The organism is Mucilaginibacter sp. 22184 (genome assembly GCF_052045695.1).
Taxonomy (GTDB): domain Bacteria; phylum Bacteroidota; class Bacteroidia; order Sphingobacteriales; family Sphingobacteriaceae; genus Mucilaginibacter.
On record NZ_JBQEPI010000007.1, the window covers coordinates 346,030 to 403,700 of the forward strand.

The following is a 57,671-nucleotide window of genomic DNA, read 5'->3' on the forward strand; positions in this document are numbered from 1 at the left end:
TCTGCTTCATAAACACACCCTGCCACTGCACAAGTCTGCGCGCCCCCTCTCAAGAGGGGAAATGTTATGCAACAAAAAAAGGCCCTTAAAAGGGCCTTTTCAAATGCTTTTATAATTTATACCTGGCTTGGTTCAAGCTTAGGTTTTACAGCTTCGGCGCGGGTCATGTCGATATCCGGTTTGGATATATCGGTTAACGCAACCTTGCCGCGTTCTTTACGCAGGATACGGTTAAATAAGGATATCTCGCGATCAAACAGGAAACGGAAAAATAATTTTGTCCATGAAGTATGATAGTGCAGGGTATCATAATACTCAGGTGCTGTTTTTTTGATCTCTGGTAATTTATTCCATGGAATTGACGGAAAGTCATGATGTTCGTTATGGAACCCCACATTGAAAGCTACCACGTTAAAATTGCCATAATAGCTGTAGGTTTCCTGTTCCTCGGTGTGAGTAAGGTAATGTTCCTGTATCCAGCGGGCACCCAGTGGATGCAATCCAACCGAGAAAGAAAAGCTTAACAATAAGAAAGCAACTGCCGGCCAGCCCATAAAATACCATATGGCGGTAGTAAACACCACCTGTAGTACAAAGTTGGTCAGTATCCACCCGTCAAACGGATGTATTTCTCTTAATCTTGATAAACGGAAAAGTTGGAAAACCGGGAAGAATAGTAACCACATGGCTTTACCAAAAAAAGAATTGCTGATCAGTTTTGCTTCCCATTTGTTGGGCAAATCGGCATCAAGCTCATGTACACCCTGAAAAGAGTGGTGTTTAATATGGTATTTTTCGAACGATATAGCGCTTGGCAATATTTGCGGTAAATTGGCAAACATAGAGGCCCAGCGATTAGCATTACGGTTTTTAAATAACAGCTGATGGGTGCATTCGTGTATCATTACAAACAAGGCATGATCGGCAAAAGCACCTAATAAATAAGCTGCCCCAAAAATGATCCACCAGGATTGATCACGAACAAACCAGGCTAAAACTACCTGAAATACCACCAGACCAATGATAGCCCATATGGTTTTTGGGTTCTTGCCAATCAGTTTACGTAGCTCCGGAAATTGCTTTAGGATTTTTTTTGTACGAATACGATGAGGTTCAGACTCCTGGGAGTAAACAAAATCAGTTTTTTTAATCATATAGTTTATAAACGCTAAATATAATGAAAACGTGTTTAAAGTATCATTTTTTTGTAAAAAATTTTCGTTAAAGATCAAACTTCATAAACATTTCATGAATATTTTATATAAAATTTACTTTGCCGATACCTGAACACCAATGCTTTAAGCATGTTAAACTTCAAACGGGATGTAAACCGGCCCCCGCAAAAATTCAGGTAGATAACTCAGGCTATAAATTTTACATCAACACCTGTAGGGATTATTTTATTGGTGTTATTGCTGTGATCAGATCTATAATAAGCGTTCCCGAAAGTGCAGAAATTTTTCATGATATTGAATTAAATTGTTGTTAATTTTTATTTACAACACTTTCATTGGTTTTTACCCTTATTCTGGTTAGATGGTATTTTATTAATTATCGCCAATTATTGGCCAAGCTACAGCATCAATTTGTAGACATTCTGTATTCACCAGATTTGCTACAGTTTTGATCCGGAAGTTTGCATACCGGCACTGGATATTCTATATAATATTGCGTGTTTTTGTATAAACAGCAGCCCGGTTTTCCTGATAACAAAGGAAACCGGGCTGTTTGGTTAAAGGAAAATACAACAACCAAACCGACCGTTCGGTATGTTGTTATTTGGTAGGCAATAAATTAATACTTTTTAAACTTTTAAAAGCCGTCAATAATTTCGTTAAAAAGTGTTAAAATGGATTAAAACTTTATTAAAACAGACAATTAAAGAGCTTTTTTAGCCCCTTTTTGAACAAAAAATTGTTAAAATACCAGGTTTAAAAAGTTTTTGCACAAAAGAAACCTATAATAAACCGTAAAACTCATAACATTAAACTCAAAAATTATGTGGTGGATCTATGCTTTATTTTCGGCCCTGTTTGCCGCCCTTACCGCGATATTTGCCAAAGTAGGCATCAAAGGCGTTGATACCGACCTGGCAACCGCCATACGCACGGTAGTGATACTGATACTGGCCTGGGGTATTGTGCTGTTTAAAGGGAGTAATCAGGGTATCAGTAGTTTATCCAAAGTAAACTGGACGTTCCTGGTGCTTTCGGGTTGCGCTACCGGGCTTTCGTGGATCTGTTATTTTAAGGCACTGCAACTGGGCAAGGTATCGCAGGTGGCCCCGGTTGATAAACTGAGTGTGGCCATCGCTATTGTTTTATCGGTGATATTTTTAGGCGAACCCCTTACCTGGAAAACAGCATCGGGTGCGCTGCTCATCATTGGCGGTACTTTGGTGCTTATTTTTTAAGGTTTTGTAGCAGGTATTTTACGTTGGGTTAATCATATTGTAACAAATACACAACAATTGATAAAATTCAGTTTTAATCCAATCTTTCTTGGCAAATTCGCGGGTTGAATAATCCTTTTATCATTCGAATGAAGCCCGTTTTTATACTATTTTTATTTTTTGTTTTTTTTGTAAATGTTCAGGCCCAGGTTAACCCCGCTGCTAAAGGAAAAATAAGCGGTAAAGTTACCGATGCCACTAATAAACAGCCGGTTGATTATGCCACTGTTTCCGTTTATAAGCAAGGCAGCGCGTCGCCTTTTAATGGTATCAGTACCGATACCAAAGGAAATTTTACAATTGATCATATTCCCGCTGGTGAGTATAAAGTTACGGCCGACTTTTTAGGCTATCAACGGGCTACTATAGAGCATGTGATAGTAAAAGATGGTAATGTATCCATCGGCGAAATAAAACTAAGCCCGGTGCCGCATCAGCTTCAGGGGGTAACCATTACGGCCAAAACGCCGACGGTTGAAAATAAGATCGATAAGATGGTGTATAACCCGCAAAACGATCTGAGTGCTCAAGGTGGTGTCGCTATCGATATATTAAAGAAAGTACCGCAAATAACCGTTGACATTGATGGTAATGTGGAATTGCAGGGTAATGCCAATATCCGCTTCCTGATCAACGGTAAGCCTTCCAGTATTTTTGGAGCAAGTTTGGCCGATGCGCTGGCCAGCATTCCGGCCAGCCAGATCAAGAGTATTGAGGTGGTTACCAGCCCGGGTGCTAAATATGATGCTGCGGGTACCGGTGGTATTGTAAACATTATATTAAAGGACAGCAGGGTAGAAGGGGTGAATGGCAGTGTTAACCTGTCGGCAGGTACACGCCGCGAAAATGGATCATTTAACCTTAATGTTCGCAAAGGCAACTTTGGGGTGAACGCTTTTTTTAGTGGTAACGCGCAGATCAACAGCAACTCGCCCAATACCCGTAACCGTGATTCCAAAGATTCGCTAAATAACAATACCAACCTGTTTCAGCAGGGTAGTAATAACTTTAAGCGTAACGGCTATCAATCGGGCCTGAACTTTACCTGGAATATCACCAAGCATGATGATCTGACGGCTTCCATCGGGTTTAATCATTTTGGTAACCATGGCGATGCCATAACCAATGAAGAGTCGCGCAAAACAAGTCCGGGTGGTGCTTTGCTTTCAGATACAAGCGATATCCGCCACTCCAACAGTAAATTCAATGGTACCTCTACCGATGTTAGCGTGAGCTACAAAAAAACGTTTGATAAGGAAGGGCAGGAGCTTAACGTGTTGTATACCTCCAGCTTTGGTAATAATAGTTTCAGCTCGTTCCAGCAGCAAGATTATCTGAACAATGTGAAACCTTCAACGGGTATATCAAATACCAACCCGGGTAAAGATCATGAAACCACGGTTTCTGTTGATTACACGCACCCGGTAAGTAAAACTTTCACTATTGAAACTGGCGGCAAGCTCGATTTTAACAATATCAATAATAGCGTAGCTACTTCGGTATTATCACCAGATGGCGTGTTTGAACCAAGCCCGGGCCAAACCTATAGCTTTAAGTACGATCGTAAGATATATGCCTATTATTTGTCGGCTTCCGCGTCGTTATTTAATAGCTTTCTGGATGTAAAAGGTGGTTTACGGGATGAGTACACCGTTACAACAGCCGATTTTCAGGGCGTTAATATCCCCAATTATAATATCCTGGCGCCATCGCTCGTATTCTCGCATAAGCTTGATGCTACGCAATCTGTTAAGTTGAGCTATACCCGCAGGATACAGCGCCCGGACTACGGTGATCTGAACCCGTTTTTAAATATCAGCGATGTGCACAACATCAGCACAGGTAACCCTAATCTGAAACCCGAGAAGGGGGATAATTTTGAACTCGGGTACAATAAAAGCTTTGACAAAGGAGCTAATATTAATATTGCTGCTTTTTATCGCCGTAATACAGATGATATACAGTCGTTCACTACTTTTTACACTACATTGGATGTAAATGGTACTACGTATACCAATGTATCCTACAACCAGCGATACAATTTAGGATCAGAGACCCGCACTGGTATTAACATTTATGCATCGGTACCGGTTACCAGTAAATTGAGTTTGCGTACCAATATGATATTTAGCGACAGAACCAGCAATAACCCGGGTTTTACAAGCGTAAGTGCTTTTGCTTACCGTCTGAATTTGAATGCTCAATATAATTTCGGACACGACCTGAGCGCAGAGTTTTTTGGCAATTACAATTCATCGCAGAAGGGTATACAGGGAACCAACCCTAAATTTGTTTTCTATAACCTGGCCATGCGCAAAATGTTCATGAACAAAAAGGCCAGTATTGGGCTTACTGCATCAAATCCGTTTGCCAAATATGTTAGCCAGAGTTCGTCTACATTCGGAAACGGTTTTTACCAAACCAACCTGCGCCTGGTGCCTGTACAATCATTCGGTATCAGCCTAAGCTACAAATTTGGCAAGCTTGATTTTAAGAAAGATAACAGGGATAACAAGGATGATGATAACATGAATAACAACTCTGATAATCCTCCTTCAACAGAAAAGCCTAAAGATGGTAACGGTGGAGGCGGTAAAAGTAAATAAACCAAAAAGCGATGCCGAGATGATCTCAGCATCGCTTTTTGCTATAGCACTTTAAAATAAGAGCTGTATTTTTTATCCGTTTTTGATCAGGATACTTTCAATAATAAGAGTGGCATCTTCACAGCTATCGGTAGCGGTTTCCATCGCCATAAATACGTCGGTGTATTTAATGAGTTGAATAGCATCCTTTTCATTGGCCAGCAGATCGGCAAAGGCTTTATTGTAAACGGTATCAGCCTGGTATTCCAATTTTTTGATACTGGTGCAAAGTTCAAATATCTGCGCCGAATTACCCAGGTTATTCATGGCGTTGATCGCTTTTTCGAGCTCGGTGCTGGTTTGCAGTATCAAGTTGGCCAGGCTCAGCATAGGTGCTGTTATTTTAGGCACATCATATAAATGTATACGGCGCGATGCCATAGCTATGCTATCGGCAACATCATCAATAGCGGCTGCCAAATCGCACATATCCTTACGCTGAAAGGGTGATATCAGCTGTTTACCTGATTCTGAGAATACCAGGTGAGTGATCTCGTAACTTTTTATCTTTAATTTGTCGATATGGGTGAAATTGTATTTTTGCTCAAAAACATCTTTTGAGTTTACAGCCATATCCAGCAATTTAGCCATTTCGGCTACATTGGCTGCCGCTCTGTTAAACAAGTCATAAAAAATCTTATTGGAATTTGGAAGTATCGACATACACTGAACTTTATGATCCTTTTTTTATTAATATCATTAAACTAAAATGTTGTATTTTAGTTGATTAACTTGCTTAAGTCCTCAATAATATTTCGCCTAAATGTAGAGATTAATTTGCGCATCAAGGTCATGTTATTGTTAATGTAATGTTAATTTAATATTATTAATTAACGTATATTTAAGGCATGACCAGGAATCATCTACCTACTTATGTTATTGTTGAGCTGCTGATCAGGTTATCACAACACAATTATTTGATAGGCGATTACAAGTATCATAGTGTGTTTGATACGGGGGTAATGGTTAAAACCTCGGGTGGAAGTATCAATTTTCCAACTCAGATTGTACTGCGGCAGTTTGAAGATCCCGCTAAGATCAGCGATGACGAGCTGTCGCAAATGGCATTACGGTTCAAAAAAGCCTAATTGCCATTATGTTATTGTATTGTAACATTTTAACTCTTAACAAAACAATATGAGGGTACTGCTTATTATGTTTATATAAGTTCATTATTTATGAAACCCGCTGATAAACATTATAAATTTATAAACAGTAAAACTGGTTATGTAATTTATTATCATTCCATAAGCAGCGACCATACCGCCGAACAGATCAAGGCCGAATTGCAGGAAATAAAAGCCCGTGTGGCCATTAACAATGGCATATATCTCGAAACTGTTTACTGGGAAGAGTTTAAAGACGATGTTAATGTTTAGGCTTACCTCTTAATCACGGAAAAAACGGCACAAAAAACCCCTGCCTTTCGGCAAGGGCAAAAACCACAACAATTGTTTAATCTTAAGGCTATGAACCCCTAAGATCAATTCCTAACTGCAATGTGGCGTTTTTTCTATATAACGTTACTGATCGTCAATTAGTTTTAGCTTTTTATATGTTTTACTGGTAATGTGTTAAACTAACTTATTTGTATAGTGAATGAAAAGCAAACAATATTCATGTTATATTTACCAGTAAAACTATAAAACACGCTATGAGAAAATTATTACAATTTAAAGCAGGATTGCTTTTTGCATTTGTGCTTTTAACCTCAGTTGCCTTTGCCCAGGATAAAAAGCCGGCAAGCCCACATGACAGTACAACAGCAGTAGTAGCCGGTTCAACCATTAAAATTAAATATGGCAGTCCGTACGTAAAAGGCCGTAAAGTTTTGGGCGAATTAGTACCATTTGATAAGGTATGGCGTGCCGGGGCCGATTCTGCAACCAGCATTACCACCAGCAAAGCTATAAAGGTTGAAGGAAAGCCATTGGCAGCGGGCAGATATGCCTTTTTTGTGATCCCTGACAAAAACGGCAGCTGGACTATTATTTTTGATAAGAACCCGAAACAGTGGGGAGCTTATACTTATAAAGAAAGCAACGATGCTTTACGTGTAACCGTTAAAGGAAAAACCATCCCTAAAGAGGAGAGCCTTAAATACACCATTACCAAGAGTGGTTTTGCGCTGAAATGGGATACTTTCGAAGTCCCGGTTTCTATAAAATAAAATTGCTATCATTAACTTGATGTATCAAAGCCCCTCAAAGGGGCTTTTTTTATGCCTTAATAGCCTTGAATAACCATTTAATAGTAATTTAGTAAATTACTATTAGTTTATATATCCCTAATGCGTTATAACTTTCGCGAAAAGCCTTTGTTAAAAAGGATAGCAGTTATATTATCCCTGGCCCTGGCCATTTTTATACTGATGCAATTTGGCGATCACCCGGTTTGGGTTGAGCGTTATTATTCTGAGGGATTTTATGTGTTAATTTGCTATACCCTGCACCCGCTTTTTAACCTGTTTCCGTTTAGTGTGGGCGATATTATATATGTGGCGGTTATAGCCTACCTGATCTATAAAACTATCAGTTTCTTTAAACTCCTTTTTAAAAAACAATTTAAAAAGGCAGGAGTAATGTTATTGGGTTTAGTGATAGGGGTGCAGGCAGGTATATTGACATTTTATCTTTTTTGGGGGATGAATTATTTCCGTCCATCAGCGGCGGAGCGGCTTAATTTACGGGATACCTCCTTTACCACTGCCGACCTGCACAAAGTAACCCAGTTGCTTATTGATAGTGCAAATGCCACACGGGCGCGGGTTACCGCAGCCGATATGGCGCAAAGCAATAGTACTATTTATCAAACCGCCAAACATGCGCTGAGCGGGCTATCTACCAGCTCGGTTAGTTTTCGAGCCTGGCATCCGCGTGTTAAGCCGTCTATGCTTACATTTTTGCTCAATTTTATGGGTACGTCCGGCTATTATAATCCTTTTACTTCCGAAGCACAGATCAACTTCCAAATGCCTGTTTTTAACCGGCCATTCGTGGCTTGTCATGAAATGTCACATCAGATGGGGTACGGTGCCGAAGATGAGGCCGATTTTGCCGGTTTTGTTGTTGCCATACACTCTAAAGACAGGTTGCTACGCTATTCGGCCTACCACCTGGCTGTTAGTGAGTTCATGTATTCATTAGGCAGACGTGATACGGTAGCCTATAAGGCACTCAAAGCTACCATATCAAAGCAAGTGCGCCATGATTATGCCACCGAACACAGCTATTGGCTATCCTATGAAAACAAACTCAACGCTATCAGCAGCATTTTTTACGATAGCTTTTTAAAGGCCAACAATCAACCCCAGGGACTCGAAACCTATAACCGGATGGTATTGCTGGTAATGGCCCAGGAGCGTAAAAACTGGGTTCATTAAGGTTCATTGGGTTACTTTTTTATTGGTTCATTGGTGTGTGGTTGTATAATACATGCTTATTAGCTATTACGGTTAATTAACGTGTGAAAGAAAACAGGCTCACCGCATTTACCACTGAACCACTGAACCAATGAACAAGTAACCCAATGAACCAATAAAAAAAATGCGCTCCGGTATCTCACCCCCGGAACGCATTGCAATATCATCCAATGATATTGTATCAACTAAATCTCAGATATCATGCTTAATGAGTACCTAAGCTCTTATAAATTTACCTCAGCGAAAACGTGCCCGGTAAACAAAACTTTATTACTTTGTAAGTATGCTGTTTATAGCAATAAGATCGATCAGTTTTGGTATTCAATTATGAATAATTGAATGGAAACGCCTATGTGTTGTAAATATTATACGCTTGAATGGCAAATCTACTGTAATTATTATGAAAACATTTTAAACTTTATAAACAAAAAGTCAAATTGGCCAGTAAAAATATCGTTACTATGAAGCATTGTATAACTATAGTTTTAATATTTTCTCCAATGGTAATTTTTGCTCAAATATTTAATCCAAAAGAAATAAAACGGGCAGAGCAACTGGCGAAAACTGTAACCATTATTCGCGATAATTGGGGAGTTCCGCACATTTATGGAAAGACGGACGCGGCGGTAGTTTTTGGACTGATGTATACCCAATGCGAAGATAATTTTAAAGGCATCGAGCGTAATTACCTGTACCAATTGGGCCGGCAAACCGAAGTTGACGGCAGTAGCAAACTATATACCGATGTACAATTACAACTAATAGCCGATAGCGCGGAAGCGATTAAAGATTATAGAGCCAGTGCGCCCTGGTTTAAAAAGCTCATGGATGCTTTTGCCGATGGTATCAACTATTACCTGTACAAACACCCCGAGGTAAAGCCACTGGTATTTAAGCGTTTTGAACCCTGGTATGCTTTAATGTTTACCGATGGCAGCGTTGCCGCAACCGAAACCGGAGGCATCCGCCTCAATGAAACAGAGGAATTTTATAGTAGATGGAATAAACAGCTGGGCGTCCTGATCAACAAGCCCAATCCCATTTATGATATGATCAATGAGCGCGAAACGGGTTCAAACGGTTTTGCTATAGCGCCATCCAAATCAGCCTCGGGGCATGCTTTGTTATATATAAACCCGCATGTGCCTTTTTATTTCCGCAGCGAAGTAGGTTTGGTGAGCGATGAGGGCTTGAACGCATACGGCGCGGTTACCTGGGGACAGTTTTTTATTTACCAGGGTTTTAACCAGCATTGCGGTTGGATGCATACCAGCAGCTACGCTGATGTGGGCGACCTGTACGCCGAGAAAATGAGTAAAAAAGATGGTAAATGGTATTATGAATACAACGGCTCGCTTAAACCAGTTGCCACCCGTAAACTGGTGCTGAATATCAGAAACGGCGATAAACTGGAACCGAAAACGATTACAGGGTACTATACCCATCATGGCCCCGTTTTAGGCAGCCGCGATGGTAAATGGCTGGCACTGAAAGCCAACAATCGCTCTTATAACGCTTTGCTGGAGTCATGGCTGATCACTAAAGCAAATACTCTTGCGGAATATAGAAAGGCTATGGACCTGGTATCAAATGCTTCCAACAGTACGGTCTATGCAGATGATAAGGGAAATATCGTATTCTGGTATGGTAACTATATACCCAAACGCGATCCGAAGTTTGACTGGAGCTTACCTGTTGATGGCAGCATACCGGCAACCGAATGGCAGGGTGTGCATGCGCTAAAAGATATCATTACCGATATCAATCCGGCAACCGGCTGGATTCAGAATTGTAATTCTACACCTTACACAGCCTCAGGAACCAGTAGTCCGGACAAGAGTAAATATCCTGTTTACATGGCTCCCGATGGCGAGAATTACCGGGCCATTACCGCCATTAAATTACTCAAAGATGCAGACCATATCACCCTTAATCAACTGATAGCGAAGGGCTATAACCATTACCTCGCTGCTTTTGATGATCTGTTGCCACCCTTGTTCGCGGCTTATGAGCGTGCACCTGATTCTGTTAAGCGTTCACTGACGGAGCCCGTACTGCTATTGAAGCAATGGGATAAGTATTGCGCTGTAAATTCTGTAGCCAGTACCCTGGCCATTGAGTGGGGTACCTTGATGATGAAAAACCTGCCGCCACCGCAAACAGATCAGCAGAGCACATTTATTACCCAACGTGTGAAAAAACTTGCTCAGATGAGCGGCGATCAGCAGCTTGAATTTTTAACGACGGTTTTAAAAAACCTGCAAAGCCGCTTTGGTACATGGAAAATGGCGTGGGGGGATATAAACAGGTACCAGCGCCCTGCAGATGGCATTACCTTTGATGATAAACTACCGAGTATCCCCGTGGGGGCAACCGGATCGGGCTTTGGGCAGTTGCCATCGTTCCAGAGCCGTACCGTGAATACACAAAAACGCTACGGTTATTCGGGCAATAGCTTTGTAGCAGCGGTGGAGTTTGGTCCGAAGATAAAGGCGAAAAGTATCATGACCGGAGGGCAGTCTTTTAATGCGACATCAAAAAACTTTACCGATCAGGCGCAGGGTTTTATTGATGGCCAATTTAAAGATGTATTATTTTATAAAAGCGATGTGTTGAAACACGCTCAAAAAACCTATCATCCGGGTGATTAAACGGTTGGGTTAATATCAAAAAAATGAAAAAATATCTCTTTATCGCTTTACTGGTATTTTGCAGCGGCCATGTATTTAGCCAAAGCATTACACTGAATGATTTGATCAACATTTCCAACCTGCCTAATGACGATGCCCATAACTACCTGGTAAATGGCAAAGGGTTTAAAAATGAATATCTGCAGGAACTGAACGGCAGAACGATAGAGCATTTGCGTAAGATTGCCGGTAATAAAACCCAGGAAACGGTGATCATAGGCGAAGGATATAAACTCAGCAATGGTACCCAGTTGCGCACGGTTACCTATAAATCGCAAACACCACAACATTTGTTTAATTTAATAACACAGGCCAAAAGCGCCGGCTTGAAAATGAACATTCAGGGTGCCGACGCGGCGAACAATATTTACCTGTTCGATAATAACTTTTATCACATTGCGGTATATGTTAACCGGGATAATACCTTTGGATCAATAGAGGTGAAACAAAAGGAGTTCATCGGTTTCGATTAAGTTTTTCCTCTCATCAAATCCGGTGCGGCTTTATTATATTGCATAACCAATTGATAAAGCCTATGAAAACCATCAGTCGCAAAAAGTTCATCACCACCGCTGCGCTCGCAGCAGCCGGTATCCCTTTGGGTGTGAATGCTCTCTCCAAAACACCGGTACCCCCTTTAACTTCTACTGATTTAAATACCAACAAACGCACCGTAGAAAAGATTAAAGTAAGTATCTTCTCCAAACATCTGCACTGGCTCAATTATGCTGATATGGCCGCGCTGGCTGCCGAAATGGGTTTTGATGGTGTTGATCTCACTGTGCGGCCCGATGGTCATGTATTACCCGAAAATGTTACTGCCGATCTGCCCAAAGCTGTTGCCGCGGTTGAAAAAGCCGGGTTAAAAGTGTATTCCATAGTAACCAATATTAAACAAGCCGACGAGAAATACGCGGCTGATATTTTGAAAGCGGCTTCGGCGCTGGGTATTAAATATTACCGTACAGCCTGGTTTAATTATGATAAAACACTTACTGTGCCGGCAAATTTGCAGCTAATCAGCAAGCAACTGGCTGGTTTGGCAGCTTTTAATGAGAAATACCATATGCACGGCGCTTATCAAAATCATTCTGGTGATCTGTTTGGTGCCTCCATCTGGGATCTTTGGCTGGCGCTAAAAGATCTTGATCCGACATCAATAGGCTGCCAGTACGATATCAGGCATGCCACCACCGAGGGTGCCGACACCTGGGCTACTTCGATACAACCGCTTGTTCCTTTTATTAAAACTACCAACATCAAAGATTTTTACTGGGACAAAAAGGATGGCAAATGGCAGGTGAAGAGCGTTCCGCTGGGCGAGGGCATGGTCAATTTCAAGAAATATTTTGAAGTGCTCAAGCAACAAAACATTGGCGGGCCGCTGAGTTTGCATTGTGAGTACGATGCATTGGGCGGCGCGCAGGATGGAGCCAAACAAATAACCATCAGCAAACATCAATTTACCAGCATCGTGCAAAAAGACTTATCCACATTGCGCGGGTGGCTAAAAGATAATGCTTTATGATCATTTAATGGATAATTGATGCGTTGCCCTTGTTTTCAGTTACTTAGCTGTATGGCTGTCGATAAAACAATTTGCATATATAATAAGTTTCTTATTATATTTAGTAAAATAAGGTATGCCTCTTTAACTCATAAAGCCGCTGCCTTTTATACCAATTAACCTTTAAAAAAAAGGAGGCTGTCATGAACCTGGTTCATAAAATTGAAAATTGGGGAGATACTCATCACCCTAAAGCCCTTGATGTGGTACGCATTGCGCTCGGCGTGTTTTTATTGCTCAAAGGCATTGCCTTTATGCAAAATACGGCTTACCTCAAAAGCTTGATTGATAGTCAGGATGTGATTGATCTGACGCCCGGTGTATTGATGGCGTTGGTTTATTATGTAACCTTCGCGCATATGGTTGGTGGCGTACTTATAGCGGTAGGCATCCTCACCCGTTTAGGCTGCATTATACAAATACCGATAGTTTTGGGCGCGGTATTTTTAACCGGCATTTTTCAGGAACCTATCAACGCGATGGCATGGCCGTCTATCGTAGCACTGGTACTACTGGTGGTTTTCATGATACTCGGATCGGGGCCCATATCATTGGATAAGTATTTGAGCGAGAAACCTTAATTGATAAATTATAACGGCCCTTGCGATGGCCTGTGACGAGAGGTGTTGGGAATACCGAATTTTTATAAAAGTTGTCATTTCGATAGAGCAGTGAGGGGGCATGAGCGTTGTGCGAAAGAGAAATCTTATACGCGACGCAAAGCTTTAATTGTAAATAGAACAAGATTTCTCCTCGTTCCTCGTTCGAAATGACAACGGGTTTATGTCTTTCCAACACTCGTAGTCACAAACGAGCGCAATAAGTTGAATTCTGAAAATTCTTAAATTCTGTTAATTCTGATTCAGACAAAAACTAATATCCTGCCGCCAACTCATCTACATAGCACCAGAGCCAGCGTTCGCCGGGTTCGGCTGAGATCACTACCGGATGACCGGTTTGTTTAAAATGTTTGGTCATGTGTGTATTGGGCGAGCTATCACAGCAAAGCGTAACACCACAGGTTTGGCAGGTACGCAGATGCATCCACGAGGAATGTGTTTTCACACACTCCTCGCAAACGTAATCTTGTGGTTGTTTGATATCCTTAACGGCCGTTAAATGCTGGCATGTTTCGTCTTCCATCATTTTTGTCTTATTAAACTTCGGCCAGGTATTTATGTACAAAGCTAATAGCCATGGAGCCTTCGCCCACAGCTGATGCTACACGGTTCATAGCTCCGGCACGTACGTCGCCGGCGGCAAATATGCCCGAACAGCTGGTTTCCAGTAAAAACGGATCGCGTTTAAGTTTCCATATTTTACCAAAACCTTCATAGCTGCGCAGCTCGCGCCCGGTTTCGATAAAGTCCTTATTGTTTTTGATAATATCAAGTTTGATCCAGTCGGTATAAGGTTTCGCGCCTATGAAAATATATAGGGCATTGGCTACCTTTTTCTCCGTTTCCTGGGTTTTACAGTTCAACAGGGTTAATTCTTCCAGGCAATTGGTGCCGGCGGCTTCAGCTATCTCTGTATTGGGTACCAGGTGAATGTTGGGCGTATCAGCAATCTGGTTAATCAAGTATGCCGACATGGTAGCCACCAGATCGTCCCGGCGGATAATGATGTACACGTTTTTGGCAAATTTAGACAAGTGCATAGCCGCTTGACCCGCGGAGTTACCGCCACCAATTACATATACTTCTTTACCGGTGCATGCCGTAGCTTCGGTAGTGGCGGCACCATAGTAAATGCCAGCGCCGGTGTAATTTTCAACACCCTTAACCTCCAGTTTACGATAATCGACACCTGTAGTGATTACTACCGTACGACTGATGATCTCTGGTCCATCATCCAAAATAATGGTTTTGTAGCCATCTTTTTGTTTGATATCACTTACTGATTGAGGTGATAAAAACTCGGCACCTAAACGCATGGCCTGGCTTATAGCCCGACGGGTAAGGTCGGCGCCGCTTAAACCAGCCGGGAAACCCAGGTAATTTTCAATACGCGAACTGGTACCTGCCTGTCCGCCTGGTGCTTTGCGCTCGATTAACAAAGTCTTTAAACCTTCGGATGCGCCGTAAACGGCTGCTGCCAGCCCTGCGGGGCCGGCACCTATGATCACTACATCATAAACATCGGTCAATTGCTGCGGGCTTTTGTCCAGTTTTTCGGCTATGGCCCTTATGCTTGGTTTGGCTATATGGCTGCCATCTTCAAAAATTACAAGGGGTAAGTCGTCGGTGCTTAAATTATTTAAGGTTAACAAACCGGCGGCATCAACATTTTTCTCAATATCAAACCATCGGTAGGGAATCAGGTTACCAGCCAAAAAATCTTTGATCTGGTGCGATTGCGGATTAAACTGGAAGCCTACCAGCTTGATACCCACAAATTCGGGTACATAGTTATTTTGCCAATCGTCTAACAGATCATTAATTACCGGATATAGTTTTTCCTCTGGTGGATCCCAGGGTTTCATCAGGTAATAATCAAGCTGTACATCATTTATGGCTTTTATCGCGGCCTCGGTATCCGAGTAGGCGGTAAGCAAAACACGTTTAGCATCAGGGAATATTTTTTTTGCCTTCTCTAAAAATTTCACTCCTTCCATCTCGGGCATGCGCTGATCGCACAGGAACAAAGCAACCACGTCCGAGCTGTTTTTTAGTTCGGTAAGACTTTCCAGGGCCTCATTTGCTGATGTGGTGCTCAAAATTTTGTACTCTTTACCATACTGCGACCTGATGTCGCGGCTTATGGACCGCAGTACCTGCGGGTCATCGTCAATGGAAAATATTATAGGGCGGCTCATAGGGGTGATTTTCTGAAGGTAAAATTATTAAATATTTTATCAAGTATCGAGTGGCTAGTATCAGGTATCAAGATTTTTGAAAATGTATAAAAACAAAGTTGTCTTGATACCTGATACTAGCTACTTGATACTAACACGTTACCCATCAATCAGGAAACAAACACTGAATACAGTTTTGCCCGGCATTGATTTTACTTTGATAGAGCCACGGTGTTGTTTTACAATACGCTGTACCACTTCAAGGCCCATACCTGTGCCTTTGCCCATTTCTTTGGTTGTAAAAAACGGATCAAATATCAGGCTTTGTATCTCTTCTGGTATGCCTGGGCCGTCGTCAACTATAAATACTTCCACAAACTCACGGTCGCGGCGTGTTTTAACGGTTAATGTTCCCTGGCCGTTAACAGACATGGCATCAATGGCATTATCGATCAGGTTGGTCCATACCTGGTTAAGCTCGCCTATCAGGGCTTTTACCTCGGGGAGGGTTTCGTCAAAGTCTTCAATAACGTTGATATTACCTTTCCTGATCTTGTAACCCAGCATGGTAAGCGTGTTGCGTATGCCAATGTGTATATCGGCATATTGCTTATCCTGCCCGCGATCCATGTGGGTAAATGTTTTAACAGAGCTTACCAGTTCGGCAATACGCCTGGCCGATTCCTGTATATCGCTGATCATTTTCTCGGAGATCAATACATCGCTTATCCAGTTTAGTATATCTGACAAGTTTTCGGATGTAACAATGGCATCAAATTGTTCAAGGGTATCTATGCTGAAGTTAAAATCAACAAAGCTTTCAACAATATCGTAACCATTCTCAATCTCGTGCTCATCAAACCATTCCATTATTTCATCTTCGCGATGAGTACGTTGTTTAAGGCTTAAACGTGTTGTATTTTGCTGTGAAATCTGATGAAATAAAAGATCGGTAACACCGGTAACCTGGTGTGGCTCAAGCCGCATGGTAAAGATGGCCTTAACACTTTCAGGTTCCTGCTCCAGGTGCTTTTTCAGGGTGAGGGAGTCGCGCACGATGGCGGACGCCGGGTTGTTCAATTCATGAGCCAATCCGGCCGAGAGCTTACCCAGTGCCATCATTTTTTCATTCTGCTGCTGCAGGGCTGTAAAATCACGCACACGGGTGGTCATGATATTCACCAGCGACTGGGTGAGCTCATAATGATTCCTGATCATGTCTGGTATCAGCTCGGTATCAAAGCTCCGTATATGTAATTTGCCAATGGCTTGCGCATATCCTTTGGATATTTTTCCCCTTGAAAATGGCAGGTAGCCGGTAATGTTACCCGGACCTACAACAGTAAATTCGCGTCGGAAACCACCTTGCATCATAAAGAAACGCATACTGCCATCAACCATAATATGAGGGCCGCTCATGGGTTCGCCGGGTTGCATCAGAAATTCCCCGTCCTCAAAAATATTATCAACGCTATTCTCCAACAGCCATTGCAGCTGATCTTCGGGCACACCATTAAAAGCTTCGAGCGATTTTAACCAGGATACAGTTACCGTTTGCATGTATTAAAATTAGCTATTATTATTCAACAGTTTAATGAGCACAATATTGTGCAGCAGTAAACCCAGCAAAATTGCTTTTGCTAAAATACGTAGGATTTTTTAATTGGGTAACTTATGACCAATGATTTACATTAATACGATAAATCTGATCATCGGGCGGGAACACTATCGATGGTTTTTTTATTGTAAATTATTGATAATGATTTAATTATAATGTTTATCAAATAAATATCGCCCATTTTTATTGCCTCTGATAAAGACCATGAGTTTGAGTATATAAACATCTTCCCGGTGGCGGCTCCGGCCGCCACCTTGTTGAGGAAATGATGCATTTAGCGCGTTACCATACTTGAGAAAGCTGGTAAGAAAGATCAAACATGAGATTGATCCGGACTTAGTTGATTTGATCAGTAAAACGCGTCCCGGTGGTGAGATCCGATGACGCTTTTATTATTATACGTAAAATATTATACGTAAAAGTATCGGTCCTGGTTTGCCGGTTTTGTCGATCAGATCACGGATTCCATCGAATATATTTTTCCCTGTATGCTGTAAAATGCTTTTAATGCGAACAGATTATAAGAAATTAAGCTATTTATACATTTTTTATCTACATTTACCCTATCAATTGTAAAATAGCTTGAATGAAACCGCTTTTGTTAAAAGTTTCTTCGGGACCCGCACATTCATTTAGTGTAAGGCGCGATGTGTTGCCCGATATTAATAACCGCTGGCACTGCCATCCGGAACTTGAACTCATTTACTTTAAAAAAGGTGGTGGTACCCAGTTTATCGGCGATAGTATCAAACAGTTTAAAGCGGGTGATATGACGCTGGTTGGCTCCAATTTACCGCATTACTGGCGTTTTGATGATGTTTATTTTGATCATAACGGGCATGAGAAAGTAGAGATAATCGTAGTTCATTTTTGCGAAAATTTTTGGGGCGACCATTTTTTGCAGTTGCCCGAAAACAAGCTGATCAAAGTTTTACTGGAACGATCAAAAAGGGGTTTGCAGATCAGTGGCGTTACCAAAGAGAAATTAACCGTGTTGCTGGAAGATATGCTGGATACCGATGGCGCCGAAAGGATCATCATGCTGCTTAAGGCCCTCAATACCATGGCCATCAGTAACCCGGTTAACTACCTTACTTCCATTGGTTTCAAGTATGATCATAATGAGTCGGAAAACGACAGGCTTAACAATATCTACGAGTACTCGGTACGTAATTTCAGGAAAAAGATATACCTGGATGAGATTGCCGAAATAGCTGGAGTGAGTTCCAATTCCTTTTGCCGGTATTTTAAATCAAAAACCCGTAAAACCTACTCGCAGTTCATTATCGAAATAAAGGTAGGTTACGCTTGTAAGTTGCTGATAGAAAATAAGATGAATATCAAGCAATTATGCTATGATAGCGGATTCAATAATTTTTCGACCTTTCATAAGCACTTTAAGCAGGTAACCGGGAAAAGTCCGCTGATGTATCAGAAGGAGTTTACCAAGAACCCGTAAAGAGGGCAGGAAGAGATCAGAAAGTGGGTTTACATGTAAACCCACTTTCTGATGGGTTTTGTTTATTAATATTTTGATTATCAATATTTTAAATGAATGTAAACCCTGAAAAGTGTAAACCATGTAAACCCACTTTTTACACAGGTAATTTCTGCTGACCTGATGCAGTGACGGCTTGATAAATAGGCAATTATCCCTATATTTAGCCTTCAACCTTATTAAGCTATGATTCGCAATATTCTATTGGTTACCTACCGCAACCTGGTAAAAAACAAAATATATACTTTTATAAATGTAACCGGTTTGGCGTTGGGCATGGCGGCATTCATACTCATCACCGCCTTTGTAAATTTCGAAAAAAGCTTTGACCGCATCCATCCCGATGCGGCCAACATTTATCGTGTAGAAAGTCAGTTTTACCGTGGTCAGGAACTTACCGATAGCTGGCCAACCAGCACCAATGGATATGCTCCGGCCATGAAAGCTAATTTCCCCGAGATTGCTTCTTACGCCAGGATCAGCTGGGCCAATTCAGAAAGGGTGGTGAAATATGAAAACACCAAGTACCGGGAAGAGCATGTTTGCTTTGCCGATAGCAACTTCTTTAGCTTTTTTGCCTATCCGCTGGTAAAGGGTAACCCATTAACCGTACTTAAAGAGGTTAACACCATAGCGATATCGCAATCGGCAGCCAAAAAATATTTTGGTGGTGCTGATGCTATAGGCAAGTTCCTGGATGTAAGTACGCTTGGCGATAAATATCACTGTATGGTTACTGGCGTTTTTAAAGATATTCCGGCCAACTCCACCATGCAGTTTAATTTCCTGATATCCTGGAGCACCTCATCCAAGTTTATCCAGAATTTCTGGTACCAGCATGAAAGCTACACGTTTGTAAAGTTGAACCCTGGCGCCCGCACTCAGTCGGTAGAAGCCAAATTTCCGGCCCTGGCCGAGCGGTATAAAACAGGTCCATCACTAAAGGAACTCAAATGGGCGGTAAAGTTGATACCTCTTGCGGATATCCATTTAAACCCGGCCAAACCTTATGAAATAGAGGTAAAGGGTAACCGTTTCGCGGTTAATTTTTTAAATATCATAGCCTTCGTTATCCTGGTGATAGCCTGTATCAATTATATTAACCTGGCAACCACCAAATCAGTTGATCGTGCGCGCGAAGTAGGTATCCGCAAGGTGAGTGGAGCGCACGCGTCACAGCTTATTCTGCAGTTTTTAACAGAGTCGTTCATCATTAATATAGCTGCCCTTTTGGTGGGTATTATACTGGTGTTGGGTGCGCGCTATGGGTTGTTACATTATTTATCTGACAGTAATACCTATGGCCTTTTATTTAACAGTGCTTTATTTCTGAGAGTAGGAGCTGTCTTTTTAGGGAGCATTTTACTATCCGGTATTTACCCGGCTCTGGTACTGGCTCGGTTAAAACCGATAGCGGTGCTCAAAGGGCGATTCGCATTTTCAAAAAGCGGGATATTACTGCGTCGGGGAATGGTGGCTTTTCAGTTTATGGCATCGGTACTGCTTATAGCAGGCACCTTTGCGGTTTACCGGCAAATTGTTTACATGAGCAGCCAAAATACCGGGATAAATATTAACCAAACCATTGTGATCAAAACGCCGGTAAATACCAGTAATTACGCGCAAAAGATCAGCAGTTTTAAAAATACGCTGCAGGGCTTTCCTGGTGTAAAGGCGGTTACGCTTTCGGGTGCTGTGCCGGGCAGGGAGGTTCGTTGGTTTTTGGCCAACAGGCGTTTCGGCGCGCCAAAATCTGAAGAACGTACTTATGAGATGCTAAAGGTTGATCATGATTTTATGCAGGCATATGGTATGCAGCTAATTGCGGGCAGGGTATTTGATAAAAATCGCCCGGCAGATTCTATTGGTGTGGTATTAAATGAATCGGCAGTGCGGCAGTTTGGTTTTAGCTCAGCGGAGGACGCAATTGGCAAGAAAGTATGGCTTGAAACCGTTGATAATCATCCCGATGAAGTGATCGGCGTGATCAAAGATTATCATCAGCAATCGTTGCAGCAAAAATATACCCCGGTAATATTGTTTATGGATCCAACCCTGTCATGGATACCCGCCGATTATTTTTCAATTAAAGTAAGCCAAAACAATATGGCCCAGATGGTAGATCATATTAAAACCACCTGGAACGATAATTTCCCGGAGTCGTCATTCGATTTCTTTTTCCTGGACGATTTTTATAACCGCCAGTACAACCAGGAAACACAGTTTGGACATGTGTTCACACTGTTTTCCTCACTGGCTATATTTATTGCCTGTATTGGGCTGTTTGGCTTAACCGCTTACTCGGCCGCACGCCGTACCAAAGAGATAGGTGTACGCAAAGTTTTGGGCGCATCGGTACAAAGCATTATCTCGCTGCTTACCTGGGATGTAGTGAAACTGATACTGATATCAAGTCTGTTTGCATTGCCGGTAGCTTATATTTTTATTAGCCAGTGGCTTAACCACTACGCGTTTAAAGTAACGCTTACCTGGTGGCAGTTTGTACTGCCGGTATTCGCGCTGGTAGTTATAGCTATAGCTATCACGTTTTATTTAACGTTCAGGGCCGCGCTTACTAATCCAACATCGTCATTGAGGAATGAGTAACCTCACCCAACCCTCTTCAAAGGAGAGGGGATAGAAAGCCTCACCTAAGTCCTCTCCTTTGGAGAGGATTTAGGTGAGGCTTTTCGTATTTGAATACATTGTAACACTATGCCCAACATCAAAATAAAACCCTTAAACAACACGTCAGAAAATATTATAGCCCTCAGCGTTATGCTAATTGAAGTGGTAGCCAATGGAGGTTCGGTTGGTTTTATGCATCCTTTAAGTCCAGTCGAATCCATCAACTTTTGGACAAGCTCATTAGCAGCTGTTGATCGTGGTGAGCGCATCATTCTCGGTGCTTTTGATGGTGATGAACTGGTAGCCACAGTAACCCTGGTGCTTAGCCTGCCGCCCAACCAGCCGCACCGCGCCGAAATAGCCAAAATGATGACCCGCATCAACTACCGTGGCAGGGGTATAGCCAAAGCCCTGTTACAAGCCGCCGAACAGTTGGCTGTTGAACATAATCGCAGCTTATTGGTGCTTGATACCGCTCAGGACGAAGGAGCTTCGGGCTTGTATGAAAAACAAGGATTTACTTTAACCGGTATCATTCCCGATTATGCCCTGAAACCACACGGAGGTTTAACCGCTACCATGATTTATTGGAAGCGGATTGGTTTATAATTATTAAATGTTTATTACTGAAATAGAATTTGTCATGCTGAAAGGAGTGAAGCATCTATAGTGCGATACGCCCGGCGAATAGATCCTTCGTTCCTCAGGATGACAAAATTTATCATACTCTTCCCATCGGGAGCGAACTAATTAGCCTGTTTTTTTTAGTCTTTGCTCTTTGCTCACCAAATCCTTACTCCCATAAACCCATGCCAAAAAAGCTTAACACTTTGACGATTTTGGGATAACTATTTACAGCCAAACCTTATTTCTTTGTATTACCAATTTAACCAGCTTTTATAATATAGCTATGGCCCACAGATATTGCTTAACACTTGATTTGGTTGATGATGAAGCCCTGATTGCCGGGTACGAAAAATATCACGAAGCCATCTGGCCCGAGATCCGTAAAAGTATTGTCGATTCTGGTATCACTCATATGGAGATCTATCGTTTTGATGTGCGTTTATTTATGATCATGGAAACCGATGATAACTTCAGTTTTGAGAAGAAAGCCGCTGCGGATGCTGCCAATATGAAAGTACAGGAATGGGAAACGCTGATGTGGAAATATCAGCAGCCGGTAAAGGGAGCACTTAATGGCGAAAAATGGGTTTTGATGGATAAAATATTTGCCTTGTAACCAATTCAAACTAAATAAATTATGCTTAAGAGAACTCAATTGCTATTCGCGCTGGTGCTCCTGTCCCTGTCACCGGTGTTCGCGCAAAAAATGATCGGTACCGAAACCGATGCCCAGAAACAAAAACGTATGGAATGGTGGACGGACGATCGTTTTGGGATGTTTATTCACTGGGGCCTGTACTCAGGCGCGGCCAGGCATGAATGGGTAAAGCATAATGAAAAGATTGATAACGCGGGCTACCAAAAATATTTCGATCAGTTTAACCCCGATCTGTTCGATCCGCAAAAATGGGCCAGGCAAGCCAAAGCAGCGGGTATGAAATACGCGGTATTAACCACCAAACATCACGAAGGTTTTTGCCTGTTCGACTCCAAATTTACTGATTACAAGGCACCCAATACCAAAGCCAAACGCGACCTGGTGCGCGAGTATGTAAACGCTTTCCGCGGGCAAGGCCTCAAAGTAGGTTTTTATTATTCCCTGCTTGATTGGCACCACCCGGATTACACTATTGACGAGATCCACCCGCAATCGCCAAAAGATAAAAGCGATGCTTCTTATGCCGCTTTAAACAAGAACCGCGATATGGCCAAATATCGTCAGTACATGCGTGATCAGATCACCGAGCTGTTAACTAAATATGGTAAAATTGATATCCTTTGGCTTGATTTTTCGTTCCCACGTAAAGATGGTCACGGTAAAGGTAAGGATGAGTGGGGTTCTGTGGAACTATTAAAGCTGATCCGTAAATTACAGCCGGGCATCATTGTCGATAACCGCCTGAATTTGGAAGAGTATAAAGACGGCGCCGACTTTGAAACCCCCGAGCAGGTGAGTACTGCCGAACTGGCTAAGTACCGTGGTAAAACCTGGGAAACCTGTCAAACATTTTCTGGTTCATGGGGCTACTATCGTGATGAAAACACCTGGAAAACTCATCGTCAGCTGCTTGACCTGTTGATCACCTCCACCAGTAACGGTGGTAACCTGATACTGAACGTTGGTCCAACCGGCCGCGGAGAGTTTGACTACCGCGCAACCAACGCGTTGGATAGCCTGAGCCACTGGATGCATGCCAACAGCCAGTCTATTTATAACTGTACCTTTGCGCCCGATAGTTATAAGATACCAGAAGGTACCAAACTAACTTATAATAAAGTGAACGGTCGTTTATATGTGCACGTGTTTGATTATCCTAAAGATGGCAAATTAACCTTGCCGGGTTATGTTGGTAAAATTAAATACGCGCAGTTTTTAAATGATCATTCAGAGCTTTTAAGTAAAACCGCAGGGCAGGATGTAGAATTAACCCTGCCGGTTAAAAAACCAAATTACGAAATACCTGTAATTGAATTAACTTTAGTTAATTAAGGTAACAGAATTCGGATAAGCCCCCTAATCGTAAGGTTTTAGCACTTCGGATTTAGAGTTTAGAATTTAGGATATAATGTCAATACAAAAAGAAACATTTTTAAGGATACACCCGCATGATAATGTGCTGGTAGCCCTGCAAAACCTGGAGCAGGGAACACCGATCACTTTTGAGGGTAACACCTTTACTTTAGCCGATCGTATTGCCGCGAAACACAAATTCGCGATCAATGAACTGAAAACCGGTCAGGAAATTTACATGTATGGCGTACTGGTGGGTAAAACCACCAGTACCATACCACAAGGCGGTTTGCTGAGCACGCAAAATGTGCACCACGCCTCTGACGGATTTCGTCTGGGCGAGCGCAAATTAAGTTGGCACCAACCCGATACCCGTAACTTTGACAGTAAAACCTTTAATGGTTACCACCGTGCCGATGGCTCTGTTGGTACTGCCAACTACTGGATAGTAGTGCCGTTGGTATTTTGCGAAAACCGTAACATCAACGTATTAAAAGAAGCCCTGGTTGATAAACTGGGTTACAAAAAAGCCAAAAGCTATGATGGCGATGTTGAGCAACTGATGGAGCTTTACCAGGCAGGTAAATCTGTTGAAGAAATATTGAATGCCGATATCCAGGCATCAGCAGAAAAAGCGGATTCTAAACGACTGTTCAAAAACATCGACGGCATTAAATTTTTGAACCATAGCATGGGCTGCGGAGGTACAAAGGATGATTCTGACGCGTTGTGTGGACTGATCGCCGGGTATATTACCCACCCAAACGTGGCAGGTGCAACAGTTTTAAGTTTAGGCTGCCAACATGCGCAGGTGAGTATTTTACAAGCCGAAATAGCCAAACGCGATCCCAACTTCAGCAAACCAATGGTGGTGCTGGAGCAGCAAAAAGTAGGTACCGAGAGTGAGTTGCTGAAACAGGCGCTAAAGCAAACCTTTGCCGGTTTGGTACAGGCTAATCAAAATCAGCGTCAGCCGGCGCCATTATCTAAATTGTGTATTGGTTTGGAATGCGGTGGCTCTGATGGCTTTTCGGGTATTTCGGCAAACCCTGCGTTGGGTTATGTGTCCGATTTGCTGGTGGCTATGGGCGGTTCGGTGATATTGGCCGAGTTTCCGGAGCTTTGCGGCGTGGAGCAGGAACTGAGCGACCGTTGTGTCGACGAAGAAACAGCCAATCGCTTTATGCAACTGATGACCACCTACAACGCCCGTGCGGAGGCCGACGGCTCAGGTTTTTACGCTAACCCATCACCCGGTAATATCCGCGATGGTTTGATCACCGACGCCATTAAATCGGCAGGAGCAGCCAAAAAAGGTGGTACATCGCCGGTTGCGGCGGTATTGGATTATCCCGAAAAAGTAACCAAGCCAGGGTTAAACCTGTTATGTACGCCAGGCAGCGATGTGGAAAGTACTACTGCCGAAGTAGGTTCTGGTGCTAATATCGTTTTGTTTACCACAGGTTTGGGTACGCCTACCGGAAACCCGATCACCCCGGTAGTAAAATTATCAACCAATACGGCTATGTTTGAACGTATGCCGGATATTATCGATATTAATTGCGGGACAATCATCGAAGGTGAAGAAACCATTCAACAGGTTGGCGAACGTATATTAAATTATGTGATCCAACTGGCCAGCGGCGAGGTTGAACCCAAATCGGTAAAACTAGGTCAGGATGATTTTATACCCTGGAAAAGAGGGGTGTCGTTGTAAGACGGAGCATAAAATAGGGTGTCATGCTGAGCTCGTCGAAGCATGGTGGGCAAAGGCCTCTCCGCGCGAGTCTTCGACAAGCTCAGACTGACAGATGCCTTTTTATAATTATAAATTTGTCATGCTGAACGGAGTGACGCATCTATTGGTATATATGAATAGTCCGCTAACAGATCCTTCACTCCGTTCAGGATGACAAAATATTGGATAAATCTATATTAGAGTAACATGTTTAAACTAACCAATAAATCGGTAGTGATCACAGGCGGGGGTAGCGGCATAGGTAAAGCCATGTCGGTATTATTTGCGCAGCAAGGTGCTACCGTTCACATCATCGAATTAAATGACAAGGCCGCGGCCGAAACTGTAAGCGAAATTGAAGCAGCCAGCGGAAAAGCCTTCGGCTATGCCTGTGATGTAAGCAAGCAGCAACAGGTAGTAGATACTTTCAACAAAATAGGTAAGATCGATATTCTGATCAATAACGCGGGCATAGCCCACATTGGCAAGGCCGATAATACCAGTACCGAAGACTTTGAGCGCGTATTTAACGTGAACGTAAAGGGTGCCTACAACTGCCTTTTCGCGGTGATCCCGGCGTTGAAAGCTAATGGTGGAGGCGTGATCTTGAATACTGCTTCTATAGCGGCCAGCGTAGGTATTACCGACAGGTTTGCCTATTCAATGAGTAAAGGTGCTATACATGCCATGACGCTTTCTGTAGCGCGCGATTACCTGCATGATAACATCAGGTGTAACTGTATTTCACCTGCACGTATCCATACGCCGTTTGTGGATGGTTTTATAGCCAAAAACTACGCCGGTAAAGAGGATGAGATTTTTGAAAAGCTATCCAGGAGTCAGCCTATCGGCAGGATGGGGCGGTCGGAAGAAGTTGCCGCCCTTGCTCTATATCTTTGCTCAGACGAGGCAGGCTTTATCACCGGCACCGATTATCCTATCGATGGTGGATTTATAACTTTGAACAACTAACCTTTAAAAAACAATACCACAACAATATGAAGCTGATACGATTTGGCGCAATTGGACAAGAAAAGCCAGGAGTGATCCTTAACGATAAAAAATATGATGTTTCTGCCTTTAGCGAGGATTACACCGAACAGTTTTTTGCGACTGATGGTGTGGCACGCCTGGCCGCTTTTATAAAAGATAAACAACTCCCCGAGGTTGCTGATAGCATACGCTTAGGCAGCCCGATAGTGCGTCCTTCAAAAATTGTATGCATTGGCTTAAATTATGCCGATCATGCTAAAGAAACCAACGCGCCCCTGCCACCCGAGCCGGTGATATTCATGAAGGCTACTACCGCCATTGTTGGCCCGAATGATAATATCGTGATCCCCAAAAATTCTGTAAAAACCGATTGGGAAGTGGAGCTGGCCGTAGTGATCGGTAAAAAGGCGTCTTATGTTGATGAAGGTGATGCGATGAACTATGTAGCCGGATATGTACTGCATAATGATGTATCGGAGCGTGAGTTTCAATTAGAACGTAATGGCACCTGGGATAAAGGAAAAGGTTGCGATACCTTCGCGCCGCTTGGTCCGTTTTTGGCCACACCTGATGAAATTGCCGATCCGCATAACCTGCGTTTATGGTTAAAGGTGAACGGTAAAACATTGCAGGATGGTACTACATCAAACTTTATTTTTAACCTGCCCCATTTGATTTCCTATACCAGCCAGTTCATGACGCTGCTGCCGGGCGATATCATTTCAACAGGTACACCTGCCGGTGTTGGCCTGGGTATGAAACCGCCATTTTATTTAAAACCAGGCGACGTGGTTGAACTGGGCATCGATGGGCTTGGCGAATCAAAACAAAACGTGGTAGCTTATGCCTAAAATTGATGCGCACCAGCATTTCTGGATATTTGACCCGGTTCGTGATAGCTGGATCAACGATGAAATGCTGGTGATCAAACGTGACTTTTTACCAACAGATCTGCTGCCGGTATTACAACAGAACGGCATTGACGGTTGTGTGGCTGTTCAGGCCGATCAGTCCGAACAGGAGACACAATTCCTGCTGGAGATGGCAGCTGCTAACCCTTTTGTAAAAGGTGTAGTAGGCTGGGTTGATCTGAAAGCGGATAACCTGGAAGAGCGGTTGGAGTATTTTAAACAATTTAATCTGCTGAAAGGCTTTCGTCATATTTTACAAGCGGAGCCTGACAGGCAGTATATGCTGCAACCGCGCTTTCAGAAAGGTATAGCCAGTTTGCAAAAGTACGGCTATACATATGATATACTGATATACCCTGAGCACCTTCCTTACGCCGAATTACTGGCCGGAGGTTTCCCCGATCAAAAATTTGTGGTCGACCATTTGGCCAAACCTCATATTAAAGATCAACATATTAATGATTGGCAAAAAGATATCCTGGCTTTAGCCTTACACCCCAATGTTTACTGCAAGGTATCGGGCATGCTTACCGAAGCCAACTGGAAGTTGTGGAAAACCGAAGATTTTACACCTTACCTGGATGTGGTGTTCAATGCTTTTGGCATCAATCGGGTAATGTTTGGATCCGACTGGCCCGTATGCCTCCTGGCTGGTGGTTATGAAGGCACCATGCAGGTGGTAAATAATTATTGCTCAAGATTATCGGCAACAGAGCAAGACTTGTTCTGGGGCAAAAATGCTACACTATTTTACAATTTATAAGCTTGAATTTCAAAATGATACAGCGCTATCATTTTGAAATTTTTGTTGCTAAATAAAATAAAAGTAAGTAACTATGTACCGTTGCAACAGCACGGTAACTTTCTGTTGTGTATAGCCAATTTATACATGTACACTGCTATTTTGCCGTTAATGTGCATTAATGCTTAATACATTGTTAATCAGCCCCCCTGCGGTTAACGACCTTTTTAACCAATTATTTATAACCCAGATCATAATAAAAATGCAATATTTTGTGTTAGTAGAAATTATGGCACATAATTAGCTGTGTGATTATTAGTCGGTGGATTGATCAGAAGCAGGGTAATTATCATCTTGTTTGCTGTTGATAACCAGCGTCTTCAAGCAAATTTATTAAGAAAGAGTCATGTATATTATTTTATTAGAAGTTACCGCCCTGCTTGCCGTAATCATTCTTCCGTTATTGGTTGTGCGAAAAAAGTTCAGGAAAAGATCAAAACCTGTTTACAAGATTGATACCAATACCGAGTATGCCCGCTATGCCATCAATGAAGATGGTTTTCTGGAAGAAATTAACGTAAGCAATTTATCAAAACACAGGCATTAGTATTAATTATACCTCATGCAAAAAGCCATTGTTATTTAACAATGGCTTTTTTGTTTTTCACGGTTGATGCAGGTTTTGTTAAAAGCCGCCTTCGTCGGCACTTGGGCCGTAGCTGCCCGGTATAGGTACATTCAGCAAGCGCAGGTAAACACCCATTTGTGCACGGTGATGCACGGTTTGCGAGTAAGCCATTCTGATCACTTCGGCTTTGGTTCTTACGCTTATTAATTTACCATCGTAACGCAGGGTCCAGCTTTTTTCCAGATCTTCGTCACTGGCTTGGGCTAGATGTATTTTTCCGCTTTCCAATGATTTTTCAAAAAATCCTAATACGCCCTCTGTATTGTTATGGGGTTCAAATTTGTAAGGATTATGCGCCAGATCAAGTTCATCTGTAGTAAGTGCCATGGTTACCCAGCCTGGTATTTCGGCAATGTGATTGGCCAGGCGTTGCACGGTCATACTCTTTTCATGCGGTTGCCATTCATATTTATCGTTGGGTATAATGGCCAGCATTTTACGGGTGGTTTGAGCTTCCAGCTCCATTTCTTTTAGTAATTCGGCGATGGTTGACATGACTTATCGTTTTAAATATTTACTGTTCTTGTTTGATGATTCAAAGTAACAAACAGCTGGTGACAGCCCTATGTCAGCAGGTTTTTTTTAGAGATGAAAAAGAAAAAAATAGATTTAAAACCGTAATAAAGACAGACAGGGTTGCCGTCTCAAAACGCAATTGATATCATTGAATTACCAATTATCATCAATGAAACCTATACTCTTTTATCTCTTTTTGTTTTTGCCGGTTATGTGCATGGCACAAAATCCGGCCGCCGATGGTTTAACCTGCGAATACCTCAACAATCCCGTAGGTATCGATATCGTAAACCCGCGCCTCAGCTGGAAGATCAATGCTTCTCAGCGCAGCACCCTGCAACAGGCCTACAATATACGGGTGGCAACAGACTCGTCCTTTTCCTCGCCTAAAACAGTGTGGAATACAGGAAAGGTAAACGCCGATTCCTCTATACTCATTACCTATGCAGGAACTCCACTAAAACCTGCTACCCGCTATTATTGGCAGGTAAAGGTCTGGGATAATCATAACCACGCATCAGCCTGGAGCAAGTCTGCTTATTTTGAAACGGGTATGTTGTCACCTGCCGACTGGACGGCCACCTGGGTTGAACCCAAACAAGAGCCTCTGCGCAAAATACCGGCAGCCATGCTTCGTAAACAGTTCAGCGTATCTAAAAAGATCGTATCGGCCAGGGCTTATGCTACGGCGCACGGTTTATATGAATTATATCTAAATGGCAAAAAGGTAGGCGATCAGATACTCACTCCCGGTTGGACGGAGTATAAAAAGCGCCTGCAATACCAGGTGTATAATATTACCGCTATGCTACAACAAGGTGATAATGTAATAGGCGCCATGCTTGGCGACGGCTGGTTCCGCGGAACTACAGGCTATATCAATCAATGGGGTTTCTGGGGCAAAAAACTTGGCCTGTTATGCCAGTTACAGATCACCTATGCCGATGGTACGGTACAAAACATCAATACCGATGGTTCATGGAAAGGTACCAAAGAAGGCCCTATACGCAGTGATGGTATTTACGATGGCGAAACCTATGATGCTCGCATGGAAAAAAGCGGCTGGACTGCCAAAGGTTTTGATGATAGCAGCTGGGAACCCGTTGATGTAGCCAGCTTTGATAACAAGATACTGGTAGGGGTACAAAGCGTACCCGTTCACAAAATACAGGAGATCAAACCCATTGCCATATTTAAAAGCCCCAAAGGCACACAAATTATTGATTTTGGACAAAATCTCACTGGCTGGGTACGCTTAAAAGTAAACGGCAGTGCCGGGCAAACCGTAAAGATTCGCCATGCCGAGGTATTGGATAAATTCGGAGAGTTTTACACCGCCAACCTGCGTGCGGCAACTGCAACTATCAATTACACCCTTAAAGGCGGCGGCCAGGAAGTATTTGAGCCGCATTTTACCTTTATGGGTTTCCGGTATATTGCGGTAGAAGGGTTCCCTGGCGAATTGAAGCCGGAGAATTTCACAGCCGTAGTCATACATTCAGACATGCCGGTTACCGGGCAATTTACCTGCTCCGATACCATGATCAACAAGCTGCAGCATAATATCCAATGGGGGCAGAAAGGTAATTTCCTGGATATCCCGACCGATTGCCCGCAACGCGATGAGCGCCTGGGCTGGACGGGCGACGCGCAGGTATTTTCGCGCACTGCCGCCTTTAATATGCAGGTAGCGCCATTTTTTGCCAAATGGATGAAGGATGTAGCTGCCGATCAGTTCCCGGCAGGTGGAATACCTTTTGTGGTACCCGATATTTTGCAAACCAACCAAACCACCTCTGCGGGTTGGGGCGATGTATCGGTTATTGTGCCCTGGACTATGTACCAGGTGTATGCCGATAAACGCATCCTGCAAACGCAATATCCCAGCATGAAGGCCTATGTGGATTATATCATCAAAAAATCTGGCGATAAATACATCTGGCATAACGGCAGCGTTTTTGGCGATTGGCTCTTTTACCGCCCGGGTATTTATGATTTTTCGGAACCCAATGGTTATACCAATCCCGATCTGATCGCTACCGCTTTTTATGCTTACTCCTCCAAACTACTAAGTGAATCAGCTGGTGTACTTGGTAATAGTGCCGACGAAAAATACTACAAGGGGATATATGAGCAGGTTAAAAAAGCCTTTGTTCGTAATTATATTACCCCAACTGGTCGAATTTTTGCCGACTCGCAAACCGGCTATGTGCTGGGATTGAAGTTTGGACTGGTGCCCGATAGTCTCAAAGCCAAAGCCGCCGCTTACCTGGTTGAGGATGTGCGCAGCCGTAACAATCACCTGTCTACCGGCTTCCTGGGAACTCCTTATTTATGCCAGGTACTGTCGCAAAACGGGTATAGCAATGTAGCTTATGATCTGCTGTTGCAAAAAACGTATCCATCATGGCTGTACCCGGTAAAAATGGGGGCCACCACTATCTGGGAGCGCTGGGATGGCATCAAAACCGATAGCACTTTTGAGGATAAAAGCATGAACTCCTTTAACCATTACTCCTACGGTGCCGTTGGCGACTGGATGTATCAGCAAATGGCAGGTTTACAATTGGGTAAGGCCGGTTATAAACATATTATCATTAAGCCGGAGCCTAATCAAAAGATCAATTTTGCCAAAGTAACCTTTCAGAGTATGTACGGACAGGTGTTATCGGGCTGGGAGGTAAGCAATGGTACCATACAGGTGCATGTGACCATACCACCCAATACCACAGCCGATGTAATCCTGCCCAAGGCGCATGCCGGAGAGGTAAAACTCGATGGCAAACCCATACGCCATGATACGGCTCACGCTGTTGATGACGGCATTACCGTCAGTGTTGGCTCAGGCGATTATACGTTTAGTTATCCCTGGATAGAGGTAAAAGAGAAAAAAGCGGTTGTGGCGACGATGTAAGAGAAGATGGGATTTTTTAATTCCGGTCTTCTCCCAAGCGTCATTGCGAGGAACGAAGCAATCCCTAAACTATACAGAGCAGCGTGAATAGTTGACTTGCTTGCGTAGAGATTGCTTCGTTCCTCGCAATGAGGTGTGTGGAATAAAGTATAATGAATAGCTTATGCCACCAACTGGGCAAACAATTTATTCAAAGTAGCTTCGGCATCCAATAACAGGCCGGGGTGTACTTTTGATGATTGTACCACGGTGCTGCGGGTAGCCGTAAGCCAGCGAAAACGGGAAGGCTGATCCAGTTGGGCTATAGGGCCGGCATGGTTATCGCCATGGCATATCCTTTCAAAAGAGTTGATATTATCTTTCAGGCAATCCAGATCCAGGCCGGGAGCCAGTGCGCTGATGCGGTCCTCGTTCCACACAAAACGCACTTTTAAAAATTTCTGTTTGGGGCAAAAGACAATTACACCTACGTTGATAAATTCCTCGCGCTCCACCCTCGGCACAACGCGTATTACGGCGTACTCAAATAAGTATGGCTCTTGCATGTTGTGCTTCTTTTACAAAATTCTCAGACGCGGCTACGCGTGTGGTTAAAAAACGGTAATAAACATCGCGACGTTCGGCAGGTGTACCGTTTTCCGAATCGTCTGTAAGCCACTCATCCGGTATCAGGTTAACAATGGCCAGGATGCGCTCGTCGGTCAGGATAGCAGAAAACTCGGCATCAACCTCGTCCAACAGCGAAGCCTGGGGCAGCAGTACATGATCTTTTACGGGCATAAAGGGACGTATAGCCTGCTCGTCCCAGTTATACCAGGAGTGGTGAAAGTACAGGGATGCACCATGATCTATCAGCCAAAGTTCCTTGTGCCACATCAGCATATTGGTATTGCGCGGGGTACGATCCACATTGGTAAGCAGGCAGTCCAGCCACACAATCTGCGAAGCCGTTTTTGCATCGAGGGTGGTCACCACCGGGTCGAATGTTATAGCGCCCTGAAGGTAATGCAGCGCCAGGTTAAGGCCGACGCTAAATTTGAGCAGGTCCTGTATCTCTTCATCGGCTTCTGAACGACCAAAGGCTGGGTCGAGATTGGCGAATACCAGTTCGGGTACACGTAAACCCAGCAAGCGGGCAATTTCGCCGCCAATAAGCTCGGCTATCAGGGCCTTTACGCCCTGGCCTGCCCCGCGGAACTTAAGTACATATAAAAACTCGTCGTCACCCTCGGCAATGGCCGGTAAGGAACCGCCTTCGCGCAGGGGGGTAACGTAGCGTATTACATTAATGGTTCGGAGTTGTGGTTCGGTATAGTTCATCACAGCTATTCAAATGCAGGCACATGGCCTGTGGCAAATATAGTTAAAAACATAGCGGCGGCGGTCATGTACTCCATATGGCTTATATAAATGTATGATGCCGTCAAGAAAACTTTTATGTTTAATTATTGTAATGTAAATGTGAATTAACTTTTAAGAAACCGTATGGCCCAAAATCACAAACAACCTGCAAAAGAAACCGTCGAAAAAGAACTTACCTATATTCAGAAGGTGTGGCACACGGTGGCCATCGTTGCCCTGTTGGTGGTGGTGATTCTGATAGCGCGGGTAGCGTTTAACGTATTGCTCATGGTGCTGGCAGGCACGCTGGTATCGGTTTATTTTCATGGCCTGGGCGATATGATACAACGCAAAACCAAATGGCGCAGGCGACTTTGCATGATCATTTCTGTAGCGGGCACTTTTATTATCCTTACGGTTTTATTTTGGTTTATGGGAGCCAAGATCTCCAAGCAGATCACTGTATTGAGCGATTCGCTCCCCAAAACGGTGAATACCGTTAAAGAAAAACTGTCTGAATATCCGTTGGGCAATAAGGTGCTGCTATACCTTTCGGATGATAATTCTGACAAGCTGTTTGCCACCGCCAAACAGTTTTTCAATACCAGTTTTGGTGTCCTGGGCAATATATATGTGATCCTGTTCCTGGCTATGTTTTTTACAGCTAACCCTAATCTGTATAAGGATGGTATCATTAAACTGATCCCGGAAGACCGTAAGGAACTGGGCCGCTGCGTGATCGATCGGATCAGTATGGCGCTCAAAGGCTGGCTCAAGGGCATGATGCTATCTATGGTGTTGGTGTTTATTTTGATAGGTGTAGGTTTAAGTATTATGAGCATCCCGGTAGCGCTGGTGCTTGCTTTGCTCACGGGCCTGCTGAAACTGATCCCCAATTTTGGTTCTCTGGCCGCCATGATACCCGGGGTACTGCTGGCGCTCACGATAGGCACCAATACGGCCATCATTGTAGCGTTGATCTATATAGTTTCACAAACCATAGTGAGCAATATTGTAACCCCACTCATCCAGAAAAAGATGATCGATCTGCCGCCGGCACTTACCATATTATCGCAGGTACTGATGGGCACGCTTTCGGGTGTGCTGGGTATTATACTGGCCGTGCCACTATTGGCTATTGTGATGATATTGGTAGATGAGCTATACGTGAAAAAGATCAACGAGGGATCGGAAGTTTTGAGTACGAAGTCCTGAATTTGCTTGCGCGGGACGATTCGCCCCCGGGGCTATGGCGGTCATAAAACGTGTCATTATGATGTGCTGATAAAAAAAGCGATGTGCTAACGGGATAAAAACTATAATTTGCTACATATTTATCCAGTCATTAAAAACAGCACATCTACCAAAATGATTTTTACCTACCAGGATCTGGAACCTATTGATCTAACCAGCGTAAACCAAATAGCCAGGGAAGCCGGAGCTGCTATACTCAGCATTTATAACCTATCGCCCGAAAATATCGGGCTCAGCCTTAAAGACGATCAATCACCGCTTACCGCTGCCGATAAGCTGTCGCATGAGGTGATATTCAATGCCCTGACCACCTTAACACCGCATATCCCCATTATTTCTGAGGAAGGCAAGGATATTCCCTACGAAACCCGAAAAAACTGGCCCTATTTCTGGTGTGTCGACCCGCTGGATGGCACGAAGGAGTTTATCAAGCATAATGGGGAGTTTACCGTCAACATCGCGCTTATCCATAAACACACCCCGGTTTTAGGCATCATCTATATTCCCGTTACCGGCGAACTATACTATGGAGGTCAAAACATCGGTAGTTGGAAAGAAAGTCACGACGGTTCAATTGTCCGGCTGCATGCGGATACAAGCAGCATCAACTGGATAGCCGCCGGCAGCCGTTCACATGCCTCGCCCGAAGAAACCGCTGTACTCGGTCAATATCCCATCAAAGAAACGATTACGGTGGGCAGCTCACTCAAGTTTTGCCTCATAGCCGAAGGTAAAGCTCATATTTACTACCGCCATGGCCCAACCATGGAGTGGGATACCGCCGCCGGGCAGGCCATTGCCACATCCAGTGGTGCAAAAATGACCATGCCCAATGGCGAGCCTTTTCTGTATAATAAAGTATCACTGCTTAATCCAGGCTTTTTGTGCAAGGTAAAGTAGGTGTTTATCTATAGCTACCAGGCCGCAAAATATCGCTGTTGAAAATTAACTGATCTTAAAGTAATTGAGGTTATAACAAACGTTTGTGTTAAATTAATTATTAAGGCAGCCTGAGTTAATCATTAATTTCATTGGTATAATACAATAACAAAATGCTCTGGCATGCTTAAAGTGCCGGGACTATTTAAACGCTAACATGAAGTATAAACACATTAATTTATGGCTCTTTTGTATGGCCATGACGCCATTTTTGGCTATTGCCCAAACTAAACCCGCTTATAACGAACTGCAGGTATTCGATCATTCGTTTTTTACCTATAATGGTAATGAGTTTCGCAGTGCAAACGGTGCACCCGGTCCCAAATACTGGCAAAACAAAGCCGATTATGTGATCAATGCAGAGCTGGTTGAAAAGGATACCCTGATCAAAGGCAATGTAAGCATCAGTTATACTAATAACAGTCAGGATACACTCAATTACCTCTGGCTACAGCTGGATCAGAACCTGTTTAAACCCGATTCACGCGGCGCTGCTACAACGCCGCTTAGTGGCGACCGTTTCGACGCCAAAGGTTATACCAAGGGAGGCTATGATATTGGCGCGGTTTCGGTTACCTATATGGGTAAAAACTATGTGATCAAGCCTACCATTACCGATACCCGCATGCAATTGCGTTTGCCTTTTGTGGTAAAACCCCATGGCGACCAAATCAACGTAAAAGTAAACTACTCTTTCTATGTACCCCATTACGGCGCCGACCGTATGGGCAGGTTAGGGGTTAAGCAAGGCGTGATCTACCAGCTGGCCCAATGGTACCCGCGTATGTGCGTGTATGATGACGTGAATGGCTGGGATACCCTGCCTTATATAGGAACCGGCGAGTTTTATTGCGAGTATGGTAATTACGATTACTTCATCACCGCACCTGCCGATATGATCGTAGCAGGTTCCGGCGATCTGCAAAACGCCCAGCAGGTATTAACTATGGAGCAAAACAAGCGCCTGGCCGCAGCTGCCAAAAGCGATAGCTCGGTACACATTATTACCGAAGCTGAGGTGGGTACGGCAGGCATCAGGCCAAAACATGAAGGTATGTTAACCTGGCATTATAAAATGCATAATACCCGCGATGTATCCTGGTCGGCCTCCAAAGCTTTTATCTGGGATGCCGCAAGGGTTAACCTGCCGGGCGGCAAAAAGGGTTTGGCCAACGCGGTTTACCCGGTTGAAAGCCGTGGTTATGATCGTTATGGCCGGGCTGCGCAATATTTAAAAAACAGCATCGAGTTTTACTCTAAAAATTATTTTGAATATCCCTGGCACTCGGCATTTGTGGTGGCTGGCGTGGCATTAGGTATGGAGTATCCGGGAATTGTTTTCTGTAGTTACGAGATCAAAAAGGACGATCTGTGGCATGACATCACCCATGAAATGGGCCATAACTGGTTTCCGATGATTGTGGGCAGCAATGAGCGCCGCTTTATGTGGATGGATGAAGGGATGAACACGTTTATCAATGGTTATGCCTCTAACTGGTTCAACCATGGCGAATATGGCGATACCAGCAGCGTGGCCGTACGTATGACCCGGAGTCTGCTGCGCGAGAAAGACCCACTGATGACCCCGCCCGAAGTAATGCACGATGGCGGTCAGTATTATTATAAAACAGCCCTGGCCCTGAATATTTTGCGCAATGAGGTTTTAGGGGCCGACAGGTTTGATTATGCCTTCAATATGTACATTAAACGCTGGGCCTACAAACATCCTTTACCTGAGGACTTTTTCCGTACGATGAATGATGCCGCCGGCGAAGACCTGAACTGGTTCTGGAAGGAATGGTTTTATACCACCTGGAAGCTTGATCAGGCGGTTACCGATGTGAAATATAATAAAAATGACCCAGCCGCCGGAGCCGTGATCACTATAGAGAATTTAGGTGAAATGGCGTTGCCCATAACTTTAAAAGTGACCGAGCAGAACGGTAAGGCACAAGTGATCAAACTCCCGGTTGAGGTGTGGCAAAAAGGGGCTAAGTGGAAATTGAAATGTAATACCACATCAAAAATAACCTCGGTTATTGCTGATCCCGACAGGCAACTGCCGGATATTGATCGTAGCAATAATATTTTTAAATTGCCTGAGTAAGCGGTTCTCTATAGAGCTGGCTAAAAGGCATAAAATGAGTAGAATACCTGATCAGAAAGGAATGGTTGTTTGGCTGTACGGGTTATCCGGTGCAGGCAAAACAACCATTTCTCTTTTATTAAAACAGCAACTGGAGAATGACGGCTTTTTTGCAGTTTGCCTGGATGGTGACGTATTACGATCGGGTATTAATAAGGACCTCGGTTTCGCCGAAGATGACCGGGAGGAGAACATCCGCAGGGCCGCCGAAATTGCAAGGCTCATGCTACAAAACAACATCATTACCATTTGCTCCTTTATTACCCCGCTGCAAAAACACCGTGCCCTGGCGTCAGCCATCATAGGTCAATCCTTTACAGAAGTATTTATTGAATGCCCGCTGGATGTTTGCCAGGCGCGTGATGTTAAAGGCCTATATAAAAAGGCCAGTGCCAATCAAATAATCCATTTTACAGGGATCAGCTCATCGTTCGAGGTACCCACAAATCCAGAATTGATCATCCTTACCGCCGCCGAAAGCCCTGCGGAAAGTATGGAGAAAGTGTATAATTATATAACACCTTTACTCAAAGGCACTATTAATACGAAGACTGACCGCTAAGATGGTCGAATTTGCCATAATTATTGCCTTAAAAATGTGTTGTTTATATCGCCATAAATCAAAAGTTTTTGCGCTGTTGTCCAAAACAGGAAGCTTTTGAATGATAACTCCAAATTATATCAGTCTGTAAAACCTAAAAGCCTGCTATCTGCATGGTCTTTCTTTCGGGTGCTCATGTATTTTGTTGTTTATCAAACGTTTGTGTTGGTTAATCTTTTGTAAAACAAACGTTTGCGTGGTGTTTGAGGGGTTACAATTTTGCTTTGTTTAGGCCTTATCTCTAATTTCCAATATCCAAAAAAACATAAAAAAACCGACTGGAAATTTATTGACCAACTAATTAACACCAACAATGTATGATTAAAATTTACTCACAACTTGGCCCGGATTTCATGCAAGGTATTTTTTCAAAGGGACGCTCCTGCGTTAGTCCTTTTTTGAAACTGGTTTGCTGTTATCTGTTTGTAATGTTACCCACCTGGGCAAGTGCCCAAACGGTAATTAACGGTACCGTAAAAGATACCAAAGGTGTCCCCGCGATTGGCGCTACAGTATCCGAAAAAGGAAATAAGAACACAGCTGTAACCGACATCAATGGTAAATTCCGATTAAGCCTTAAAGGTAAATCGGGAGTTTTAACAGTAACCTATATAGGTTATAAACCACAGGAAGTAACGATAGGCTCATCAAATGAGGTATCGGTTGTACTGGAAGAAGATCTGAATAAGCTAAGCGAAGTAGTGGTGGTAGGCTATTCTTCTAAACAGGTATCGCAATTATCAAGCTCGGTTTCTGTGGTTAGCGGTAATAAACTAAGAGATGTTACCTCGAATGACCTGGTTAGCCTGTTACAGGGTAAAGCGCCGGGCATAGTAGTATCATCCGGCTCGGGCGATCCCTCCTCGGGGGCCAGTATCCTTATCCGAGGGGCCAGCAGCATCAGTGCGAGTACAAGTCCGCTGATTGTGGTTGACGGTAACATCGGCGGTACCTATAATCCTACTGATGTGGAATCGGTAACGATATTGAAGGATGCTGCAGCAACCGGCCTATATGGCTCAAGGGCAGCCAACGGGGTAATTATCGTGACTACCAAACAGGGTAAGGCGGGCTTAACAAAAATTGATGTAAACTCGGTAGTGGGATTTAACAACGCCACATTTGGTAAGTTTCATTTAATGAATTCGCAGCAGTTGTATGATTACCAAAAAACATTTCTTACACCTGATCCATCGGTACTAAAATATAATACCAACTGGCTCGATTTGGCTTTCAGGACCGGCGTTACACAAAATCATACAATTTCTGTTTCTGGAGGCAGCGATAAAACACAGTTTTATGTTTCTGGTAATTACTACAAGGAGCAGGGTACATTAATTGATAATGCCAAAACATCTTACAACCTGCGCTCAAACCTTACCACTAAGTTGAGCGATAAGTTAAAGCTAAGCGTTTTACTGAACACCATTTATAACAAGGATAATAACCCCACAAGTCTTTTTACCGGCAATGCGCTGTACGATGCTTATTTAAGTATGCCGTATGACCCTGCTTATAATGCAGATGACACACCAACCGATGGCAGAACTTATCCGGGCTGGGTGGGCCGCGATAAAGAGAACTTTTTGCAGGGCCTGCAATATAATTTTGCCAATGCCAAAAGCCTCAACACCAGCGGCGATTTTAATATAGACTATGCCATAATCAAACACTTGAGTTTTGCTACTTACAACCGCGTAACGTTGTATAATTACCGTGATGAAACTTATTATGATACACGTACCAAGGATGGTGGGGCAAACTCTGGTGAGCTGTATAACAGCAGTAATTTCAGCAGTACTTTACTAACTTCCAATCGCTTAAAATATGATAACAGCTTCGGCAATCATAATTTAACCTTGCTGGCAGTTGGCGAAGGGCAGAAATATCATTATGATGACCAGTACCTGAACGGAAAAGGCCTGCCTGCGGGCAGCCCGGTAATGTCAACCGCTACGGATATTATCAGCAACCCAAGCGGCGGTGTGGATGAGTATAATTTCCGTAAATACCTGGGCCAGGCCGATTATAACTATGCCGGTAAATATTTCCTGGTAGGTTCATATGTGCATGAGTATTCTTCACGCTTTGGCAGCAACAACCCAAGTGGTAACTTTTACCAGGGCGGCGCTTCATGGATACTCACCAAGGAAGACTTTATGCAAAACGTAAAGTCCATTAATTTCCTGAAACTACGTGCAAGCTACGGTACAACCGGTAATGCCGAAATTGGTAACTACGCGGCATTGGGTTTATATAGCATTGATCAGTCGGCTAGTTACAATGGTGCCCCAGGCTCTTATCCATCGCAAAAAGCGAATCCTAATCTTACGTGGGAGAAAATGAAAACGGCCAATATTGGTTTAGATCTGGGTTTGTTTAACCGCATTGATGTGAATATTGATGTTTATCAAAAAACATCAAGCGCTTTATTATTCCAGAAACCATTACCGGCAACATCGGGGTATAACTATGTATTTGAAAACATAGGCTCGGTACGTAACCGGGGATTGGAGATCAACGTGAATTCCCGCAATCTTATCGGCGCTTTCAAATGGGAAACCAATTTCAACATCGCGTTTAACCGCAACAAAGTATTATCCCTAGATGCAGGGGAATCTATGGCATCGCCGGGAGCATCCTTGCCAATTGCTGTAGGGCATGATATGAATGAGTGGTATATGCCGATATGGGCAGGCGTTGATCCGGCAAATGGTAAACCACTATGGGAAAAATTAGTTACCGATGCCAATGGTAACGTAACCAAACAAACAACCAGTGTTTACTCACAGGCATCAGCTTCAAAACAATTTACCGGCAAATCGGCATCGCCTAAATTTACCGGCGGTATTACCAATACCTTTTCTTACAAAAACTTCTCGTTAAGCACCTTCTTTAATTTTGTTTACGGCAATTATGTGTATAACGATAGCCGTGTTTATTTTGATAATGATGGTTTATATGACAGTTATAATGTTATGGTGCCACCCAAAGGCTGGACACGCTGGCAAAAACCTGGCGATATAGCTACTGAACCACAAGCCATACAGGGTGGGAATAATAACTCTAACTCTACCTCATCAAGATACCTGGAAAACGGCAGTTACCTGCGTCTGCGCAACGCTACCCTGGGTTATCAGTTACCACAAACCTGGCTGAATAGTTTAAAGATCAGGAGCGCCAGGATATTTGTAAGCGGAGATAACCTGTTCACGATCACCAAATTTACTGGAACCGATCCGGAAGTAAGCCTGAGTAACAGTAATATAGGTACGTCGAGCTTTAAATACCCTATCAGCAGAAAAATATTGTTCGGTGTGAATGTTGGATTCTAAAAAAAACGAAAATGAAGATTTTAAAATATATAAAAATAATGCTCATTGTTGGTCTTTTAGGATCTGTAGTGAGTGCTTGTAAAAAGGTAGAGCCATCAACCGCTATTGATGAAAAAGTAGCCCTGGGCGATTCCTCGCATATAGCAACGGCTACCATTGGTAATTATGCCGTGCTCCGGAACCCCGATTATGTAAGAAGCGGGCATTTCCTGATGGAATACCCTGGTGATAATATAGCACAGGGGCAACCATCATCAGATGATCTTTCCAGGTGTTACCGGTATAATCATATCCCGACAGGCGGTCATGCTACCGCTTTTTGGAAACAGGCTTATCACCTGGTAGCAGCGGCTAACAAGATCATAGCTGCTATCCCGGATAACGCTTCAACAAGTTTAAAACAACTAAAAGGAGAAAATCTTTACCTGCGTGCCATGGCTGAATTTAACCTCGTACGTATTTTTGGCAGGCCATATACACAAGGTAACGGCAGTAATCCGGGTGTGCCGATATTGGTAGAAACCAGTAACGACATTGCTCCGGCGCGTAGTTCGGTAAAAGATGTATACAGCGCGGTATTGGCCGATCTTTTAAAAGCCGCCGACCTGATGACCGTTGCTAATCAGAATGTATATGCATCCAAAGAGGTGGCTTACGCATTATTATCACGCGTTTATTTATACATGAATGATAATGCCAATGCTATTAAATATGCCAACCTGGTCATCAATTCTGGCCGTTATGGTTTATTGCAGGGCGGTGATTATCAGAACTACTTTAGCGGTGTGCCCGAAAACAACAAGGAAACCATTTTCTGTATAAAGTATACAAAAACGCAGGATCAGGGCTTTAGCGCTATCGGCTCTATGTATTACAGTGGCCAGGGCCCGGATGGTACCAGTTCTTTAACCACTCCCGGTGGACAAGGCAATACCGGCTGGGGCGAGGTGTACGCTTCAAAAACTTATGTGGAGGATCTGGATAAATACCCTAACGACCTTCGCCATAGCTTCATTGCACCATACACCATTGCAGGTGTTTTACAATACAATCCAAAATTGACACCCAAGACACCGATGTATTACATTACCAAGTACAGTTTTCAGGAAGGTATAGTAACGCTGAGTTCGCCGGTATACCTGCGCCTTGCCGAAATGTATTTGAACCGTGCCGAAGCCAACGCTAAACTGGGCAACAGTCAGGCGGCTCTTGATGATGTTAACATCATTCGTACCCGGGCGGGCATACCTACGCTTACTTTGACCGATGTGGCCGCTAACCGTGTATTGGCCGCGGTGCTGGAAGAGCGTCGCCTGGAGTTTGCTTTTGAAGGACAGCGGTCTTATGATCTGTACAGGAATAACTTACCTATGGTACGTAATTACCCGGGTACGCACGCGCTCAACAACACACCAACAACCAATATTATGCAAACGGTAGCGCCTACCGATCCGCGGGTGGTATTCTTTATCCCACAAACAGAAATTGATAATAACCCAAAACTTACACAAAATCCATAGCATAAAAGCCATGCCATTATAGGTATGGCACTATACAGCAAACAGATATTTTATTTAATATTACACAAGGAGGGGTAACACCCTCTTTTTGAATTTATATCTGTGATTTATACGAAATTATGAAAAGACAACTCTTTGCGCTCATTTTCCTGCTACCTGCTCTTGCGGCACAAGCCCAAAAAATACCTTATACCAATTGTAAAAGCTGCTGGCTGCCCGATTCGTTGGGAAACCACCGGGTAGTTTTAACTTTTACCGGCACAGGTAAGGCAGCCAAAGCGCTCATTCCATGGAGAAGGAGAGATAATGATCCGGAAAATAAACGGGTGATCATTGAGGATGCCCATACCAAGCAAAAAGTGACCAATGTAAAATTGGGCGCCATTACCCGTGAAAGCGGCGAAGTGGTTTTTGAACCCACATCGGGCAAGGGGACTTACTTTGTGTATTACATGCCATATAAAAACGAGGGCAAGTCCAACTATCCGCGAGGTATCTATCTGAAACCAGAAAATACCGCCTCACCTGCATGGTTAAACAGCCTGGGCAATAATATCCCGGCGGCCACAGTAAAAGAGTTTCAGTCGGTAGGTGCTTTCAATAGCTTTTACCCGATGGAAGTGATCGCCACCAAAAATGAAACGGACGCGCTGATCGCTAAACATAAAAGCGAATCGTTTTTAGTTTTTCCGGAGGATAGGCTGAACTCTATCCGGATGACCAAAGATCTGCCCCAGCGCTGGATAGAACTTGGTCCGCAAAGTAAATATACCGGCTCAGCATTGCGCGGTGAAAACTTCTCTTTCCAACTAGGTGTATACGCCCTGCAAAATCTTGACAATGTAAAAGTTACTTTCAGCGACCTGAAAAGCGCGAGTGGTAAAAAGATCCCGGCTTCGGCTTTGTTTTGTATCAATACAGGTGGTACAGCTTATGATGGTTCGCCGCTCACCAAAACAGTAAACGTAGCAGCTGGGACTATTCAGGCGCTATGGTGTGGTGTAGATGTGCCTGCAAGTGCAACGGCGGCTGTTTATACCGGTAAGGCTACGATCAGCAACGGCAAAACGGCCAAAGAAGTTCAATTATCTCTGAAAGTAAACCCGGCATTAGCCAAAAACGGAGGTGTGGATGAACCCTGGAAAATGACCCGCCTGGGTTGGTTAAACTCCACCATGGCACAAAAAAACACGGTGATAGCACCTTATAAACCACTGGTAGTAAAAAATAACACGGTAGAACTATTGGGTAGAAAAGTAGAGGTGAACAGCGATGGTTTCCCGAAACAGATCCAGACTTTCTTTACTCCTGAAATGACCGAATACGCCGACGCACCCAACAACCTGCTGACCGAGGCTATCCACTTTCATTTCCTGAACACCGCCGGTAAAAACATCAAGCTGAAAAGCCAGGGCCTGCAATTCATCAAGCAAGAGCCAGGTACGGTGCAGTGGACAGCCACCAGCGCCAACGATAGCTTACAGATGGAAGTAAGCGCTTCTATGGAGTTTGATGGTTTTATAGCCTATACCGTGAAGGTAAAAGCCTTGCAGGATGTGAGTTTTAAAGATATTACCATGCATATCCCTTTTAAACGGGATGTGGCCAAATACATGATGGGCCTGGGCCAAAAAGGCGGCTATCGCCCCGAAAACTTTGAATGGAAATGGGATGTTACCCATAAAAATCAGGATGGCGCCTGGATTGGCAACGTAAACGCAGGCTTGCAGTATTCGCTGCGCGATGAAAAATATGTGCGGCCGCTGAATACCAACTTCTATCTGCAAAAGCCGCTCATTCTGCCATCATCATGGGGTAATGGCGACAAAGGCGGTATCAACGTAAAAGACGATGGCAAGGCAGTACTGGCTAATAACTACAGCGGCGAACGTAAGCTGAGCAAAGGCGATGTGTTATATTATAACTTCAACCTGCTTATTACGCCTTTCCATACCATCAATACCGATTTTCAGTGGGCTACCCGTTTTTATCATGCCTACAAACCTATCGATACCATAAAACAAGCTGGTGCCACGGTGATCAATATTCACCACGCCACCGCTATCAACCCCAATATCAATTACCCCTTCATCGCCTGGAAAGCCATGAAGGCTTATGACGATTCGGCACATGCCGAGGGTTTAAAGGTGAAGATCTATAATACCATCCGCGAGTTATCCAATCACGCTTATGAAACCTTTGCTTTACGGAGTTTGGGACATGAGATCTATTCGCCGGGTAAAGGCGGAGGTTTCAGCTGGCTGCAGGAGCACATTGGCGATGATTATATAGCCGCGTGGTTTGTTCCCGAAATAAAAGATGCCGCCATCATCAACAGTGGTATGAACCGCTGGCACAATTACTATGTGGAGGGCATGAACTGGCTCACCCAGAACGTAGGCATCGACGGGATTTACCTGGACGACGTGGCTTTTGACCGTGTAACTATGAAACGCGTTAAACGGGTGTTGACCAAAGATGGGCATCCCGGTATCATCGACCTGCATTCGGCCAACCAATACAACAAAAGTGATGGTTTTAACAACAGCGCCAACCTGTATATGGAGCATTTTCCATACCTCAACCGCCTGTGGTTTGGGGAGTATTTTGATTACGAAAAGAATAGTCCGGATTTTTTCCTGACCGAAGTAAGCGGTATTCCATTTGGTTTAATGGGCGAAATGTTACAGGATGGCGGCAACAAATGGCGTGGAATGGTTTACGGCATGACCAACCGCATGCCCTGGAGCGATGGCGCCGATCCGCGCCCGATATGGAAAGTTTGGGACGATTTTGGCATCAAAGGTACCAAAATGATAGGCTACTGGGTTGATGATAACCCGGTGAAGACCGACCATGATAAAGTACTGGCTACCATCTACAAAAAAGATGGTGCTGTACTGGTTTCCATAGCCAGCTGGGAGGATAGCGATACCGAGATCCAGCTAAAAATTGACTGGAAAAAATTAGGCATTGACCCAAGTAGAGCAACGATCACCGCGCCGGAGATCAGGAGTTTTCAACCCGCCAAAACATTTGGTTTGAATGATAAGATCCCGGTTGAAAAAGCCAAAGGCTGGCTGCTGATCATTAAATAAACGATATGATTAATAAAAAACAAATAAGCAGGATATTATGCGCCTGCGCCACTTTTACACTCCTGCAATTGAGCAGTCAGGCTACTGCTCTTCCGGCAGACAGTACTCTCACAGTACCACTGGGCGGCAATGCCTGGGTAAATAAGAACGCACAAGCCATTATTGACAATGCTGGTCTGAACAATTGGAGCAGTAACACCGATGTGATAAGCGTATATGTACGCCTGGAAGCTGCCGGCGATCTGAAAATAGCGCTGCGCTTGCAGGTGCCCGAAGGTAATAGTACCATCAAAGTATCGGCGGGGCAAAGCGTGTTGACCAAAACGGTATCTAATCAGGAAGCCGCTGTTGTTGACTTTGGCACCGCCCACATTAAAGCCGCGGGCTATCTGCAAATAAAACTGCAGGGCTTAAAAAAGAGCGGCAAGGTATTCGCCCAGGTGAGTGACCTGTTATTGAGCGGCCCGGCTACGGCCAATGGCGCTGAGTATACTAAGGATAATCACGACAATTATTTTCACTGGGGCAGGAGAGGGCCATCAGTGCACCTGAACTATCCATTGCCAGACGAAGCCAAAACTACCACCGAATGGTTCTACAACGAGGTGACTGTTCCTGTAGGTAACGATGTGCTGGGTTCGTATTTTATGGCTGATGGTTTTACGGGTGGCTATTTCGGTATGCAGGTAAACTCGCCAACAGAGCGCCATGTGTTGTTCTCTATCTGGAGCCCCTTCAATACTGATGATCCTAAAAGCATCCCCGATAGTTTAAAAATTCACCTGTTAAAAAAAGGAGCAGGCGTACACGGCGGCGAATTTGGCGGAGAAGGATCGGGTGGGCAAAGCTATATGAATTATCCCTGGGTGGCAGGTAAAACCTACGCCTTTTTGATACATGCCCAGGCTGATGCCGCGGCTAAAACCACCATATTTACTGCCTATTTTAAACCTGCCGATCAAAGTATCTGGCAACTGGTGGCCAGCTTTAAACGACCGATGTCGGGCTTTTATTTAAAAGGCTTGTACTCGTTCCTGGAAAATTTTGATCCGGAAATGGGTAATACGGAGCGCCGTGTAAACTTTGGTAATGGCTGGCTGATAGATACAAATGGTAAATGGTACCCGCTCACCAAAGCCCTTTTTACCGGCGATGCTACTGCAAATATCAAATACAGAAAGGATTACGGCGGAGGTGTACAGGGCGATCATTTTTACCTCAGAAATTGTGGATTTTTTAATGATTTTTCGACCTTAAGAAGCGATCTTAGTCGCCAACAATCAGGTATGGCCCACCCCACCATCGATTTTAATAAATTACCTTAATAATAGTATCAAGTAGTTAGTATCAAGTATCAAGACCATCCGCAGGGTATCCGAGAGTTTATTACTGCTAAGAAAAAAGTCTTGATACTTGATACTAGCTACTTGATACTAAAACAAAACAACAATCCGTGAAAAAGTACCTTTTACCCTTACTCTTTTTATTACCTGTGCTGTGTTTTGCGCAGGATAAACATGTGTTTAGCCTCAGCAAAAACGAGTTTCTGCTTGATGGCAAACCTTTCCAGATCATCAGCGGCGAAATGCACCCGGCCCGTATCCCGCGTGAATACTGGCGCGACCGTATCCGCATGACCAAGGCCATGGGCTGTAATACCATCGCGGCCTATGTATTCTGGAACTATCATGAGGCCGCCCCGGGCGTTTTCGACTTTAAAACAGGTAACCATGATATTGCCGAATTCATCCGCATTTGTAAGGAAGAGGGCATGTGGGTACTGCTGCGTCCCGGTCCGTATGTTTGCGCCGAGTGGGATTTTGGCGGATTGCCATCATGGCTGTTAAAAATTCCCGATATTAAAGTACGTTGTATGGACACCCGTTACATGAGCGCGGTAAGCCGTTATGTGGCCCATCTGGCAGCCGAGGTTAAATCATTGCAATGCACCAATGGCGGCCCTATCATCATGTCGCAGATTGAGAATGAATATGGCAGCTATGCTAACGATAAAACCTACCTGGAGGCCCTGCGTAAATTATGGGTGCAAAATGGCATCACTGTACCATTTTATACTGCCGATGGCGCTACGCCTTTTATGCTCGAAGCCGGTAATATCGATGGCGCTGCTATCGGTCTTGACAGCGGCACCAGTGATGAGGATTTTGCCCAGGCTACCAAACGCAACCCCAATGTGCCATCATTCAGCAGTGAAACTTATCCGGGTTGGTTAACCCACTGGAAAGAGAAATTCGCCAAGCCTGATACCAATGGTTTGAAGAAAGAGATTACTTACCTGCTTGAGAACCATAAATCATTTAACCTGTACGTAATTCATGGCGGTACCAACTTTGGCTTTACTGCGGGTGCCAACGCGTTTTCGGCTACCCAATACCAACCAGATTTGACCAGCTATGATTACGATGCACCCATCAGTGAGCAGGGGCAGGCAACCCCTAAATACTATATGCTGCGTAATCTCATCAGCAAATACGTAAAATATAAAATTCCGGCTGTACCACAGGCTGCTAAAGCCATCAGCATACCGGCTATTACTTTAAGTCCGTTAACCAGTATCTGGCAGCAGTTGCCTAAACCTTTTCTGTCGCCGCAGCCGCAGCCGATGGAATATTATGATCAAAATCAGGGCCTGATGCTTTACCGCACCAAACTTATTGGTCATAAAAAAGGTACGCTTACCATTACCGAACCGCATGATTATGCTATGGTTTTTGTAGATGGTAAACTCATCGATACTGTTTACCGCGATGGCGGCAAATGGAACATCAAGATCCCCGAAAGCAGCAGTAAAAACCCGGTACTGGATATCCTGGTAGAAGGCATGGGCCACATTAACTTTGCCCAGTATATCATCGACCGTAAAGGTATCACCGACCGCGTAACCCTCAACGGCATGACCCTGATGGACTGGCAGATGTATCCTTTACCCATGACTGAAGCTTTTATCAAAACATTGAAACCGGCAAAAGCCGAGGCTGATGCCAAAGGCATGTTCTTCAAAGGCACGTTTAATCTGCAGGAAACCGGCGACACCTTTTTCGACCTGAGCAATTACGCCAAGGGCATTATTTATGTGAACGGCCATAACCTGGGCAGGTACTGGAACACTGGTCCGCAGCAAAGGCTGTACTGCCCGGCTTCATGGCTTAAAAAAGGCAGCAACGAGATTTTGGTTTTCGATTTCCACCAGAACGAAGCCAAAACCATCAGCGGTAAAACTATTTTGGAGTAGGGGGGAGATAGAAGCAAGAGGTTAGAATGAAGAACCAAGGCTTTTCTTTACCTGTCTGAAATTCGCAGAATTAGAATAAGCAGCAGATATGAAACTTACGAAGTTTTCAAAACTTCGTAAGTTTTGCATAGTGGGTAGGTCTCCGCGCTCCACTCTTCGACGGGCTCAGAATGACACCCTTTTTGTTTTTCTAAATAAATAGGTAAATTCAATACCCAATGACAGACCTTTCGAAAATAAAAGATTCATTGCTAAAAACTCATCCTTTCGCGGAAGAACAATTAGATCAGTTTACTGGTAGGTTAATCTTCCAAAGGTTCAACAAAAGGGAATTCCTGCTGAAGTCTGGTCAAATTTCTAAGGGCATTACCTTCATCCTCAGTGGCAGTTTAAGGCTATATAACAAAACAGGAGATAAGGAGTTGACCCTTAACTTTTTTACCGAAAATACCTGGTTAGCCGATTTGGAAAGTTTACTAACACAGCAGTCATCGACCAATTATATCGAAGCATTTGAGGATACCAGTGCAGCGACAATAATGCTTAAAGATCTTCACTGGTTAATGGATAACTATCCGGATTTCCGAATGCTGAATAAATTGCTAACCGGTCTTCATATTTCAACAATGCACCTGGCATCTATCAAAACCAAAAATCCCGATGAGCGTTATCATGAACTATTGACAACGCATCCTGATTGGTTAAACCGTTTCCCGCAAAACCAAATTGCCTCTTACTTAGGCATGGCGCCCGAAACATTAAGCAGGGTAAGGGCAAGACTGAGCTGATTTTCTTGATCGTGGTCAATTGTTAATTCGCCTTATTTAAACCACTTTTATAAAACTAAAAATGGAATGGAAACAATGAAAAAATTGATTGACCATAAAGATTACCAGGGCATAGAACAGGCGCTTACCAATAACCGCAATCTGGCTAATGAAGGTATTCCATATGATAGCGTAAACACCACCCTGGCCCATCCACTGCACCGCCTCTGCGACGGGGTATTTTCCAGAACCTATACCGATGCGGAAGCTGTTGAAATGGCTCGGATATTTTTAGCGCATGGAGCGAATATTAATGGTAATGAGGAGTTGATTGCAAAACAGGATACCCCCCTTGTTGCCGCGGCAAGCCTGCACGCCGACCAGGTGGCTATTTTATATATCGAAAGCGGTGCCGATTTAAATCACGCGGGCTGCCATGGGGGTACGGCTTTACATTGGGCAGCCTGGTGCGGCCGGGCTCAAGTGGTTAAAAAACTGGTGGCTGAAGGCGCGGAGATCAATAAGTTATGTATCGATTTTAAAGCTACACCGCTCTTTTGGGCCGTTCACGGATTAAAGAACGGTGGCGCAACCAGTTCATCCAATTATTTAGAATGCGTCAGGATCTTGGTCCAGGCAGGCGCAGATAAAAACATCCCCAATTGCGATGGGAATATACCTCTCGAATTATTAGATGATGGGGATTGGGAATTGAAAGCATTATTGAAGGATTGACATTAGTGCTTAAGCCTTGAATGGAAATAAATTTGTCATGCTGAACGGAGTGAAGCATCTATTGTGCGATTATACATATATGCTGAAGAAGATCCTTCGTTCCTCAGGATGACAAAAAGCGCTCTTAGCCGCTGGCGCACGCGTGCCGCGTGTGACTCTATACAGCTCTATCAAAAATCAGTTACTTATTTTCCTGTTCCAAAACCGGGATAATAAAGCGGCTAAGCTCTGGTGTGTGGTGTTCTTTTTTCGAAATAGCGCTCATCCTTTGTATCATATCCGGGTGTTGCGCCGCCACATCATTTTGTTCCTGCGGATCTTTGGAAAGATCAAATAGCGACCATTTGTTGTTTCCTTTCAGCATATTTAGCCGTACACCTTTCCAATTACCCAGGCGGATAGCCTGCTGACCATCATATTCGGGAAACTCAAAATACAGGTACTCATGCAGGGTTTGTTGCCCGCGATCAAGTATGGTTGGTAAAATGCTCAGGCCATCTACATCTTTCGGGGTTTTTAATTTGAGCAAGTCGCATAGGGTAGGCATCATATCAATCGTGGCTGATACCAGGTTACTGGTACTGCCAGCCTTTATTTTCCCCGGCCACGATACGATGAAGGGTTCGCGTATGCCACCTTCATGAACATATCCTTTTCCCCAGCCATATTCGCCTTTAAAGGGCCCAGCGCTTTTAAAAAATGTGGGGTCCACGCCCGCATTATAAGCCGGGCCGTTATCGGAGCAAAACATAATAATGGTGTTGTTGTAAACGCCGTCGTCTTTTAGTTTTTGAATGATCTGCCCAACCTGTTTATCCAGCAGGGTGATCATGGCAGCATAGGTAGCATGCGGATAGCGGACGGGGAAATAGCTGCCTCCCAAAAAAGGTTTTTCATCGCCAAACTTTTGGTGATAGTAATCCACCAGTTCTTTAGGCGCCTGCAATGATAGGTGCGGCAATGGCGATGGGTAATACAAGAAAAATGGCTTGTGATGATTGTTATCAATAAACCTTAGCGCCGCCCTGATCAGGAAATCAGGGGTATAGTCCTTTTGCTGATATTTTTCATAGTTTTTTTCATCAAGCGGATCGAGGTCTTTGGGGAATTTTACATCCGGATCAACAATTTTATTATCCAGCGGTACGCGGTTATTGTTTTCCCAAAGATGACCGCTATAATAGGTATGATCCTGGCGCTGACATATAAAACCAAAGAAGTAATCAAATCCCTGGTTGTTAGGCGTGCCGGTGCTCATGGGCGAACCCAATCCCCATTTGCCAACAATGCCTGTGGTGTAACCGGCAGTTTTTAAAACTTTGGCAATGGTAATGGTTGAACCGGGGATGGGATATTGCCCTTCCAAAGTCGGGTTTTTCTCCATTTCTTTAAAATTCCACACATCGCCCCGCTCTTCCCATTCATGATTACCGCGGATAAAAGCTTTCCCCGAGTTTTTACCCGTCATGAGTGAATAGCGCGACGGAGCGCAAACCGGATAGGCGTAATGCTGCGTAAAACGTTTGCCATGTTTGGCCAGTTCATCTAAGTTAGGAGTTTCAATTTTTTGCTGCCCGTAACAGCCTAACTCGCCATAGCCCATGTCATCTGCCAGGATGTAAACAATATTGGGTTTTACTTTTAATGTTTTAGGCGATGAGCCTGTTTGTGCCAGTGCGTTAGCGTATATCCCAAACAGTAAAGCGATGATTGTATAACCTCTTTTCATTGGGTTAAAGTTACTGATGATCATTTGCTTAGTTATATACTTTACAAACGTTTGTGTTGCTTTTAATAGGAAGCGAAGCTTGCGTGGTATCCATTCACCCCTACATCGCTGCGCTTGTCGCCCCCTCTCTTCGCTTCGCGCATAGGGAGGCTTTCTTTACTTCTTTTTTCTTTACCCTCTTTCCGCGGCAGGCGAAAATAGGGTGGTCCAGCGAAGCGTAGACCGGTGAGTCGACTATGCGTCATGCTTTCCGAGCTTCCGGAGATTAGTGGTCGTACAATTCACAGGAGCGAAAGTCTTGTGAATGCGGGGTTTAGTTGCCATAAGTAAACGAAAGCCTGGGGGCAATTTCAATATATCCGTTATCTTTAAAATAGGCAACATAATAAGAACCTGAAGGTTTGCCCGATGGTAATGTTAACGTTAGGCTGCCAGATACCAAACCATTGGTATATTGCCAGGCATCGGCATATGTATTAGCGGCGCCGGGTGCTTTGCCGGTTTGATAGATCCCGATCCAGGCTTTGGGATCGGCAGAGCCATTGGCAAAATTCACGGTAATGGTTTCACCGGTTGAAAACTTTGTTTTATTTAAACTAATGTTTGCCTGAGTTGCTGTTGTCTTGATGGAAAAAGTAGTTATAACGCCTTTATGGTCCGAAGGCCATGTTCCTGTTGGCTTGAGAAAAGGATTGGGGTAAATGGCATCTTCGTATCCCTGGCCCCTTACAATGGAGCCCGATGGCCCAAATACGATGGATTCTTTTACGTTTACCCTGTTATCATTGTCGGCATAATAAATGTAATCAATACGGTCGCGCTCATCGGCATCCGGTGCCCATACCAGTGATGAAAGCCGGGCGCCGGTGTTAAAAGCCGCCCAGGTAAATCCGGGGTATTTTACCGGATCGGGATTTTTAACCCGGTATGAGTCCTTATAACCTGCTCCATATAATTTAACGCTGCCCTGCCAGGGTACAATGGTGCCATGGTGATCAAACAAATCCTTTTGAGCGCTAACCCAATCTAAATGCGAAGGCTCATTAAAATCGCCTCCTAATATAACAATCCGGCCATTGTCCCTTTCTTGTTTGGCATCGTTTACAAAGGCGCTTAGTTCCTCATCCCGGGTTGATTTAAGGTTGGCCGCCAGAATGCTGTCGACGTTTGTAACCGGCGCGGCTATTTTACTAAAAGTTACACCATCATAACCCCGTGGCAGGTAACAGGTGTAGTTGGTATAATCTAAATGGGCCGAGTAAAGGGTAACCTGCGTGGTAGCATTCAGACTAACGGTGGCTTTATCAAAGGCATTGCCGTAAATGTTGGTTTTAAACGAGGCAATAGGGTATTTTGATACAATGCCAACATTGTTGTCATAAAACGAATAAAAAGTATAGCCTTTTGCTTTTAAAGCCGCTACAACGCGTTCATCAAACTTGGTACTGTTATAATTCCGAACTTCACTTAAGGTAATGAGATCGGCTCCTGACTGAATAATGGCGTCAACGATACCATCAAAGCCTCCCGTCACGGATGTGCCTTCCTGCCAGATATTTAATTGTAAAACTTTTAACGTAACGGAGTCGGCCGCCGCTGCCAGGGTTGTTTGATGTTTAACCGGGGCACCGTCTGTTGAAAAATAGGATGATGCCTTTTTGCAGTTTAAAAGTAAGAGTGCTGAAAGCAATGGGATTAGGTAGCTTTTTTTCATTTGAGTAGTTTGATTTAGATGCAAAATAATATGTTCCTTATTTGGATAGTATTATTTTGATATTATATAATTTATCCGTGTTTATCTTGGTTTCTGGCAGTCCATGAGGGTACAAAAATTTATGATGCCCTTGGTTTTTACCTGCTTCTGGCTACGTTAAAATTACTGATCGTTATTTATTAAAATAGGTATTTAACAAACGTTTGTGTAAAGATTGAAGAGTTGTAGCAACCCGTTTTCGGTTAATGATGTCTAATTTTCGGCTTTGAAACCGGATATGGATAGTATTTTAGTAATAGGCTCAAACGGGCAGATAGGTACCGAACTGATTGATGCCTTAAAGGTAACCTGGCCCGCCTGCCAGGTCATTAGCTGCGATATAAGACCACGCGAGCAGTTAAAGGGCGACGTATTTGTACAGGCCGATGTTAATGACATGGAGCGGCTGAAAACCATTTTTGAGCGGTATAGTATCAAACAAGTATACCTGTTGGCGGCACTGTTATCCGCCACCGGCGAAACCAAACCCCGCTACGCCTGGGATCTTAACATCAACGGTTTGTTGAATGTGCTTGATCTGTCGGTAGCTTACCGGGTGGAGAAAGTTTTCTGGCCAAGCTCTATCGCGGTGTTCGGTCCGGGTTCGCCGAAAGATGATACCCCGCAGTTTGGCGAAAAAGATCCGCAAACGGTTTACGGCTTCAGCAAGCTGGCCGGCGAGCATTGGTGCAATTATTACCGCGAAAAGTATGGGCTGGATGTACGCAGCATCCGCTATCCCGGCCTCATCAGCTGGAAAGCCGCGCCCGGCGGAGGTACTACCGATTACGCCGTACAGATATTTCACGATGCCATAGCCACCGAAAGCTATCAATGCTTCCTTTCGGCGGATACGCGCCTGCCCATGATGTATATGGATGATGCCATCCGTGGTACTATCCAGCTGATGCAAACTCCATTGGAAAAACTAAAAGTATTCCGCTCGTATAACCTGGCTGGCTTTAGCTGTACCCCGGCCGAGCTGGCAGTGGAGATTAGCGAACATATCCCAGGTTTTACCATCGGCTATCTCGAAAACGACCCACGCCAGCAAATAGCCGATAGCTGGCCGCGATCAATTGATGATAGTGAGGCCCAAAAAGACTGGAACTGGCAGGCCCGGTTTAACCTGAAAGCCATGACCGGCGACATGATCAAACACCTGTTGGTTAACAATTATTGAGTTAGTGAATTAGTGATTTTACTTTTCAGACTTACGAAGTTTTTAAAACTTTGTAAGTCTGACATTTCGAAGAACTATACCTTATCATAATCCCGCAAAAACTTTTGTATAGTTACAGAAAGGCAAACAGCCCGCTTCTCTTTTACCAGAGAAGCGGGCTGTTTGATTAATAACTAAGGAAACAAAAACCGATACTTTTTAAAGTTTTCAAAACACGTTAAAATCGTGTTGTAATTTGTTAAAAATGATAGAATCGAATTTTTCCGACTGTTTTTTAATCCGTTTTGCCTCTTTTTTGATCAGAAATTTGTTAAAATTTAAGGTTTAAAAAGTTTTTCCTCCATCATTTCGGCTGACTTTGGGTAGTGGTTACCATCTGCATAAATTTATCTTCGGAAGCCATGTATTTTTCCAGTAGCGTAAATTGGTTGCGGGCCCTTACCAGGTTATGGCCGGGATAGCTGGAGCCGTAGTAAATATCATTGTTGAGGTAATCGGTCAGGAAACGGATGGCCTGCATATAGATCATGAATTTGCCCGAATACACAAACAGTTCACGCTCGCCCTCGGTAAGGTTGGTGTTCATTTCTGATAGGTAGCCTTCTACAATGGCCGCGAAAAAATCTTCGCGCACATCAATCAGGGAAAGGTCCTGCTCTTCCTCGTTGGCAGGGGAGAGGTAAGTGCGCATCATATCGCCCACATCGCTGATGTAGTAACCCGGCATCACCGTATCCAAATCAATGACACAGAGGCCCTTATGATCGGTATTAAACAAAATATTACTGATCTTGGTATCGTGGTGAACAACACGCAGTGGTATCAGCTGATCATGCATAATGGATTGGTGCACATCGGCAATATCCCGGTGCCTGAAGGCCTGGTCGATGGTATCACTGGCTTCCGCTAATCGCTCGCTACCTGCATTTTTTACTACCCGCTTAAAAGTTTCAAACCGGCCAGATAGATCATGGAAACCGGCCAGGGTGTAATGCAGGCCACTTACATTAAAGCCGGCCAGCAAATTGGTGAACTTGGCAAACTGGCGGGCCGCTTCAAAAGCCTCATCGCGGGTTTGTACTGTATTGAGGGTAATAGAGTTTTTGATAAATGGAAACAGGCGATAATATTCATCATCGGTATACTTAACCATATAATCGCCGGTTGTGGTAGGCAGGGATGCTACAAACAAATAATCGGGATAACGTTTTGATAAATACTGATCTATCTTGTTGGTGTTTTCGGCTATATGTTCTGGCGTTTTAAAAACGTTTTTATTGATCTGCTGCAATATAAACTCGTTATCGTTTTTTAAACCGGTTATTTTCCAGGTTCGGTTGATCAATCCTTCACCAAATTTTTCGATATGATAGTCATGTGCGATAAGGCCAAAGGATTTTAGAATAACATCAAACATTTACTAAGTTTTTTAAGGTTTTTTGAATGCTTAAACCAAACCTAATTAATAAACTTCTAAACTTTTCACGCAAACGTTTGCCTGTTTTTTTTATTGACAAGCCTTTAAGATAGGTTCAAAATGAGTGTCTGATTTGAATGGTGT

Annotated in this window: 44 protein-coding genes; 33 read left to right on the forward strand and 11 right to left on the reverse strand. The window is 43.8% G+C overall.

The genetic code is table 11. The features are described from left to right. Positions 1-116: 116 nt before the first annotated feature. The gene (locus ACTJKG_RS17535) at positions 117-1,154 is read right to left on the reverse strand and encodes a fatty acid desaturase (protein WP_172337103.1); all 1,038 of its coding nucleotides are present in this window, start codon (positions 1,152-1,154) and stop codon (positions 117-119) included. An 845-nt stretch (positions 1,155-1,999) separates the two neighbouring features. On the opposite strand from ACTJKG_RS17535, the gene ACTJKG_RS17540 reads away from it, so the two are divergent. Further along, positions 2,000-2,413: an EamA family transporter gene (locus ACTJKG_RS17540; RefSeq protein ID WP_172337104.1), complete on the forward strand. Its 414-nt coding sequence runs from the start codon at positions 2,000-2,002 to the stop codon at positions 2,411-2,413. A 128-nt stretch (positions 2,414-2,541) separates the two neighbouring features. Further along, complete coding sequence (locus ACTJKG_RS17545) at positions 2,542-5,058, forward strand: TonB-dependent receptor domain-containing protein (RefSeq protein ID WP_440739939.1); 2,517 nt, start codon at positions 2,542-2,544, stop codon at positions 5,056-5,058. Positions 5,059-5,130: 72 nt separating this feature from the next. On the opposite strand, the gene ACTJKG_RS17550 is transcribed toward ACTJKG_RS17545, so the two are convergent. Next, entirely contained in the window at positions 5,131-5,760 is a 630-nt protein-coding gene (locus ACTJKG_RS17550) for a DUF47 domain-containing protein (protein WP_172337106.1), read from the reverse strand. A gap of 185 nt (positions 5,761-5,945) precedes the next feature. On the opposite strand from ACTJKG_RS17550, the gene ACTJKG_RS17555 reads away from it, so the two are divergent. The 8 genes from ACTJKG_RS17555 to ACTJKG_RS17590 all read left to right on the forward strand — a co-directional run bounded on the left by ACTJKG_RS17555 (position 5,946) and on the right by ACTJKG_RS17590 (position 13,356). After that, positions 5,946-6,185, forward strand: a complete 240-nt coding sequence (locus ACTJKG_RS17555) for a hypothetical protein (RefSeq protein ID WP_172337107.1) — start codon at positions 5,946-5,948, stop codon at positions 6,183-6,185. Positions 6,186-6,275: 90 nt separating this feature from the next. Then, positions 6,276-6,476 (forward strand): hypothetical protein, encoded by a 201-nt coding sequence (locus ACTJKG_RS17560; protein ID WP_172337108.1) that lies wholly within the window; start codon positions 6,276-6,278, stop codon positions 6,474-6,476. A 275-nt stretch (positions 6,477-6,751) separates the two neighbouring features. After that, positions 6,752-7,267, forward strand: coding sequence for a DUF2911 domain-containing protein (locus ACTJKG_RS17565; protein ID WP_172337109.1), 516 nt, complete (start codon positions 6,752-6,754; stop codon positions 7,265-7,267). A gap of 120 nt (positions 7,268-7,387) precedes the next feature. Continuing rightward, positions 7,388-8,479, forward strand: a complete 1,092-nt coding sequence (locus ACTJKG_RS17570; RefSeq protein WP_440739940.1) for a DUF3810 domain-containing protein — start codon at positions 7,388-7,390, stop codon at positions 8,477-8,479. 539 nt (positions 8,480-9,018) lie between these two features. Then, positions 9,019-11,169, forward strand: coding sequence for a penicillin acylase family protein (locus ACTJKG_RS17575; protein WP_440739941.1), 2,151 nt, complete (start codon positions 9,019-9,021; stop codon positions 11,167-11,169). 23 nt (positions 11,170-11,192) lie between these two features. Beyond that, the gene (locus ACTJKG_RS17580) at positions 11,193-11,681 is read left to right on the forward strand and encodes a hypothetical protein (protein ID WP_172337112.1); all 489 of its coding nucleotides are present in this window, start codon (positions 11,193-11,195) and stop codon (positions 11,679-11,681) included. 62 nt (positions 11,682-11,743) lie between these two features. Beyond that, positions 11,744-12,736: a sugar phosphate isomerase/epimerase family protein gene (locus ACTJKG_RS17585; RefSeq protein WP_440739942.1), complete on the forward strand. Its 993-nt coding sequence runs from the start codon at positions 11,744-11,746 to the stop codon at positions 12,734-12,736. A 182-nt stretch (positions 12,737-12,918) separates the two neighbouring features. Further along, complete coding sequence (locus tag ACTJKG_RS17590) at positions 12,919-13,356, forward strand: DoxX family protein (RefSeq protein ID WP_440739943.1); 438 nt, start codon at positions 12,919-12,921, stop codon at positions 13,354-13,356. Positions 13,357-13,648: 292 nt separating this feature from the next. Here the strand turns inward: ACTJKG_RS17590 and ACTJKG_RS17595 are convergent, their stop codons facing one another. The 3 genes from ACTJKG_RS17595 to ACTJKG_RS17605 all read right to left on the reverse strand — a co-directional run bounded on the left by ACTJKG_RS17595 (position 13,649) and on the right by ACTJKG_RS17605 (position 17,132). Further along, a complete protein-coding gene (locus ACTJKG_RS17595) occupies positions 13,649-13,921 on the reverse strand; it encodes a UBP-type zinc finger domain-containing protein (protein WP_172337115.1) in 273 nt (90 codons plus the stop codon). A gap of 10 nt (positions 13,922-13,931) precedes the next feature. After that, positions 13,932-15,593: a response regulator gene (locus ACTJKG_RS17600; RefSeq protein ID WP_172337116.1), complete on the reverse strand. Its 1,662-nt coding sequence runs from the start codon at positions 15,591-15,593 to the stop codon at positions 13,932-13,934. A gap of 138 nt (positions 15,594-15,731) precedes the next feature. Next, positions 15,732-17,132, reverse strand: a complete 1,401-nt coding sequence (locus ACTJKG_RS17605) for an ATP-binding protein (RefSeq protein ID WP_172337117.1) — start codon at positions 17,130-17,132, stop codon at positions 15,732-15,734. A gap of 644 nt (positions 17,133-17,776) precedes the next feature. On the opposite strand from ACTJKG_RS17605, the gene ACTJKG_RS17610 reads away from it, so the two are divergent. From ACTJKG_RS17610 to ACTJKG_RS17655, 10 genes are all read left to right on the forward strand, one after another. Continuing rightward, positions 17,777-18,649, forward strand: a complete 873-nt coding sequence (locus ACTJKG_RS17610) for an AraC family transcriptional regulator (protein ID WP_172337118.1) — start codon at positions 17,777-17,779, stop codon at positions 18,647-18,649. 225 nt (positions 18,650-18,874) lie between these two features. Next, positions 18,875-21,295 (forward strand): ABC transporter permease, encoded by a 2,421-nt coding sequence (locus tag ACTJKG_RS17615; protein WP_440739944.1) that lies wholly within the window; start codon positions 18,875-18,877, stop codon positions 21,293-21,295. A 108-nt stretch (positions 21,296-21,403) separates the two neighbouring features. Next, on the forward strand, positions 21,404-21,925 hold the full coding sequence (locus ACTJKG_RS17620; RefSeq protein WP_440739945.1) for a GNAT family N-acetyltransferase: 522 nt from the start codon (positions 21,404-21,406) through the stop codon (positions 21,923-21,925). Positions 21,926-22,226: 301 nt separating this feature from the next. Further along, positions 22,227-22,559, forward strand: a complete 333-nt coding sequence (locus tag ACTJKG_RS17625; RefSeq protein ID WP_172337121.1) for an L-rhamnose mutarotase — start codon at positions 22,227-22,229, stop codon at positions 22,557-22,559. Between the two features lie 21 nt (positions 22,560-22,580). Continuing rightward, positions 22,581-23,933, forward strand: a complete 1,353-nt coding sequence (locus ACTJKG_RS17630) for an alpha-L-fucosidase (RefSeq protein ID WP_172337122.1) — start codon at positions 22,581-22,583, stop codon at positions 23,931-23,933. A 76-nt stretch (positions 23,934-24,009) separates the two neighbouring features. Further along, entirely contained in the window at positions 24,010-25,671 is a 1,662-nt protein-coding gene (locus ACTJKG_RS17635) for a UxaA family hydrolase (protein ID WP_440739946.1), read from the forward strand. 228 nt (positions 25,672-25,899) lie between these two features. Beyond that, positions 25,900-26,664 carry an SDR family NAD(P)-dependent oxidoreductase gene (locus ACTJKG_RS17640; RefSeq protein WP_440739947.1) on the forward strand — a complete coding sequence of 255 codons (765 nt, stop codon included), beginning with the start codon at positions 25,900-25,902 and terminating at the stop codon, positions 26,662-26,664. 26 nt (positions 26,665-26,690) lie between these two features. Continuing rightward, positions 26,691-27,536 (forward strand): fumarylacetoacetate hydrolase family protein, encoded by an 846-nt coding sequence (locus ACTJKG_RS17645; protein ID WP_440739948.1) that lies wholly within the window; start codon positions 26,691-26,693, stop codon positions 27,534-27,536. Continuing rightward, positions 27,529-28,359 carry an amidohydrolase family protein gene (locus tag ACTJKG_RS17650; RefSeq protein ID WP_440739949.1) on the forward strand — a complete coding sequence of 277 codons (831 nt, stop codon included), beginning with the start codon at positions 27,529-27,531 and terminating at the stop codon, positions 28,357-28,359. Before ACTJKG_RS17645 ends, ACTJKG_RS17650 begins: the two co-directional genes overlap by 8 nt. 385 nt (positions 28,360-28,744) lie before the next feature. After that, on the forward strand, positions 28,745-28,945 hold the full coding sequence (locus ACTJKG_RS17655) for a hypothetical protein (RefSeq protein WP_076373622.1): 201 nt from the start codon (positions 28,745-28,747) through the stop codon (positions 28,943-28,945). 78 nt (positions 28,946-29,023) lie between these two features. Here the strand turns inward: ACTJKG_RS17655 and ACTJKG_RS17660 are convergent, their stop codons facing one another. Continuing rightward, on the reverse strand, positions 29,024-29,521 hold the full coding sequence (locus tag ACTJKG_RS17660) for a DinB family protein (RefSeq protein WP_440739950.1): 498 nt from the start codon (positions 29,519-29,521) through the stop codon (positions 29,024-29,026). Between the two features lie 190 nt (positions 29,522-29,711). On the opposite strand from ACTJKG_RS17660, the gene ACTJKG_RS17665 reads away from it, so the two are divergent. Then, a complete protein-coding gene (locus ACTJKG_RS17665; RefSeq protein WP_440739951.1) occupies positions 29,712-32,456 on the forward strand; it encodes a family 78 glycoside hydrolase catalytic domain in 2,745 nt (914 codons plus the stop codon). A 161-nt stretch (positions 32,457-32,617) separates the two neighbouring features. On the opposite strand, the gene ACTJKG_RS17670 is transcribed toward ACTJKG_RS17665, so the two are convergent. Both ACTJKG_RS17670 and ACTJKG_RS17675 read right to left on the reverse strand, forming a co-directional pair. Next, complete coding sequence (locus ACTJKG_RS17670) at positions 32,618-33,001, reverse strand: DUF3037 domain-containing protein (protein WP_172337957.1); 384 nt, start codon at positions 32,999-33,001, stop codon at positions 32,618-32,620. Beyond that, complete coding sequence (locus tag ACTJKG_RS17675; protein ID WP_370996069.1) at positions 32,979-33,776, reverse strand: HipA family kinase; 798 nt, start codon at positions 33,774-33,776, stop codon at positions 32,979-32,981. The genes ACTJKG_RS17670 and ACTJKG_RS17675 overlap by 23 nt, the downstream gene beginning before the upstream one ends. A 165-nt stretch (positions 33,777-33,941) precedes the next feature. On the opposite strand from ACTJKG_RS17675, the gene ACTJKG_RS17680 reads away from it, so the two are divergent. The 11 genes from ACTJKG_RS17680 to ACTJKG_RS17730 all read left to right on the forward strand — a co-directional run bounded on the left by ACTJKG_RS17680 (position 33,942) and on the right by ACTJKG_RS17730 (position 51,445). Continuing rightward, a complete protein-coding gene (locus ACTJKG_RS17680) occupies positions 33,942-35,012 on the forward strand; it encodes an AI-2E family transporter (protein WP_440739952.1) in 1,071 nt (356 codons plus the stop codon). Between the two features lie 153 nt (positions 35,013-35,165). Beyond that, positions 35,166-35,951, forward strand: a complete 786-nt coding sequence (cysQ, locus tag ACTJKG_RS17685) for a 3'(2'),5'-bisphosphate nucleotidase CysQ (RefSeq protein ID WP_440739953.1) — start codon at positions 35,166-35,168, stop codon at positions 35,949-35,951. A 196-nt stretch (positions 35,952-36,147) separates the two neighbouring features. Beyond that, positions 36,148-38,097, forward strand: a complete 1,950-nt coding sequence (locus tag ACTJKG_RS17690) for a M1 family metallopeptidase (RefSeq protein ID WP_440739954.1) — start codon at positions 36,148-36,150, stop codon at positions 38,095-38,097. Positions 38,098-38,131: 34 nt separating this feature from the next. Beyond that, positions 38,132-38,698 carry an adenylyl-sulfate kinase gene (gene cysC, locus ACTJKG_RS17695; protein ID WP_440739955.1) on the forward strand — a complete coding sequence of 189 codons (567 nt, stop codon included), beginning with the start codon at positions 38,132-38,134 and terminating at the stop codon, positions 38,696-38,698. A gap of 356 nt (positions 38,699-39,054) precedes the next feature. Then, a complete protein-coding gene (locus ACTJKG_RS17700; protein ID WP_440739956.1) occupies positions 39,055-42,072 on the forward strand; it encodes a SusC/RagA family TonB-linked outer membrane protein in 3,018 nt (1,005 codons plus the stop codon). 11 nt (positions 42,073-42,083) lie between these two features. Beyond that, positions 42,084-43,592 carry a RagB/SusD family nutrient uptake outer membrane protein gene (locus ACTJKG_RS17705; protein ID WP_440739957.1) on the forward strand — a complete coding sequence of 503 codons (1,509 nt, stop codon included), beginning with the start codon at positions 42,084-42,086 and terminating at the stop codon, positions 43,590-43,592. 119 nt (positions 43,593-43,711) lie between these two features. Next, positions 43,712-46,690, forward strand: coding sequence for a glycoside hydrolase domain-containing protein (locus ACTJKG_RS17710; protein ID WP_440739958.1), 2,979 nt, complete (start codon positions 43,712-43,714; stop codon positions 46,688-46,690). Positions 46,691-46,695: 5 nt separating this feature from the next. After that, the gene (locus ACTJKG_RS17715; RefSeq protein WP_172337965.1) at positions 46,696-48,015 is read left to right on the forward strand and encodes a DUF3472 domain-containing protein; all 1,320 of its coding nucleotides are present in this window, start codon (positions 46,696-46,698) and stop codon (positions 48,013-48,015) included. Positions 48,016-48,143: 128 nt separating this feature from the next. Then, positions 48,144-49,943, forward strand: a complete 1,800-nt coding sequence (locus ACTJKG_RS17720; protein WP_440739959.1) for a glycoside hydrolase family 35 protein — start codon at positions 48,144-48,146, stop codon at positions 49,941-49,943. 218 nt (positions 49,944-50,161) lie between these two features. Then, entirely contained in the window at positions 50,162-50,731 is a 570-nt protein-coding gene (locus tag ACTJKG_RS17725) for a Crp/Fnr family transcriptional regulator (RefSeq protein WP_172337967.1), read from the forward strand. A 75-nt stretch (positions 50,732-50,806) separates the two neighbouring features. Then, entirely contained in the window at positions 50,807-51,445 is a 639-nt protein-coding gene (locus ACTJKG_RS17730) for an ankyrin repeat domain-containing protein (RefSeq protein WP_440739960.1), read from the forward strand. Between the two features lie 181 nt (positions 51,446-51,626). Here ACTJKG_RS17730 and ACTJKG_RS17735 read toward each other — a convergent pair whose 3' ends face one another. Beyond that, entirely contained in the window at positions 51,627-53,174 is a 1,548-nt protein-coding gene (locus ACTJKG_RS17735; RefSeq protein WP_440739961.1) for an arylsulfatase, read from the reverse strand. Between the two features lie 313 nt (positions 53,175-53,487). Next, positions 53,488-54,888 carry an endonuclease/exonuclease/phosphatase family protein gene (locus ACTJKG_RS17740; RefSeq protein WP_440739962.1) on the reverse strand — a complete coding sequence of 467 codons (1,401 nt, stop codon included), beginning with the start codon at positions 54,886-54,888 and terminating at the stop codon, positions 53,488-53,490. A gap of 277 nt (positions 54,889-55,165) precedes the next feature. Here ACTJKG_RS17740 and ACTJKG_RS17745 point away from each other — a divergent pair, with 277 nt between their 5' ends. Then, positions 55,166-56,110 carry an NAD-dependent epimerase/dehydratase family protein gene (locus ACTJKG_RS17745; protein ID WP_440739963.1) on the forward strand — a complete coding sequence of 315 codons (945 nt, stop codon included), beginning with the start codon at positions 55,166-55,168 and terminating at the stop codon, positions 56,108-56,110. A 343-nt stretch (positions 56,111-56,453) separates the two neighbouring features. Here ACTJKG_RS17745 and ACTJKG_RS17750 read toward each other — a convergent pair whose 3' ends face one another. After that, on the reverse strand, positions 56,454-57,527 hold the full coding sequence (locus tag ACTJKG_RS17750) for a phosphotransferase enzyme family protein (RefSeq protein ID WP_440739964.1): 1,074 nt from the start codon (positions 57,525-57,527) through the stop codon (positions 56,454-56,456). Positions 57,528-57,671 lie beyond the last annotated feature (144 nt).

Bases quoted from the DNA above. Each gene is read 5' to 3' on its own strand.
- ACTJKG_RS17535 (WP_172337103.1), bottom strand. From the start codon at position 1,154: ATGATTAAAAAAACTGATTTTGTTTACTCCCAGGAGTCTGAACCTCAT.
- ACTJKG_RS17540 (WP_172337104.1), top strand. From the start codon at position 2,000: ATGTGGTGGATCTATGCTTTATTTTCGGCCCTGTTTGCCGCCCTTACC.
- ACTJKG_RS17545 (WP_440739939.1), top strand. From the start codon at position 2,542: ATGAAGCCCGTTTTTATACTATTTTTATTTTTTGTTTTTTTTGTAAAT.
- ACTJKG_RS17550 (WP_172337106.1), bottom strand. From the start codon at position 5,760: ATGTCGATACTTCCAAATTCCAATAAGATTTTTTATGACTTGTTTAAC.
- ACTJKG_RS17555 (WP_172337107.1), top strand. From the start codon at position 5,946: ATGACCAGGAATCATCTACCTACTTATGTTATTGTTGAGCTGCTGATC.
- ACTJKG_RS17560 (WP_172337108.1), top strand. From the start codon at position 6,276: ATGAAACCCGCTGATAAACATTATAAATTTATAAACAGTAAAACTGGT.
- ACTJKG_RS17565 (WP_172337109.1), top strand. From the start codon at position 6,752: ATGAGAAAATTATTACAATTTAAAGCAGGATTGCTTTTTGCATTTGTG.
- ACTJKG_RS17570 (WP_440739940.1), top strand. From the start codon at position 7,388: ATGCGTTATAACTTTCGCGAAAAGCCTTTGTTAAAAAGGATAGCAGTT.
- ACTJKG_RS17575 (WP_440739941.1), top strand. From the start codon at position 9,019: ATGGTAATTTTTGCTCAAATATTTAATCCAAAAGAAATAAAACGGGCA.
- ACTJKG_RS17580 (WP_172337112.1), top strand. From the start codon at position 11,193: ATGAAAAAATATCTCTTTATCGCTTTACTGGTATTTTGCAGCGGCCAT.
- ACTJKG_RS17585 (WP_440739942.1), top strand. From the start codon at position 11,744: ATGAAAACCATCAGTCGCAAAAAGTTCATCACCACCGCTGCGCTCGCA.
- ACTJKG_RS17590 (WP_440739943.1), top strand. From the start codon at position 12,919: ATGAACCTGGTTCATAAAATTGAAAATTGGGGAGATACTCATCACCCT.
- ACTJKG_RS17595 (WP_172337115.1), bottom strand. From the start codon at position 13,921: ATGATGGAAGACGAAACATGCCAGCATTTAACGGCCGTTAAGGATATC.
- ACTJKG_RS17600 (WP_172337116.1), bottom strand. From the start codon at position 15,593: ATGAGCCGCCCTATAATATTTTCCATTGACGATGACCCGCAGGTACTG.
- ACTJKG_RS17605 (WP_172337117.1), bottom strand. From the start codon at position 17,132: ATGCAAACGGTAACTGTATCCTGGTTAAAATCGCTCGAAGCTTTTAAT.
- ACTJKG_RS17610 (WP_172337118.1), top strand. From the start codon at position 17,777: ATGAAACCGCTTTTGTTAAAAGTTTCTTCGGGACCCGCACATTCATTT.
- ACTJKG_RS17615 (WP_440739944.1), top strand. From the start codon at position 18,875: ATGATTCGCAATATTCTATTGGTTACCTACCGCAACCTGGTAAAAAAC.
- ACTJKG_RS17620 (WP_440739945.1), top strand. From the start codon at position 21,404: ATGCCCAACATCAAAATAAAACCCTTAAACAACACGTCAGAAAATATT.
- ACTJKG_RS17625 (WP_172337121.1), top strand. From the start codon at position 22,227: ATGGCCCACAGATATTGCTTAACACTTGATTTGGTTGATGATGAAGCC.
- ACTJKG_RS17630 (WP_172337122.1), top strand. From the start codon at position 22,581: ATGCTTAAGAGAACTCAATTGCTATTCGCGCTGGTGCTCCTGTCCCTG.
- ACTJKG_RS17635 (WP_440739946.1), top strand. From the start codon at position 24,010: ATGTCAATACAAAAAGAAACATTTTTAAGGATACACCCGCATGATAAT.
- ACTJKG_RS17640 (WP_440739947.1), top strand. From the start codon at position 25,900: ATGTTTAAACTAACCAATAAATCGGTAGTGATCACAGGCGGGGGTAGC.
- ACTJKG_RS17645 (WP_440739948.1), top strand. From the start codon at position 26,691: ATGAAGCTGATACGATTTGGCGCAATTGGACAAGAAAAGCCAGGAGTG.
- ACTJKG_RS17650 (WP_440739949.1), top strand. From the start codon at position 27,529: ATGCCTAAAATTGATGCGCACCAGCATTTCTGGATATTTGACCCGGTT.
- ACTJKG_RS17655 (WP_076373622.1), top strand. From the start codon at position 28,745: ATGTATATTATTTTATTAGAAGTTACCGCCCTGCTTGCCGTAATCATT.
- ACTJKG_RS17660 (WP_440739950.1), bottom strand. From the start codon at position 29,521: ATGTCAACCATCGCCGAATTACTAAAAGAAATGGAGCTGGAAGCTCAA.
- ACTJKG_RS17665 (WP_440739951.1), top strand. From the start codon at position 29,712: ATGAAACCTATACTCTTTTATCTCTTTTTGTTTTTGCCGGTTATGTGC.
- ACTJKG_RS17670 (WP_172337957.1), bottom strand. From the start codon at position 33,001: ATGCAAGAGCCATACTTATTTGAGTACGCCGTAATACGCGTTGTGCCG.
- ACTJKG_RS17675 (WP_370996069.1), bottom strand. From the start codon at position 33,776: ATGAACTATACCGAACCACAACTCCGAACCATTAATGTAATACGCTAC.
- ACTJKG_RS17680 (WP_440739952.1), top strand. From the start codon at position 33,942: ATGGCCCAAAATCACAAACAACCTGCAAAAGAAACCGTCGAAAAAGAA.
- cysQ (WP_440739953.1), top strand. From the start codon at position 35,166: ATGATTTTTACCTACCAGGATCTGGAACCTATTGATCTAACCAGCGTA.
- ACTJKG_RS17690 (WP_440739954.1), top strand. From the start codon at position 36,148: ATGAAGTATAAACACATTAATTTATGGCTCTTTTGTATGGCCATGACG.
- cysC (WP_440739955.1), top strand. From the start codon at position 38,132: ATGAGTAGAATACCTGATCAGAAAGGAATGGTTGTTTGGCTGTACGGG.
- ACTJKG_RS17700 (WP_440739956.1), top strand. From the start codon at position 39,055: ATGATTAAAATTTACTCACAACTTGGCCCGGATTTCATGCAAGGTATT.
- ACTJKG_RS17705 (WP_440739957.1), top strand. From the start codon at position 42,084: ATGAAGATTTTAAAATATATAAAAATAATGCTCATTGTTGGTCTTTTA.
- ACTJKG_RS17710 (WP_440739958.1), top strand. From the start codon at position 43,712: ATGAAAAGACAACTCTTTGCGCTCATTTTCCTGCTACCTGCTCTTGCG.
- ACTJKG_RS17715 (WP_172337965.1), top strand. From the start codon at position 46,696: ATGATTAATAAAAAACAAATAAGCAGGATATTATGCGCCTGCGCCACT.
- ACTJKG_RS17725 (WP_172337967.1), top strand. From the start codon at position 50,162: ATGACAGACCTTTCGAAAATAAAAGATTCATTGCTAAAAACTCATCCT.
- ACTJKG_RS17730 (WP_440739960.1), top strand. From the start codon at position 50,807: ATGAAAAAATTGATTGACCATAAAGATTACCAGGGCATAGAACAGGCG.
- ACTJKG_RS17735 (WP_440739961.1), bottom strand. From the start codon at position 53,174: ATGAAAAGAGGTTATACAATCATCGCTTTACTGTTTGGGATATACGCT.
- ACTJKG_RS17740 (WP_440739962.1), bottom strand. From the start codon at position 54,888: ATGAAAAAAAGCTACCTAATCCCATTGCTTTCAGCACTCTTACTTTTA.
- ACTJKG_RS17745 (WP_440739963.1), top strand. From the start codon at position 55,166: ATGGATAGTATTTTAGTAATAGGCTCAAACGGGCAGATAGGTACCGAA.
- ACTJKG_RS17750 (WP_440739964.1), bottom strand. From the start codon at position 57,527: ATGTTTGATGTTATTCTAAAATCCTTTGGCCTTATCGCACATGACTAT.